We start from the raw sequence: 57,671 nt of genomic DNA on the forward strand, positions 1-57,671 counted from the left end.
CAGTAAGTATAAGGAGATCGAAAAATTTTTACCATCCTATTTTCCTAATTTGTTTTTTCATGGAGAAAAGCCTTACGTTTTAATTACTTCTCGTAGCAAGAATTGGGAAAAAGAAATAGAAAAGACACAGTTGAATGATGGATTTTCTCTAGGAGAAGCTATAACATTTATTGAAAGGGCCTTAGGGATGAAAGATAAATTAGAGAATCGCTATCTAGTAGAGTTAGCAGAAGCGTTGAATTATCTACCATTAGCTTTGGTGCAAGGAGCAGCATATATAAAACAAGAAAAGATTAGTATTAGCGAATATCTAAAACGCTATAATGAAGCAATACAAAAATCAAATCCTGATCTTTTGGAAGCATTAGGTATCACCAAAGAATTATTTACAACTTTGAAGCTTAACCTTAATAAAATAAGAAGAGAAAAAAATGTTGGGCAGCAATCGCATGATATTGTATCATATATGGCTTACTTGGATCCCAATCAAATTGATATAGAAGAAATTTTCCTCCAGAAGAAATCAGAAAAAGGTAAGCAACAAGTTTTGGATGCTCTTAATCTACTCAATAAGTTTTCAGTGATTGAGCTAGAGGAGTCAATAGCAAGAGTTCATAAAGGGATACAAAAAACAGTAAGAGTAGAGAAAGAACGAACAGGAATAGAAGAAGAAACTTTAAGAGAAATGATGACATCATTTTGCCTTACGAATCCAAATCACGTTAAGTCTGTTTGGAGTCATGCAAGTAAATATAGTAGATTAGTTAATGAATTTATTGATTCTATTTATGATGGAGGTACTATCTTACATTTGCTAGCCAAAGATGGTAATGAAAAGGTTATTAAGCTGATATTAGAGAAAATATATCCTGATAAATTAAGTAAAGTTATTAATGCTATTGATGAAAAGAATTTTACTTCTTTAGATTATGCTATCATACATGGTCACTTAGGTACTGTTCAGCATCTTGTAAGGAAAGGGGGTGATGTAAATCTAAATAACACAAAAGGTATGAATCCTTTGCACTTTGCTGCCGTATATGGTCACTTAGATATTGCTAAATACCTTGTAGCGCAAGGGGCTATAATAAAATCATTAAACAAAGATAGTATGTGTCCTTTGCACTTTGCTGCTATATATGGTCACTTAGATATTATTAAATACCTTGTAGAGGAAGGAGCTAGTATAAATATAAAGGATAAAAATAACATGCGTCCTTTGCACTTTGCTGTTATATATGGTAGATTGGATATTGTGAAATATCTTGTAGAGAAAAGAGCTAATATAAATCTACGTAGCAAAGAAGGTGAGAGTCCTTTGCACTTTGCTGTTATGCATGGTCAGTTAGATATTGTTGAATACCTTATAGAGAAAGGAGCTAGTATAGATAGACAAGATGAAAAAAATATGAGTCCTTTGGACTATGTTATTGTATATTCTAACTCAGAAGAAATTATTTATTATCTTGAAGATATGCACTTAGCTCCAGACTTAAAAACACAATCACATAAAAGAAACCTAGAGACATTTGATGAACATACACTACCTAAAAAAAGAAAATTAAAAAATATAAGTGAAGCATTGCAATTTGAAGATAAAAGCACAGTTAACTTAACTCATAGGTCACCTATATCTTCATTTAACAGCGTCTCTGTACAACCTGCAAACAAGGACTTAAGACTATAATTTTACAGTAAGCTATTTAATTTCATGAGGGGAATTTCAAAAAAACAGAGAAATAAAGTAATAAATTGATATAAATTCGCGTAGAACAAGTGGTAGACCAAGATCCCAAAACAAATTCTTCTCTCACTAGCTAATGTTGTTTGCTGGAAATGGTTATATTGTTTAAATTTTTAGCAATATGTAATACTAATTCATTAAAAAATGGAAAAGAAGAATTATGGTAAGAAAAGTTTATGCTTATCTTATAATAAAAGTGCAATAGAAATTTTCCTAAAGAAAGCAAAAATCGCAGAAGTATACAAAAAAAATATAAGCATTTATAGTACTCAAAAATGTAAGTACAGTAATGTTAAGAACTATTAAGTATTTATGCTGCATAATGTATCTATAGGTTAGAGGTAATTTATGAACAGAAACACACAATCACAGAAAAATATTCAATATAAAATGTTAATAGCGGCTGCTAATTATAAAGCATTTAGGGAAGCTGCTACTGAAGGTAATATTGAAACGTTGAAATTTCTATTGGACAGAGCGAAACTACTAGATTTACAGTGTAAAATGTTGGCAGTTAATGATTATGAAGTATTTAGAGAAGCTGCCGGTAATGATAATGCTGAAGTATTAGAGCTGCTGCTGAATAGAGTAGAATTACCAGAAGAACTACATACAATGTTAGCAGTGAAGAATTATGAAGCATTTAGAGAAGCTGCTGTTGAAAGTAATATTAAAGTATTGGAGCTTCTATTGGACAAAGCAAAATTACTAGATGTACAGTATAAAATGTTGGCAGCTAATAATTATGAAGCATTTAGAGTAGCTGCTTATGCAGGGCACACTGAAGTACTGAAACTCTTATTGAATAGAACAGAATCATCAAATGTACAGCGTGAAATGTTGGCGGCTAATAATTATGAAGCGTTTAGAGTAGCTGCAGATGATGATGGTGATATTGAAACGTTGGAGTTTCTATTGGACAGAGCGAAACTACTAGATTTACAGTGTGAAATGTTAGCGGCTAATAATTACGAAGCGTTTTGGGAAGCTATCAGTGAAGGTAATATTAAAGTGTCGAAGTTGCTCCTGGATAGAGCAGGATCACTAGAAGAACAACATGCAATGTTAGCAGTGGAGAATTATGAAGCATTTAGGGCAGCTGCTGACAGTGGTAATATTAAAACGTTGGAGTTTCTATTGGATAAAGCGAAATTACTAGATGTACAGAGTAAAATATTGGCAGCTAATAATTATGAAGTATTTAGAGTAGCTGCTACCGGTAATGGTAATATTGAAGTGTTGAAACTACTGCTGGATAGAGTAGAATTGCCAGAAGAACGACATACAATGTTGGTGGCTAATAATTATGAAGCATTTAGAGAAGCTGCTGCTGAAAGTAATATTAAAGCATTGGAGTTTTTATTGGATAGAGCAGGATTGCCAGAAGAACAATATGCAATGTTGGTGGCTAATGCTTGTCAAGCACTCAGAATAGCTGCCAGTGAAGGTAATATTGAAGTGTTGGAGCTACTATTGGATAAAGCAGGATCTCCAGAAAAACGACATGCAATGTTGGCGGCTAATAATTATGAAGCGTTTAGGGTAAATACTGTTCATGTTGACATTAAAGTATTAGAATTTCTATTAGATAAAGTAGGATCGCCAGAAAAACGACATGCAATGTTGGCGGCCAATAATTATGAAGCATTTAGAGAAGCTGCTGCTGAAGTTGATATTGAAGTGTTAGAATTTCTATTAGATAAAGCAGGATCACCAAAAGAACAATATGCAATGTTAGCAGCTTATAATCATAAAATGCTTTCTTCCCATATAATTGAGAGCCATGAATATTCTTCTGAGGAGTTCAAAAGGATGTGTCTTGAAGCTGTGATAAACTATAATAGTAAGGAAATGCTTGATACAGTGCAGTCAAACCTTTTCCCTTCCAGTACCCGTCAAGAAGTAGATGAATCTTATCAAGAGAGAAAGAGAAAATTTGAGGCAATAGAAGATTTATCAAAATCACAGCCAGGACCTTCTGGGTATAAATCACTATCAAGGCATCCTCAAAGAAAAATGTCATGTGTAAATATTGAGCCAGGAAATGGAGAAAGAGAGAAGGTAATGAAATGTTGAGAAAACATTCAAAAAAGTGTGTCAAATCAAAAAATAAATTAATATAAAGAAAAGTTTGTATGTATTGAGTGGTAGACCATAAGATCCAAAAACAAACACTTCTCACATTTGCTGGTTTTTGTTGCTGAAAGTAGATATATCGTTTAAATTCTTAACAAGAAGATATATTAAATTAATAATAATTTATTTAGGAATAGTAAAGAAGAATCGAGTAAACTTATAGCAAGTTTGACTGAATAGTAAAAAATTGACATTTATGATAAAATATATTAATATCAAATATTAATATATAAATGAGTAATTTATGAAACAAATAGAACAACGAGAATTATATAAAAATCTTGATAATGCATCTGGAGAACTAAATTCCGAGGAATTCATAAGGTTAATAAAAGATAACAAAGTAGATGTTAATGCAAAAGATAAGGATGAACGAACTCCTTTGCATCATGCTGCTCACAGATTATCTACAGAGGAAGTAAAAGTTCTAATAGAAGCTGGAGCTGATGTGAATTCAGTAGACAGATGTGGATGGACTCCTTTGTTTGCTTCTATTATTTCTTACTATGGAGAATTTAGAAATATAATAAAAGTTCTAATAGACTTAGGAGCAGATATTAATGCAAAAGATAAGAATAAAAAAACTCCTTTGCATTGGGCTACTGAAATGCGCTTTACAGATATTTGTGAGGTTATACTAAATCACATAGCAAGACTAGAAGTTGCTGGCTTATATGTAAGTGAGGAAAATTTACAAAAGAAAAATGAATTTATAACCACTTCAACCGAGAGGTATAACAATTATTTACAGCATCTTAAAAATTGTGAAGAAGAAGTTAAAAAGATTAAAGAAAGAAATAAGTCACTATATGACTTTTTGAGGGAAAATGACGTTAATAAAATGGCTGGCATATGGGAGCAAAATGAAAACGTACGTAATGAATTTGATAATGAAGAGAATTTAAAAAAGCTATATCCAGAATATGCACATATTTTAATTAATAAGGCTGATGAAGTAAAAAAAGAAATTTTCCTTCATAACCATAGACCATTGATTGATGTTTTATCAGAAAATTATAAAGGAGATTTTCAAAAAATGTCATTTGCTGGCATAAAAAACTCTCTTATGTTTCATAATAATGATTATAGTTATATTCAACAAGAAACGGGAGTAACTTTGATTAATTGTTTAGATTTTGAAGATGTGAAAGAAAGGCATGTGCCTAAGCTTAAAGTAAGGGTATTTGCAGAAATGATTCAAAACAAAGGTATAAATAGTAATATTGAGTTTTCAAGCACTGAACAAACTCAAGGAGCTAGTCAGTCTCTTAATTAAAGAGGGATACATGGAGACCTGCTGCAAAAACAAAAAGAGGTGTTTCTCACTTCTATAAAGTATTTTTAAACGTGATTTTTTAATATCATAATTACCATAAAAACTGGGGCTTTCCTTTTGCAGCAGTTCTTGAGTTCCAGCAACAGACCAATCCATCCCAAAACGAACTCTTCTCTCACTAGCCGGTTTTAGTTGTTGGGAATGGTTGTTTTATTTAAATTTTTAGTAATGTATACTATTAAGTCAGTATTAATTCGTTAAGAACTTTCATTAAAGATTATCAAAAAAACTTCTAAATAGGGATTGACAAGTTTTAGAGATGGAGTATTTTATGAAAAGTATATTGAGCTATTAATTTTTTATGTATAATAAATATGATAGTGAAAATATTTTTCTTTATATTATGAGGTAGCTGTTTTATTCAGAAAAAGATTTTTTTCTTACTTTGAAATTGAGTGGTTTTTATCGAGGGTTAAATGATTAATGAATTATTTGCTGCTGTACGTAGTGGAGATGCTAATCAAGTTGCGGATCTTATCAATAAAGGGGATGATGTTAATGCCAGGGACAATAGAGGCAATACTCCTCTACATTTAGCTGTTCTTGCAGATAAATTACAGGTAGTAGAAAAGCTTATAGAGAGAGGAGCTGATATTAATGCTAAGAATAATCATGGCGCTACTCCTCTGCACTGGGCTGCTCTTAATCAGAATGTCAGTATAGTAGAAAAGCTTATAGAGAAAGGGGCTAATGTTAATGAGAAGAATAAATATGACAATGTCCCTCTGCACTATGCTGCTTTTTTTAATGGTTGCTTAGGTACAGCAGAAAAGCTTATAGAGAAAGGAGCCAATGTTAATGCTAAGAACCTGTCTTGAAAGGTAATGAAGAAAAGAGTATGATGAGGTAAGCAAAAAATAGGAGGGTAAGTTGTATCCAAGTGATATAAGTGACAAGGAATGGGAAATTTTAGAGCCCTATGTTGCACAAGGAGCGATAGGACGACCAAGAAAACATAACATAAGAACAATTATTAATGCAATAAGGTACATAATGAGGGGTGGTTGCCAGTGGAGAATGCTACCAAAAGATTTTCCTCCATGGAAAACGGTGTATGACTATTTTCTCAGGTGGCGTAATAATGGAAAATTGAAAAAAATACATGACATGCTAGTAAAAGAGGTAAGAAAAATGGTTGGCAAAAATGAAACACCTTCAGTAGGTATAATTGACAGTCAATCAGTGAAAACGACTCAAAAAGGGGATCAAGAGGATATGATGCCGGTAAAAAAATAAAGGGTAGAAAACGTCATATTATTGTAGATACACTAGGTCTTGTAATTACTGCAGAAGTACACAGCGCAAGCATTCAGGACCGTGATGGTGCTACCAATCTTTTTGTTCAAGCTAAATGCAAAGCTCCAACATTACGTAGGTTTTTTGCTGATCAAGGGTATAAAGGTAAATTACAAAATCGATGTTTGTTGGAAACTGGATGTTTGCTAACGATTACCAAGAAATTGGTTGATACAGGATTTCAAGTTATTCCTAAACGTTGGATTGTAGAACGAACCTTTGCCTGGCTTTCCAATTTTAGACGCATGAGCAAGGATTACGAACATTCTCCTCTTACTTCAAAAAACAATATCTTATTTAATATGATTACTTCTATGCTTACTAAATTAGCCAATTAACTCCTTTCAAGACAGGTTCTTAGAGCCTCAAAGTTATTTAAGTAATACTTCTGTTCAAGGTCATTTAATTCAGGATAGAGGTTTAATAAATCAAGGTAAGGCTTAATTCCTTAGCTTTTTGATTTCATCTAGTAAAAGGTTGGTAATTTGATCTTATAACATCAATGGGCACACCAGCCTTTATTTTGTATGCATTCAAGCAATGTGTGACTATTACGCCACCTAAAAAAATAATCATACACTGTCTTCCATAGAGGAAAATCTTTTGCTCTACTGGCAAATACCTTTCATTATGTATTGTATAACATTAATAATTGTTCTTATTTTGTGCTTTCTTGGCCACACCTTGTGCAACTCTTGGCTCAAGAAATTTCCATTCTTTGTCGCTTACATCACCTGGATATATTTTTTACTGATCCTATCATATTATCTTCCTGATTTCCTTTCAAGATATGTTCTAAAAAGTAGAATCCGTTCAGCAGGGTGACAAAATAAGATAGAAAAGACAGCCATAGAAATAAATGGTGTCATTTCAATATGATGCTTTCTCTGTCATCCCAGTACTTGACACTGGAATGACACCATTTTTGCTTCGATATTTACACATTAGCCATGCATCTGAACGGATACAAAAGTAGAATTTAGAATTCTATCTAAAAGGATACCGAAAAAGAGCAGGAGTCCTATCTGGGAATTATTTTTAAATATGGACATGCATTGATTAGAATCGTCTGGATTGAAATTTTTGTGTTGGTGGTGAAATATGAATCCTATGGCAAGTAAAGCAATATAAAAGATGTTATTTAATGATGATAGTATACCAGCGTACAACCATGCCATTAAGGATATTAAATAAAATCTTTTCAACCAAGATTTTGTTGTATTGCCAAAATATAATGCAGTAGATTTCATTCCTAATTTCTCATCATCTTTTTTATCTTGATGAGCGTATATAGTATCATAACTAAGCGTCCAAAAGACGCATCCTATATAAAATAGCAAGGATTCTATGCTAATCTGGTTTGTTATTGCTGCTGAACCCATGAGTGATCCCATGTTGAAAGTAAACCCTAAAAACAATTGTGGCCACCAAACGTAACGCTTTAGCAAGGGATAGATAACTATCATGCACATTGAAATTATTCCAAGTATAAGAGTAGTTTTATTGGTTAATAATAAGATTACCAGGGCAATAGACAGTAACAGTGAAAGTAAAGCCAAAGCCTGCTTTATGTTTAATGCACCACTTGCAAGTGGCCTATATTTTGTTCGTTCAACGTGCGCATCTATTTCTCTATCGAAGATATCATTGATTATGCACCCTGCAGGTCTCATTAAAAATGCACCTATAGTAAACAAAACAAGGAGAAAAAGAGCCTGATACGATAGAGAAGTTGAGGCTAAAAGAATGCCGCTTAAGCTAGAAAATAGCACAAGCCATAAACCTGTTAAACTGTGTATTCTCATTAATGAGAAATAATGGTTGAAATACATTAATTAAGTGTGATTATGTAATATTTTGCTTACATTGACAAAATTATCGAATGCTAAATCAGGCTTAAAAACTAACTCAGGTATAAATCGCAAATCAACATAACACAATATAGATTTACGTATTGACCATGCAGATTGGTTCATTTCATTAACAACAGTGCTGATATCATCATTATCATTTTGGATGTTTAATGAAGATAACACAATATATACATCTGCTTTCTTCAAATCTTTGCTTAGCTTTACATCAGATACTACTACTTTTTCATTAAGAACATTACCTTCCATTAAGACTTTTGATATTGCCCTGTGTAATACCGATGCTACTTTTAGGTTTCTAATTTCCTTTTTCATATTCAACTACTATAACGTCCTTTCTTCTTGCACTAATTGATAAGCTTCCAAAATGTCTCCAACTTTAATATCGATATTACCCTCTAGCGATATTCCGCATTCAAAATTTACACCCACTTCTTTAACATCATCTTTAAATCTACGTAGTGCTTTTAACTTTCCTTCATGCACCAATTTGCTGCCACGTACTACCTTAATTAAAGAATCTTTTTTTATAACTCCATCAGTGACATAACATCCGATTATATTACCGGCTTTGGATGCATTAAATATTTGCCTTACAGATGCAGAACCAACACGAACCTCTCGTGTAACAGGCTTTAACATTTTAGTTAGATACATCCTCATGTCTTCAATAAGCTCATATATTATATTGTAAGTATGTATTTCTATACCTTTTTGTTTTGCTAATTCTCTTATTTTTGAATCCACTTTTACATTAAAAGCTAAAATTACTGCGCTTGATGCTTCTGCAAGCAGCACATCTGAATCTGTTACTCCTCCTACTGCTTTGTGTAGAATATTTAATTTCACTTGCTCTTTACCAAGCTTATCAATTGAGCTTGATATTGCTTCAATAGAACCAGTGACATCGCACTTTAAAACTACAGATAGTTCTTCTGTTTCACTATCATTACGACTGAATATATCTAAATTACTGTCGTCTAAATCTTCTTGCTTTTTCTTGATTAATTCTAACCTGTATTCAACAATTTCACGAGCCTGCCTTTCAGAGTTTACAACAACAAATTTATCTCCAGCATTTGGTACACCATTTAAACCAGTAACTTCAACTGGAGTAGAAGGTAGTGCCGCTTTTTCTCTTTGACCAAGGTGATTAACCATACTGCGTACTTTGCTGTATGTTGTACCAACTACCAATATGTCACCAATCTTTAATGTCCCTTCTTCAACTATTAACGTAGCTGATATTCCTTTAGCTTTATCTATTTTGGACTCTATTACCCATCCAAGTGCTCGACAATCCTCTATTCCTTCTAGCGTCATTAATTCAGCAATGAATAAAATTGCCTCTTCTAGTTTATCTAAGTTGATTTTCTTTTTTGCTGATACTGGCACAATTATAACATCACCACCAAGTTCTTCGGGGATGAGGTCATACTGAGGCAAACTATTAATTATTCTTTCTACATCGCCAGGTTGTGATTTATCAATTTTATTAATGGCAACTATAATAGAGACATTTGCTGCTTTTGCATGGTTTATTGCTTCAACTGTTTGTTTCATGATTCCATCATCAGCTGCAACTACTATCACAACTATATTAGTAATATTGGCACCACGTGCACGCATTGCAGTAAACGCCTCATGCCCTGGTGTATCAATGAAAGTAATTTTTTGCTTATTTTTTGTCGTTAATTGATAAGCACCTATATGTTGAGTGATGCCACCTGACTCTCTTTCTGCAACATTGGATTCACGAAATGCATCAAGCAATGATGTTTTACCATGATCCACATGTCCCATAAAAGTAACGATAGGTGGTTTTGGTCTTTTAGGTAAGTTTTCTCTGTTGCTTATGAAGAGTAAATTCTTTTCTTTATCAGCATCACTTACTCGTTTAGCCGTATGATTAAATTTTTTTGCTATTTCGCATGCTATATCTGGATCTACTAGATCATCTACTCTATAGCTCTCCCCAACTTCTTCTTTGAGCATTTTTAGCACACTCTTGCTATCTTCTGCCATACGAATAGATAACTCCCTGATAGTTATTTTGTCTGGTATAATAACTTCTCTTGCTATATTTTTACCCTTAGTAAACTTTGATTGTTTACTTCTTATACCAAATTTTTTCTTAAATACAGGGAGGTGTTCATTTCTTTCATCTATTGCCTGTGTAATTACTAGCTTAGAATGCTTAGAGTATATATCTTTGCTAGCTTTAAAAGACTTTTTATCATTGTTCTCATATTCAATACTATCTTCTTTTTGTTCAACTGAGTTAGTATTACTTAAAACTTCCTTATTTATTTCTTTAGGTACAGAGTGTGATTCATTTTTATCTTCAGCTTCTTGATTGCTTTCTTCTTTTTTTATTTTCTCTTCTTGTTCTCTCTGATTCCTTTCTTTCAGCAAAGTAGCATTCTGTACAGCATTAATGCGGGAAATTTGTTCTTTTTCAGTTAAAGAGCCTAATTTACTCTCGTCAAATAAACTATATTCTTCTGCAGAATGAATTTTTCTTCTTTTTTTTACTATTGTAGTACCAGTACTTTGACTATCTAAAGAGTTTAAATTAATGTCTAATTTAAGCTTGCTTAAGCCTTGTAGGGTTAATTTTTTATTACTGATATCTTCATTATTCATATTGTTTTTATATTAATCCAAGCTTTTTACGTGCTTCTATGATTATTAAATCTGCTGTATCTTTTAGATTGTCTTTATTATTAGTTGAGGAAGAGAGTATGCTACAAAACTCATAATTTGATAAATCTGCTATGTCCTCTAAAGTTTTAATATTATGTTTACTAAGAGCAATTTTATTATCTATTGATAAGGCTAAGTTGATTACATCGTCTTCCATACCTAAATTTTTTAGCTCTTCTATTTTTCTATCATTCTCTGCTTTCAGGTAATTATTTGCTCTATTATGAAGTTCATTTGCAATATCTTCATTGAAGCCCTCTATTGAAGCAAGTTCCTTAATTGAAGTGTTAGATATATCTTCTACACTTGAAAAACCTTCTGTTACCAATAATTGGCCCATAATCTCTTCTAAGTTTAAAGCTTCAGCAAATAAAACTGAACATTGACTAAATTCTTTGTTTCTTCTTTCTGATTCTTGCTGAGTGCTTAATATCTCAATTTTCCATCCAACAAGCTCTGAAGCTAATCTTACATTCTGACCCTTTTTTCCTATAGCTAAACTCAATTGATCTTCAGCAACTATTAACTCTATACAATTTTCATTTTCGTCAATAATGACCTTTGATACTTCTGCAGGAGTAATGGCTTTAATAACAAATTGACCCAAATCTGATGAGTAATGTATGACGTCGATTTTTTCACCGTTTAATTCGTGTATAATAGTTTTTATTCTATCTCCTTTAACTCCAACGCAAGCACCTACTGGATCGATATTCTTATCAGATGAAAAAACAGCAACTTTAGATCTTGAACCAGCGTCTCTAGCTATACCTTTAATTGTTATCAATCCGTCAGCAACTTCTGGTACTTCTTGATTCAACAATGCCTCTAAAAAGCCTTCATGAGTCCTAGAAAGAATGATTTGACGTCCATCGTCAGAGCGCTTAACAGCCTGTATGTAAGCTTTAACCTTATCGCCTTCACGAAATGACTCACCACCAATTAAGTTTCGTAAAGGGAGGTATGCTCCAATTCCGTTTATGTCTATAATAAGATCTGAATATTCTACTTGTTTAACGATGCCATACCTCATTTCTCCTACCTTATCTTTAAATTCCTCATATTGCTTTTTTAACTCTTCATTTTTGATTATTTCAGAAATCTTTTGCTGGGCAATTCTTGCTGAAACAAGATCAGTGTTAAGAGAAATCAACTCACTAATAGTATCTCCAACTTTTGCATCTTCTTTTATTAACTTAGCTTGTGTCAACTTAATTAAGTCACACTCATTTTCATTTGATTCATCATTAATGACTTTTAGTTGTCTATATGAGGTAACTTTGCCTGTGTTTCTATCTATATTAACTACAATTTTACTTTTGCTACCATACTTTTGTTGAGCTACTGCTTCGATAGCACTTTTAAGTGCATTTATTATAATATTAAAATCCAAACCTTTTTGAAGTGAGAGCTCTCCCGCTGTTTTTATTACATCAAGGCTCCCAACTATGTTATTCTTGTTGCTTTTCTGCTTAACACTGCTTTTACGATTAGCAATCATATAAATAAATCCAATTTAATTAGTTATAATTATAGCTTCAACAGGTAAAGAACGCTATCTTAAATGTTAAATGATTGCTAATTTAAGTCAAGTTTTTTCATGTCTTTGTATGACAAGCAACGCCGGAGTAAAGAGTAAAGTTAAGACCGTTGCAGCCAATATTCCACTTGCTATGGTTGCTGAAATATCAACCCACCACTGGCTTGATGGAGCATCATATGTGATTTGTAGCGTAAAAAAACTGATATTTAACCTAGTAATCATCGGTATTAAACCAAGAACTGTAGTTGCAACGGTAAGTAGTATTGGCCTGATGCGAGAAATTGAAGCGTTTATTATACATTGCTTAATGTTATTTTTGCGCACCTTAATTTGCTGATGAAAGGCATCAAGCAATAGTATATTATTATTCACTATAATTCCTGCTAAAGCAATTATCCCCACTCCACACATGACAACTACAAAAACTTTCTGAATAAGAAAGAAAATGAAAAATACACATGTCGTTGATAAAAACACTGCTGTCATTACGATAAATGTATAGTATATGTTGTTAAACTGTGCCACTAGCACCAATATCATCAATGTAATTGCTAATATAAAAGCCTTTAATAAAAATGCTCCTGATTTTTGTTGATCTTCCTTATCACCTTTGAAATCAATCTTTACTCCTTTACTACAGTCTTGAGTAATCGAATTTTGAATGAACTTAACTCTTTCATCAACAAGATAGCCAGTATCAACGTCAGCAGAGATTGTTACTGTGCGTGATCCATCAATCCTACTTAGTTTATTTGCCTTTTTTTCGGGAACGTATTTCACTATGCTACTCATAGAATATGGTCCATTTGCTGTATTAATAAAAAGGTTATCTATAGTTTTCATGTTGCGATTCTTTCTGGGAAAGCGTAGTACAATATCAATTTCTTCATCTGCGTTATTTGGTCTATATTTTCCAATTAATACTCCATTTGTAACCATCTTTATAAAATCACCGATGGTTGCAACACTTACTCCAGAGCTTGTAGCCTTACTCTTATCAATACTCATATTCCACTCTATTTCAGGTGCTGATCTACTATCTTGAATATTTATAAATCCAGATGAAGGTTGGTCCATAATTTTTAGGATTTTCTCTGCTACTGAATTCAAGTTGGATGCACTTCCGCTTAAGTTAATTTGTATTGGCTTGTCAGCTGATGGTCCTGACTTTTGTTCCTGTACATCAATTATTACTCCTTTTATGTTTTGTACACTACTCCTTATATCATTTAGTATTTGCGTAGCTTTGCGCCTGCAGCGCCAATCTACAAGTTCCAATTGAATTTTGGCAATAACGTTGTCTGAAAATTTTCCTGATCGAGCATAAAAAACATAAATTTCCTTTTCAACACCCAAAATACGTTCTTCTACTTTCTTAAGTATCAAATCTCGTTCTTTGGCTGATAAGCTTTCTTTTACTTTAACGCTGATTAAAATGTTATCTGAATCTACATTCGGAAAGAACTTTAATCCAGGACCAAAAGTAAAATATAATATACTAGACAAAAATAAAACAAACACAACAACACATACAAATTTTTTGGGGTGATCTAAGACTTTCTCTAACATACGTACATAAGTTCTTATTATAAGCCCAGTATTTTTTATCTCACCACTTTCTATAGCACTCATTCTTATTATTTCTTTTTTTGAAGTTATGGAAGGTTTACCAAATATTGCACCAAGTGTTGGTATAAAAACCAAAGCCATAATTAGCGATCCAGTTAAAGTTAGAATTATTGTAATTGGTATGTACTGCATAAATTTACCGACTGTATCGGGCCAGAGTAACAGAGGGAAAAACACTGCTAATTTAGTCAATGTTGATGATAAAACTGGATAAAACATATCATGAACTGAGGTGCAAAAGGCTTCTACTTTATCCATGCCACAAATCATCTTTCTATCAGCATATTCGCTGATTACAATTGCATCATCAACCAGCATGCCAACTGCCATAATTAAACTGAAGAGCACAACTATATTTAGAGTAATACCCATGAGGTAAAGAGCCATTATTCCTATTAGAAAGGAGCCAGGTATTGATAGTGCAACAAGAATAGCAGCCCTTGTTCCCATAAAGAGCATTATTATGGTTAATATTAGTAATACGGCAAATATTATACCATTTTCCAAGTCGTCAAGCACATCACGTACATTTTTTGACTGGTCATTCAAATAAACTACTTTTAAATTTTCAGGTAATTGATCTTTTGCTTTGTCCATTAAGTATTTTACTTGATTTACCGTGTCTATTATGTTTTTTCCATTACGTTTTGAAATTTCTAGTACAATGCTAGGTAGTCCATTAATACGAGCAAATCCTTGGTGATCCTCAAACCCAAGGTATACTTTTGCTATATCTTTGATTCTCAAAACTGCATCACTTTGAGATCTAATAGGAATATTCATAATATCTTCTATGTCTTTTAATAACCCTGATATTTTAATCGAATATTTACCGGTATCATTTTCTAGTGATCCGGCTCCTACCAATCTGTTGTTGTTTGATATAGCTTGAAATATCTCATTTGATTGAATGTTATATTTTGTTAGAACTGTGGGCTCAATTATAACTTCCACTGTTTCTTTACGCATACCTGCTACTGCAACTTTAAGAACATTTGGCAGAGATTCTATTTCTTTCTTTAGTTTGCGTGCTATTTCAGTTAAAGTTCTTTCCGGCAAATTACCAATCAAGCCAACGTTTAGTATCGGAAATAAGCTCAAGTCTATTTCATTGATTATCGGAGATTCTGCTTCAATAGGTAATTTTGATTTTATGTTTAAAAGCTTTGAACGGACATTATCGAGCACTTCTTTATTATTATACTCTGTTCTAAATTCGATTATCATGTGAGCACCATCATTAGTTGCAAAAGCTCTCAATTCTTTTACACCTTCGATGGATCTTAGTTCATTTTCTATAGGAAGCACTAATAGCTTTTCACTATCCTCGACAGAAATACCAGGAAACCCGACAAATACACTAATTATAGGAATCTGTATATCAGGATTGCTTTCTCTTGGCATCTTTATATAAGTGTATGAGCCGAAGGTAAAAATCACGATAAGCAATAATATTACTGTTCTATTCCTCTCTACAAGTAAGCTTTTCATGCCAAACATTATACGTATTTATATCATATTATAGCTAAGATAAATTATATATTAATTAATCCTCATATAGCTTTATGTAAATGATTAAAATTTTTACAGTTTTGCAAGCGTAAGAAAATTTCTATATAATATGACTTTAGTATGGTATTTGAGGGATTATTATGGTAGCAGTTTTAAGTGTGATAGAAGGCAAGAATAAAGTGATCATATCTGGGTTGGTTGGTGTTTCATCAACTTTAGTATTTTTAACAGTGATTCACATTGCTGCAAAGATAGCCATTATAGTTACTGCTGCTGCAGTTACTTACGCATTACTTTCATTGCTTAATAAAGCAGGAGCTAAGTCTGTTAAAACTGATGATATGTCAGAAGATGAAGGGTATAGCAGTGTTGATGAAGGTGAAGAAAAAGATACCGTAAAAGAACCAAAAAGAACTGAAACTGAGCTAGAAGAAGAATTAAAAAATAAAAGGGCAGAAGAAGAAATGAAAAATGGACTACCTAAACATATGGATTTCAAAGGTAATTCACTTTCTAAAAGTGCTGATACTAAAGATAGTCATTTCGTTTCTAGTGCTACAAATATTGTTATGGAACCTTTACCTAAACACATGGATGCACTTGGTAATCCACTTCCTGAGCAGCCACCGAGCAACCTTACCAATATAGGGCTTGGATCATCTAAAAGTACGCAGAAACTATCTGCTGCAGACTTGCTATTACAGTATGGGAATGTAAATAATGATGTGAGGAAAGTGCTAGAATGGCCAATTACCTCAAAGGAGTTTAATGGGTTAGGGTTTAACAGGTAGTTGCTATATCAAACTCTCCATCTTATATTGAGGATCAGATGCAATGCCATACACTCTATTTGGCGGAGCAATTTTGTTCTCTATACCAAAAACTATACCTTCAATTATTGCTGTGAGTACTTTTTCAAGGTTACAATCTGCTCCAGGAACACGGTGCTCTAGGCGGCATCTTTTGGAATCGTTGCCAAAATAGGGAATTCTTATCGCAGCAGTTCTGTTATTCACTCCCCAACTAATCGTAGTTGGAGTATGAATATCTGGGTACTGAAATCTTAAATATGAATCATCATTTGGAGCAAAAAACAACATATGTTTTTTCATCATTGCACATAATCCACCTATGCTGTGAATCAGGTGGTCACTATATTTTTGCTTATTGCCATAAAATAAGTTATTATTATTTGAATCCATGAGGCTAACATGTACATTTAGTGCGCTGCCTGCTCTATCCAAATAAGGTTTTGCTTTAAAAGAAACATTACCATCGAACTCTTGTGCTGTTCCAATCAGTAATTTTTTTACTAACTCAAAATGCATAATTAAATTATCAGGACTCGTATAACAATCACTTTTTATCTCGTATTGGTTTAAAGAACTCTCTTTCTCACAAAAAAATCCAAGAGAAGCTATTTTATTTTTGATGCTATTCAGAAATAAATATTCTTTTTTTATTCCCTCAGTGTAAAACTCCAGTTCAATACCGAATACAGTATTATGACTCAAATTACTTAATATAATCACAAATTTACTTCAATAAATTTATACTAAATCAGCTATATTTATACAAGTACTTTACTTATTTATCAGTAAATTTAATATCTTATTTATACATAATATATTACTATTTTTTAATAACATACTTCTAATCCTCGGTACAAGCGACATTTACAAATTGATTGTTTTTATTTCAAAAAAATGATCAATTTTAGTGCTTTTATACTCTTTACAACTCGTCAAAAAATCCTCATAATTTTAGATATGTATTAAGCAGTGTTAGCTTTTTATCTTACAGTAAGCTATTGATTATCTTGCATCTTTCTGATTATTGTTCTTTCTTGGTGTGGTATATGAACTTAACTAACCCTAAGGTTTCTACTATGTTTTTTGATCAGATTATTACAGTAACGGACCACAATGTTACTTGGGAAAAAATCCAAAATTATCTCCATAATCTCTATGGAGAAGCAACATATAACAGCTGGCTGAGTTCACTAAGATTTATCAGCAACAGAAATGGAGAAGTTTTGTTGTCTGTACCAACAAGATTTATAAAGGAGTGGATTACAGTTCACTACATGGAAAAAATATTGTCATTATGGCAAAGCGAAGATCAAAGTGTATGTTCTATTGATATTCAATTAATTGAAGAAAGAAATTCAAATTCTAATACGATACTAAAAAATAGAGAGGAAAATAATCATAATCTTGGTTCACCACTAGATACCAGATTCACTTTTGATAATTTTGTGGTAGGAAAGTCAAATGAGTTAGCATTTACAGCGGCAAAGCGTGTAGCGGAATCTATAGATCCAATATCAGGAAGCAACCCTTTATTTCTATATGGTGGAGTGGGACTTGGTAAAACACATTTAATGCATGCTATAGCTTGGGACATAGTCAATTCTCCGTCAGCAAAAAGAAAAGTGGTATATTTATCAGCAGAGAAATTTATGTATCAATATATTACGGCGCTGCGGAGCAAAGATATTATGTTATTTAAAGAGCAATTTAGATCAGTAGATGTATTGATGGTAGATGATGTGCAATTTATCAGTGGTAAAGATAGTACACAAGAAGAATTTTTTCACACTTTCAATGCATTGATAGACCAAAATAAACAATTGGTTATATCAGCTGATAGGTCTCCTAGTGATCTTGATGGAGTAGAAGAAAGAATAAAATCACGACTTGGTTGGGGATTAGTTGCAGATATTAATGAAACAACTTTTGAATTAAGACTTGGTATATTGCAGGCGAAAGTGGAACGAATGAATATGTATGTTCCCAAGGATGTCCTAGAATTTTTGGCAAGGAATATAAAATCCAATATAAGAGAACTAGAAGGAGCATTAAATAAGGTTGCTCATACCTCTTTAATTGGAAGAAGCATGACAGTAGAATCAGCTAGTGAGACCCTAATTGATCTTCTTAGGTCAAATCATAGGTCAATCACAATAGAAGAAATACAGAAAAAAATAGCTGAATTTTTCAATATAAAGATTGCAGATATGCAATCTAATAGAAGGCTCCGCAGTCTTGCGAGGCCGAGACAAATAGCTATGTATTTCGCAAAGAAGTTTACGCAAAAAAGTTTACCAGATATTGGAAGAAATTTTGGTGGTAGAGATCATGCTACTGTTATACACGCAGTCAAACAAGTGGAAAATTTCATAAGAACTGACCCAAAATTTGCTGATGAAATCAATCGATTAAAAAAGATGTTTAAGTAGCACTTTATTAATGACAACCAGGCTGTTTTCATTTTTTTGATCAAATATCTTTTTCAAGTAGATTAAGTAAATCAAAGATCATTATTAGTATAAGCTAAGAGAAAATAGCTAGTCGATTGCTTAAAAAGTATATAAAATCACAATTTAAGTAGGAAATATGGCAATTAGACTTATTCCAGATAATCTTGATATAAAATTTAGTAAATATAGAAATTTGACAGCACTTGTTAGCGTTATTCTTATCATTTTTTCAATGCTTACTTTTATGCTGCGAGGAATGAATTTGGGTATAGACTTTACAGGTGGAATTTTGATAGAGATAAAATCTTCAAGCAAGGATGATGCTATTCTCGGTATATTAAAAGAGAGTGGATTTACGATACATAGTTCAAAAGCTGGTGATAACTTAGTTGTGCGGTTTAAAGATGAGGGAGATGAAGATAAAATTAAAAAGGTTAAAAGTATATTAGAGAGCAAATTAGGTAATTTAGTAACTTATCGCAAAATAGATTATGTTGGTCCACAAATAGGCTCAACGCAGATATTTGAAGGGATATCAGCCATGTTAATTGCAATTATTGGAATATTTTTTTATGTTTGGCTTAGATTTAACTGGCAGTGTGGACTTGGTGGAATAATGGCACTGATCCATGATGTGATTTTAACTCTTGGCTTTATCAGTTTAACGAGTATTGAGTTTAATATTTCATCAGTTGCAGCTCTCCTTACCGTAATTGGCTACTCAATCAATAACTCAGTGGTTATATATGATCGGATTCGAGAGTATCAAAAAAGTGGAAAAAATGCAAAAATAGGTGAAGTAGTTGATGCCAGCATTAATTCGACGCTATTTCGCACTATGTTAACTTCAGGTACTACTCTTCTTGCCGCTCTTCCTTTAGTGCTGATTTGTACAGGTGTGGTCAGAGACTTCTGCTTAATCATTTCTTTTGGCATTGCAATCGGCACCTGTTCCGCAATATTTATCTCTGCTCCTATATTGACCTGCAGAGCGTTGATAAGTAGAGTATAGAACGTTTAACTACGATATAATATTAGCTTGTTATCCCTAATAGTGAAATGAAAATATCTCAAAAAGCTCATACCAAGTAATGAATGGGACATAGAGTGAGTATTAACACTAGCGTGCACATCATTAATTAAAAAATTTCCTATTTTAACTTGAGGTATTTGAACCACTCCAGCTTTTATTTGACCTTTTGCAGTTTCATATATTTTAAAGTCTTGAATGTTTTGTAAGTTAATACCAGCATGTAACGCATCTTTTTGCGATAGAACAATATCAGTTGCTCCGGTATCAAGCAAAAACGTTATATTACGATCATTGACTTGAGCTTGAATATAAAAGTGTCCATCGTATGACTTTGTAAATTCAATACTTCCGCCATTTTGAACCCTTCCTTTGTACGGTAGAAAAGTGCTCAGAAACCTATTGCTTAGTTTATCCCCTTGTGAATCAATAAACATTGCAGTAATGACTATTATCAGTAGCCAAATAACTAGATTTTTTGCTGCATTCATATTATTAAAATTTGAAGCCATAAGAGTAAATTTTTAAGATTAGCGTTAAAAGCTATTATTAAAAATAAGTAAATTTTATTGTTTTAGTACAATATTTAATATATACTTTAAGGAGGTATGTTCGATTTAATTTCATGTCAGAAGCAAAAAATTTAATTTTAGCAACAATTCTTTCTATATTGATTATAGTATTATGGCATATTATTTATGATAATTTTCTTAACACGAGCCAAAGCCAACCATCGATTGAAAATATTGAACATATCGAATCTTCTAACGACCTTGCTCCTATGATATACCAAAATCGTTCTGAAATTATTAATTCTACTAGAGAACAGAGAGTTAATTTAACCAATAACATGCTTGAAGGATCAATTTCTCTGAAAGGTGCAAGGTTTGATGACTTAATCTTAACTAACTACCACTTAGAACCGAGTTCTTCTTCTCCACAAGTGGTGTTACTGTCACCTGCAGAATCAAAAGATGTATATTTCGCAGAATTTGGGTGGCTCGATCCGAATGAAAAGATTAAAGTTCCAGATTCTAAAACAGTATGGCAAGCAGATAAACTCAATCAAAAAGAGGTCAATTTATTTTGGGATAATGAAAATGGCATTTTATTTAGAATGAAAATTAGCCTTGACGATAACTACATGTTTAAAGTTGAGCAAATTATTGAAAACAATACAAAAGATAATGTAGTTTTGGTTCCCTATGGTAAAATCAATCGTAAACGTGATAATATTAACGAATCCTATTGGATATCACATGAAGGAGTACTAGGTGCATTTAACAATAAACTAGAGGAGTGGACATATAAGGATATTTCCAAGAAACGTTTAATAAAGGCCAGCACAAGTGAAAAAAGTTGGTTTGGTTTTGCTGATAAATATTGGTTTACAGCTATCATACCTGAAAAATCTGATCAAATAAATGTAAGTATTAAGCATACGAATGTTAATAACATTGATAAGTTTCAAGTAGATTTTGTTAAACCTTACAAACACATACTCCCTGGTGCAAGTGTTTCTACTCTGAACTACTTTTTTGCTGGGGCAAAGAAGTTGAATTTACTTGATTCTTATAAAGACACTCTTAATATACCTTTATTTGATAAGGCTGTAGATTTTGGTGTACTTTATTTTATAACCAAGCCAGTGTTTTTACTGCTTGAATATTTTAACTTTGTTTTGAAAAATTTTGGCTTAGCAATATTATTGCTAACTTTAGTAATCAAACTTTTGATGCTTCCCTTGTCTAATAGATCATATATTTCGATGTTCAAGGTGAAAAGCCTGCAGCCTGAATTAACTCGTATAAAAGAGTTGTACAAAAATGACAGCTTAAAGCAGCACAAAGAGACAATTGCGTTGTTCAAGAGAAACAATGTAAATCCAATGTCGAGCATTTTCCCTATGCTCATACAAATACCAGTATTTTTTGCTCTGTATAAAGTATTATTTGTTACTATAGAGATGAGACACGCCCCTTTTTATTTATGGATTAAGGATCTTTCAGCTTCTGATCCAACAAACATTTTTACATTATTTGGGTTGTTTAATTATAACTTTCCTATTTCTATAGGCATTTTACCTATAATTTTCGGCGCTACCATGATAATTCAGCAGAAGCTAAGTGAGAAAGATCAAACCAGTAAAGATGATATTCAAGTAAATGTTATGAAGTTTTTACCTTACATTTCTGTCTTTATTTTTTCTTCTTTTCCTGCCGGCCTGGTAATATATTGGATATTTAGTAATATTATAACTCTGGTTCAACAATCATTAATAAAGTTGCTTTTAACAAGAAAAGTAGGAATGAATGTCGAAAATACTAATAGTTAATTCAGTTTATTATACTGAAATAGCAAACCTTTTGCTTGAGGGTGCAACTGATAAATTCAAAGGAAATAATATTGGTTACGAGATAATTAAAGCGCCTGGTACGTTTGAGATACCAGCTGCAATTCTTTTTGCGGTCAAAGGCAAGAATACTAATTATGATGGTTATTTAGCTCTTGGATGTGTAATTCGTGGTGAAACTGATCATTATAAATACGTTTGTAAAGGAGTAATCGAAGGCTTAAATGCAATTGTTATGCATCATGCAATACCTCTTGGTATGGGAATAATCACAGCAGATAGTAAAGATAAAGCACTAATTAGAGCTGACAAAAATAAAAAGAACGTTGGTGGCCATGCAGCCTCAACTGTTTTGCATATGATAGATCTACACAATAAATTAAAATAATGGAGGAAAAACCAGTAGATAAAAAGTGGCGCATAAAAAGAAGTACGGCAAGATTTTTTGTTGTACAAGTTGCTTACTCAAATATTTTCGTAGGTTACAACAAAAGCACTTTTAAATTGGAAAATTGTGAACTTAAGGACTACATAAGTACGTTGAAAGATATATTTGAATGTGAAGAATTTGAACATCAGTTCTTAGAAAACTTGTTATGTAAGGTTATAAAAAGCAGTGAAGAATATGATAAAATAATAGAGTCTTATTTACACCCAAGCTGGTCACTTTCACGATTAAATCTTATAAGCTTATCTATTTTGCGTGTTGCAGTATGTGAGTTAATTGATTTTGATACACCAGCACCAATTGTTATTAATGAATATACTAACATTGCATCTGATTTACTTGATGCTCCAAACAAAATTGGCTTTATTAATGGGTTGTTAGATAAGGTAAAGGATGCAGTCAGACTAAATAAAAATCCTTAGTAACTTCTCGTAAGGTATTCGTTCAGTAGGGTGGCAAAATAAGATAGAAAAGACAGCTATAGAAATAAATGGTGTTATCCAATATGATGGCAGTGCTCCTTTTTCTGTCATCCCAGTGCTTGACATTGGGATCGAGATTGCAAGTAATGCATTCGGTTTGGTAAGTATGGATTTTGCGTTATAGAATGAAACACTTTTGGTAAAGAAAACTGGATCCCAGTGTCAAGCACTGGGATGACACCACTTTTGCTTCGATATTTACACATTAGTCATGCATCTGAACGGATACTTTGAGACAGCTTCTATAATAAGCTTAAGTAACCTAACACTAAAAAGTGAAGGGCAGACTTATTTAGTCTGCCTCTTTTATACTTAATTTTTTAATGATTTTCCTTCCTCTTGTTGTTCAACTTTTGATGATTTAACAATTGAGCTTGGCACAAGTGTAATGATTAGTTCTTTAGTATCATTTTCTTCAGAGTATAAACCTAACGTTTTTAACTCTTGTTTATCTTCATGTATTAAGTCATACTCATCTTTATCATTTTTTCTTCCTAATGAATTTATCTTTAATAATCCATTATTGTTATTCATTTCCTTACTTGTAGCAGTAATGTAGTAACTTTTACTTTCTAAGCTAAAATATATAAGATACTCATCGGTGATAATATCGCCATTTTTATTCTTATTTTGGTTGTGTTTTTTGATATACTCAAAATCTTCATCTTTTACTTTCGCAAATAGATCTCCTTTATTACTTATAATAACAATCTTCGGAGTTTTAGGCTCAGATATTTTATTGTTTTTGATGATGGAATATATTGCTAAACTAACCAGTGCAACAGCAACAAATGCTAAAACACTTATTCCAAGTGGTGTAGCTGCAAAAACTGCAATTGGCGCTAAAATCGAAGTTGAAGACACCCAATACGGTGTTGAAAGTGCTACTGCTGTGCCTATAACATACAGAGAAGTAAGCGCTACAAGTGCAATGTTTGTTTTGTGACGGTGGTTTTTAAAAATTGATATAATTTCCTCTTAAAATAAGTTAATAATATATTAATATTACATATCAAAAAATCAATACAGTCAACTTACATATAAAAAACTACCTACCGCTTGATCCAAAGCCCCCTTCATTGCGGACGGTTTCTTCTGTGCAGAATTCTTCTCTGTCATCCCAAATTACCTGAGATACAGGAGTGATGAGGATTTGTGCGATTCTATCTCCTCTTTTTATTTCATATGGCTGATTACTTAGATTGATTAGGCACACTTTAACTTCACCTCGATAATCGGAGTCTATAGTGCCCGGAGAATTTAAGACAGTGATTCCATGTTTTGCAGCAAGCCCAGAACGTGGGCGAACTTGTCCTTCAAAACCGTTTGGTATTGCAATCACAATGCCAGTTGGAATAAGTAACCTTTCAAGTGGATTTAAAATAATAGAGTCGTCCAATGCAGCATAAAGATCCATGCCAGCACTCTGCATAGTTGCATAACAGGGAAGAGGCAAGCTTTTGCCATGTGATAACTTTTTTATTTCTACTTTAATTTTATCTCTTTGCATTTTTATTCACCAGTTATGAAAATTTGATTGTAGCATGTAAATTATGCCTGTAAAAGATAAGAAAACTACTTGACAAATCTTTCAGCTTCCTTACTATAAAATTCAAAGTGTTTTATTACCTTCAATCTGTTCAGATTAAACGACAAAAGTATTATACAGTTGGCGTCTTATAAATCTTTCCGCTATGTGCACTTTATGTCTTCACAATAATTTCTACCTAATATAAGCTGAAACGGGCTTATAAAACGTTTAAATACAGTATAGAACGCCAATTTTTAGGATTAGAGAGTAACAACTAGCTAACGCTTTTGCCTTTTTTGCAATTAGTAATAATATTTTGGATTAGTTAGGAGTCTTATAGAGATGTCATTCCAGCACTTGATGCTGGAATCCAGCCTTTCTGCAATCTCATCGAAAACGTTGTACCACCTTTCTATGCTAGTTTGCTTGTGAGCAACTTAGATCCCAGTACTGGGATGACAAAAAAGGGCTACTTGAATGACATACTTGAATTTACGCTATAAAGTGAACCGGTTTGGTGTGCTGCTGTTGTTTGCAGTATTGTAGTGCTAATTTTTTACTTCGGTAGTCTTTTTATTGTCATTATAATTACAAGAATAGTTGAGGCCAATTAATATGAAAACTTTTACGAAAAATTTTAAAGGTAAGGAAAGAAAGCTAGAAGAGTTCAATGAGAAAGTTGAAGACATATCAGCTGTAGCTCAAGATAAGTTTGCACATGAACTTGAAAATATCGCATATGAAAGTGTGCAGAAATTTCGCAGTCTACTTGCTAAAGAAATCAACTCCACTTTCAATAACATTCATTCTCAGAATGTCAATCTACTAAAATCCGGCTTAGTAAACTTGATCAATAAAAAAGGAGAAACAGCGTTAATACGTTCTCTTCTCAATATACTTGTACGATAGAGTTGCTGCTGCAATTTAATATTAAGTGATAACTAAAATAAGTAAGATTTTTTATGGATAAGTCTTACTTATTTTAGCTATATATAGAAAAGGAGGGTTGTTATGTCAACAAGACTAAAGTATCCAATTATAAATATACAACGTAAGTCTAAGCCTAAATCTTTTCCAGTAACTTTAGGAGAGGTTAAATCTTTTTTACGAATTGAAAATGATCAAGATGATAAGTTGATTTCAAGTTTTATTTTTATGGCAACTGATTATGCTCAGTGGCATATGGAAAAGTCTCTAGTAAAGCAAACGTGGCAAGTTTCATATGAAGGTTATATACCTCGTAGAATCTATTTAAGCTATGGTCCTGTGAATAAAATAATATTGGCTACTGATAAGAATAGAAAACTTAGTTATTATTTTAGTGATATAGGAAGCTATATTGAATTTTTCAATTATTTGAACATAATAAGGGCTGATGTTGTATACGAAGCTGGCTATGACAGCGTTCCTGAGCAAATAAAGCTAGGTATTATGCAGCATGTTTCTGCTCTCTATAAAAATCGTGAATCAGAAGTAAGTAGCCATTTATCTGAGGTAAAGAAGGTGTATTCTCCATTTCGCGAACCAAAGGTTGTTTTGTAGTTCCTGTTTGTCATTCAATAGCAGATACAACAGATGGTGTCATACCAGTACTTGGATCAAGATTGCGAGTAATGAATTGGGTTTTGTGAGTATGGGTTTTGCATTATAGAATGAAGTGTTTTTGGTTAAGAAAACTGGATTCCAGTGCTTACTGTACAAAAATTGTAACTTAATTCCATAAGGGAAGGTGTCATTCCAGCGCTTACTGTAAAAACATTGTAACTTAATTCCATAAAGGAAGGTGTCATCCCAGTACTGGGATCCAGGAAAATTGATTCTAAATGAGCAAACATTTTCAATAAAATGACCAACAAGAAAAATAGTTAGGTAAAGCTGGATCCCAGTACTGGGATGACACCAAAAGAACTATTGGAATAACACCTTCTTAGTGGAAATTGATCACAATGTTCGTACAGTAAGCACTGACCATTTATTACGTAAATTATCTACAAATTGCAATGTTCTTAGCCGTATCTGTGAGATGGAAAAAATTCAAATTATAAATGAGTTGTATAATAGTATTTATGCAACATTAAAAGCAAACTCTGATTTAAAGAAATATGTTACTAACATCTATGATTACCTGCCTAAGCAGGTTACTATTCCTTATCTGAGATTGCGCATAGTAAATTATGTTAACCTGCATATGCTATCTAATTTTGCTACAAAAGTAAGATTTTCATGCGACATATATACTTATCATATAAGCAGCATGCTTGCTGCTATAAAGCATGTTAGCTTGGTGGTAAAGAGCATTAGTAGTGAGACCATTTTTGAAAGTAATTGTGCTATGAATCAGCATGATGAAGTTTTACATTCAACAATTAATTTTGATATTTTAATACAAGGAGGTAGCGATGAGCAAATTACAGCTGAAAATTAAAGGTCATGACAATAATTTTGTTGTGCTGAATAATATACGAAACTTAAGGTTTACTTTGCGTAATAACAAAGAGGAGATGAAAGATATTTCCTCTTTTGGCTGGAGAAAAGTGCTTGATTGTGCTGGAAGTAGAAAGATTACAATAAAAATTAATGGCATTTTAAATTCAGTATTGGCTGATGAATTATTGCGTAATTCTGCAATGTTAAACTCTAATAATGATTATGAGATTAGTTTTAATGCTAAGGAGAAGATAAAACTCAGGTGTTCGGTTGAATTGTATGAGAGATATTATGATCCTGCCACTTTTGACAGCTTCACTGTAGTTTTAGCCAGTGCTGAAGTTGTGAACACTTTTCATTAGTGTTAATTTAATTTTTTCATATACAATAATAATAAGTGGGAATAAATTAAAAAAAATTATGAACGATGAGGATCTTTTCGAAGAAGGTGATGATAATGTTGAAGAGAATAGCGATGACAGAAGAGAAAGGAATTTGAAGAATGAAAATCAGCTCGAAGAGCAATTTAAAGAGTATTTAAAACCTTTCGAGGATATTTTAAGTCAAATTGATGAAGGAGTTGATAATTTAGATAGTTACGAAAGGACTATGCAAGTAAAGCGAAGTATAGATAGGCTCATAGAAACCTTATATAGCCAAGCAGCATCTGAGGATATTGATGTAGAACTTGAAACCACAAAACACACTCGCGATAAATCAGAGTCCAAGAAAAGAGTTCTGGAAAAGAGAAAGAAACAACTGATGGAAGAGATCTTAAGTTTTCAACAACAAAAGGAGCTAATGAATAGTAGGGAAAAACATGAAGTAGCAAGTGATGGGGATGTTCAGAAGGCAAAAGCACGAGTGAAGTCTTCAATTAGGGGGGTGTTGTTTTCAGTTATTGCTCATAGAATGGATCCACGAAGGAGGGCAGGGGAAACTGCTGATGACAATGAAAAGCAAGCTCGTATGTACGGTAGAGAAGCAGTTGGTGGAGTTTTAGGTGGATTGTTCAAGGCGTTTTTAACTGCAGTTGCTGCTGTTGTGCGCGAAATTGCTAAACCACTTCAACATATGAATACACAAGAGACGTCTTTTGCAAAACAAGTTGAAGAAAGCAGAAACCAGGATTCACAGAAAGGTCGATCTGTGTAGGTCAAAGTATAATTTCAAAAAAATTTTTGAAATCGTATGTACTAAACAATATCTACTCAACGCAAATTACAACAAACGCAGTAGCATAATCTTGATCATCACTTAGAGAAAGGTGTATCTTGTAGTCTTTCGAGATGAAATCCTTTGTGATAGCAAGATGTGGTTTTCCCCTGATATTACTGTATATTTCTATATCTTTCATTATAATTCCTTGGCTGAATCCAGTGCCTAGCGCTTTAACAAAAGCTTCCTTTGCAGCAAAGCGTTTAGCAAAATATTTTGCTCTTACTTCTTGGCTATTATATTTTTTGCTTATCTCTATCTCCTTCTTAGTATAGACTTTATTGAGAAATTTTTCCCCGTATTTTTGTGATATTCTCAATATTCTGGGTATATATACTATGTCAGTGCCAATACCGTATATCATTTTGCGCTAAAACGATTTATTGCTTCTTCAACTTGTATTTCCTCTACCTCTCCAGTTGCCCTATTTTTTACTTCAACTATATTTGAAGTTACTGCTTTCTTTCCAATAATTATTTGCCACGGCAAGCCTATCAGATCCATTCTGGCAAATTTCACTCCTACACTTTCGTCCGTATCATCATAAAGCACTTCATCGCTTTTCAAAGCTTTGTATATTTTATCTGCAGCCTCCGTTACTTTTGTTTGTAAATTGATCAAACCAACTTTAAAAGGAGCTACTGCCTCTGGCCAGATAATTCCTTTATCATCATGGAAAGCTTCTATTATTGCGCCAACAAGCCTTGAAACTCCAATACCATACGAACCCATATGCATGTTAACATTTTTTCCATCTTGAGAAGTAACACTTGCCTTCATAGGCTTTGAATATTTGTCGCCAAAATAAAAAATATGCCCTATTTCAATACCTTTACTAACATTTAACTGTTCTTGCGGTATAGGACAAATTTTAGGATCATGCATATCGTCTGCAACTGCATATATGCTCTTCAGGCTTTCAATATCTTCGCTTTCTAGTAATTCAAAAAGTTTATTGTCATAATATAGAGTGCTCTCACCGGTGTTTGCCAATATATGAAATTCATGACTTAAATTTCCTCCAATTGGTCCTGTATCTGCCCTAACTCCAATTGGAGTAAGCCCCATTCGTTTGAAGATTTTTATGTAAGTTTTATACATCAAATTATATGAATTCAGTGCACCTTCGTAATCTACATCAAAACTGTATGCATCCTTCATCAGAAATTCCCTACCTCTCATAACGCCATAACGAGGTCTTACTTCGTCACGAAACTTCCACTGAATTTGATATAAACAAAGTGGTAAATCTTTGTAACTTTTTACCGTATTTCTAATCAAATCAGTTACCACCTCCTCATGTGTTGGACCAAAAAGCATATCGCTTTCATGCCTATCTTTAATACGTAGCATTTCTTTGCCGTAATCATCGTAACGTCCTGACTCTCGCCAAAGACTTGCTGGCTGCACACAAGGCATTAACACTTCAATCGCACCAATTTCATCTCTGATAATATTTTCAATATTTTTAAGTACCAAAAGGCCAAGCGGCAGCCAAGAATAAATTCCAGATGCTGTCTGCTTGATTAAGCCTGCACGTAATAAATATTGATGAGAAATAATTTCAGCACCAGCAGGGGTTTCTTTTAAAGTTGGCAGGTAATATTGAGATAAACGCATTTGATAAATCTGATTGTACTAAGTAATCTTAATACAATCAGGCCTGTAGGTAAACTTATTTTAAGAAGAGTGTACTACTTTCTCTTACCTCGATCTACGACACTTTTAAGTTGACATGCGTGTGCTTTTTCACCAAAAATTTTAATCTTTTGACTAACCAAAGAAGATGGTTTTTGCACCTCATTATTCACTGGGTCAACATTATTTGCTTGTGCTCCAGGAGAAGCTTCAGATTTCGTTTGTAAACCAGCAGTCTTAGGCGGTACCAGTGGCTTACCTGCTTTTGGCACAGAATGTAACGGAGATGTAGGTTTAGATTTTTCATTATCATCAGATTCATGACCACTGTCAGGACTCTTGCTTCCTCTTTCATCTTCTGATTGCGGGGTTGAAGGTGTTGAATCTTCCCACTCACTATCGGGTATACGATTTTGATCATCATCTTTGTCATCACTTTCGCTACCTGAGGATTTAGTTACTTCTAGAATAGGAGAATTCTTAATTCTCTCAATTACGTTCTCTATCAAATTTGTACCTTCGTTATTACTTAGCTTTTTATCAACTTCATGCTGATTGGCAACTTTTTTCAACTTAACACCCTGCTTTATCTGTGCAATCAGAGCAGAACGATCATGCTCAGATTCATTAGCCTTTTTCGGTGCACCATTCTTAAGTTTCTCCGTATACTTGGAAGCTGTAGGAGGAGGTGGTAGTGGTGCAGCATTTTGTGGCAATGGAGGAGGTGGTGGTGGCGGTGCACTGGGTGTTCCAGACATTACTGGAAATGATGGTGTAGGAGTATTGCTATGTTCAAGTCCTTTTGCTTTCTGTAAACTACTATCTTGTGATTGATTTTGACATACTTCGTTGTTTTGCTGTTGTACGTCGTCCTCTCCATCAATTGCTTTCCTTCGGCTTTTGAGCGTTTTGTTCAAATCAGCCATCAAATCTCCACTTCCTTGTTGCTTGCCACCTCCTGAGGGTATGGATTTATTAGTAGTATTATTCTTTAGAGTAGGTGGTGTCGGTGCACTGGATGTTCCAAGCGCTACTGGAGGTGATGATGTATGAGTATTGCTGTGTTCAAGTCCTTTTGCTTTCTGTAAATCTTGTGATTGTTTTCTACCAGGATCAACTCCTTTCTCGCTGTTTATTGCAGAAAGGTGTGAATTGATAAGATATGCAGCTAAGCTCAACATAACCGATGCAGAAACAAAAGCAATAACTGTGAAAAGTACTGGATCACTTAGTGTTACTGAAATCGAAAGATATGTATATATACCAGCTGTAACACTAGATATACATAGCAACAAAGTAGCAATTGAATATTTTAAGGCAGCTGTCTTACTTATTCCAACTAAAGTATTAATCAAAATGGGAGTATCGATTTTTTGTTCTGTTGCAAGTTGAATAGGATTCTCAGATAGCCCTTTTTCTGATTGAGTACTATTGTTAGTTCCTGAAGGTTTGTTACTATTACCATTATCTTGTTGAGGACTCAAAACTCTAGGTGATACAGGCTTGGGAGTTAATCCTCTATTTGGTTCACTCTGTCTAATATTGCTTCCTTCATCTGCAGTTTCGCCATTCGCATTAAGTTCTTCTTGTTTTTGCTTAAATAGTCGATTTTCTACAAAATTTAAAGTTGATTGTTGAACAGGACTCTTAGATTGACTTTTTTTTGGTTCAGTGCGACTGCTAATTCCTGATGTAGCCACATTAGAAGGTTTTTTACTATTACCATTATCCTGTGGAAGTTTCCAATTCTTTAAACCTCCGGGTGGTAAAGTAGGAGGTGGCGGAGGCGGAGGTGATGTAGATATGTTATTATTAGATAAATCATTAGTAAGCATTTTTCTTCCTCATCATTAATATTATATTAATGATGATTAAATTATTAGTACTTGTCAATAATTTATGAGTAAGTTAGTATTAAGATAATAAAATAAAAAGGAAAGAGAGAGGAGCAGTCTTCTAAGAAGAAATAGAAGCTATCTTAAACCTCAAGTCATCACTTTGTTACCACAGCACATCATCGATGTTTTGGTATAGAGTAATCAGAATCATAAAAATAGCTTAGTGTTAGCTATTTTTATGATAACCTCTCTTAAACAATTGATATTTTACAGTGTTTTTGGTAAAATAATAGCTTAAGGCTTAGAATAAAAGTTTATGAGTGAAGCACAAGGTCCAAATATTGCAGAATGGCAGGCACAGCAGCAACACCAGGAAGCCGCTAGTGAGAAAAGTGGTTTCGGTCTTGGTCATAGTGACTCTGTTGCAACAATTGTGGATGGAATGAAGTGGATGTTCAACTTTCATGAAGGAGCAATTGCTGCTTATAATAATGTGTTTGAAGGTTTGGTCAGTGGTAGCAGTCTAGTAACGTTATTTGGGAAATCAGGTAATATGTTTGGCATAAAATTTCTTGAAAGTCTTGCTGAATATTTTTCAGGTGGTGGTGGAGAAGATATGCCATCAGAAGGAATGGATATGGACTACGGTGATGAGGGGCATCATCCGGATGATTATCCCCACTCTAACAATGAAATAGCTCAAAGTGCCGATGGTTTGCATGATATGCATGATGCAGGTGATCATCATGGCCAATCTTTTTCACCTGGTCCTTCACCATCTGTTGGTGATGATCATGAGCTTGGTTACTAAATAACTAAGAAGATTTTATTGTAATTAGTGAAAAAAGTTTCAGTTTTAGGATCAACAGGAAGCATTGGAAAAAAGACTGTAGATTTGCTCTTAAAGAGAAAGGAAGAATATCAGGTGGAAGCACTAAGTGCCAATTCTAACTTTGCTCTGCTAGCACAACAGGCAAATCTACTTAATGCAAAATATGCTGCCATTTCTGATGAAAGGTTCTACAAAGATTTAAAAGAAGATCTACTTGGTACAAACGTCAAAGTAGAAGTTGGTGCTCCAGGTCTAGCAAATGTTGCTTCTCTACCCGTTGATCTCTCAGTTATTGCAATAGTTGGCATCGCAGGCCTTGAGCCAGTTATAAAGGTTATAGAAAGCGGTACTAAAGTTATTGCTCTAGCAAACAAAGAGAGTATTGTTTGCGGTGGTAAGTTACTACTTAAAAAAGCTAAAGAAAGGAGCGTACAAATAATTCCCATCGACTCTGAACACAACGCAATTTTTCAAGTTTTGCAAAATGATGATAAATGTGTAGAAAAGATTATACTCACTGCCTCTGGTGGACCATTTTTAAATTATAGCCTTGAACAATTAAAAGATATTACAGTAAATCAGGCACTAAGTCACCCTACTTGGAAAATGGGAAAGAAAATCTCAGTTGATAGTGCAACAATGATGAATAAAGCACTAGAAATAATAGAAGCACATCATTTGTTTAATATTAGTCCAAATAGAATTGAAGCAGTAGTGCACCCTGAATCGATAGTACATGGAATTGTCGTTTATCACGATGGATTCAGCTTTGCTGTGCTTGCAGAAACTGATATGGAAATTCCCATTGCATATGCTTTGTCTTGGCCAGAAAGATCAACTTTAAATCATAAATTAGATTTAACAAAGCAAGGAAAATTGACCTTTCAAGAACCAGGTCATAAACGTTTTCCTGCACTAAAGCTAAGCATGGAAGTGTTAAATTCCTCTTCTCCACATACAAATAGTATTGTTTTGAACGCTGCAAATGAGATAGCTGTTAACGAATTTTTGAAGTCACGAATCGGCTTTTTAGAAGTAGTAGAGGTAGTAAAATCAACAATAGAAAACTTTGACAAGTACTCTGATATTAACTCACTATCCGACATAACAAGTATCGATTTTGAAAGCCGTATTCTTGCCAATGAAATCATAAAAAGTAAAGGTATCTGTTCAGCAGAGTGATAAAATAAGGTAGACGAGAAAAGACAACTAAATGGTCAAGTAGCCCCATTTCATACTCCTGTCATCCTAGTAGCTGACACTGGGATCTAGAAAAATTTACAAAGCTTATGCTAAATTCAATGAGATTAAATGAAAACCAGCATCAAGTGCTGGAATGATACCTTACCTGAACAGATAAATCACTTAGCATGTTCGAAATCAACCTGAGAGAAATTTACATCGTTAAGAACTGTATTTGCTCTATACAGACAACCACACCCTATTGCAAAGAACAGCAATGCAGCTGCAGCAAACGGAACTGGGTTATAAACTGTGAAACATAGACCAACAGCAAGTACTCCAGATAACAAAAAAGCACAAGCATAATTAGTTTGTTTCCTTTTTTGAGCGACTGCTTCTATCTTTAGGAATTCTGGTTCTATTGCTTTCTTGACATGTCCTGCAATACAATCTCTTGGACTTTTGTTTTCATAGTTTTGAATATTAGGTTTGATATTTGGATGTGTAAGTAATATTTTTATCATGTCTACATTTCCCAACTTGCAAGCAATGTGTAGAGCTGTATTTTTTTCCTTCTTGCCGGTCTTAATTTCCTCCTCTGCACGAGCATAATTTTGAGGTATAAATCGTTCATTAACAGGTTGTGAATTTTCAAGATATACACAACCCCCTCTACCCTGATCTACTACTTCTCTCCCCTCAAATTCGTACACTGGATAACCATCATGTTTCTTTGGTTTTCTCTCAATAACAGCTTGCTTGCTTTTAATATTTAAATCGATTTTTTTATGTTCTACAAGCAACTTAGCCATAAGCTCTAAATATTGATGTTCATCGTTATTACTAGTAACAAAAGCTGAAATAATGCACATCAAAGGTGTCATCCCATCCTCAAAAGCGTTAACATTCGCTCCTTCTTTCAATGCTTGTTGAAAATGATTCCAAGCTTCCTCAGGTGTTATTCTTTTACCACTAGCATTTTGAAATTCAATAGCTTTAAACAACTTTTTTGTTGCTTCACTTGTACTAAACATTTTAACCACCTATTACAACAAACTTGATAAAATTATACATAGAAAAAATTAAAATATCAACTATTAAGCTAATGATCCAGAATATACTCCTTCGTTAAAGGAGACTGAGCATTTTCAAAGATTTCTTGAGTACTTCCGAATTCAACAATCTTGCCATTGCAAAAGAAAACTATGCTGTCAGATAATTTTTTAGCTTGCTTCATCGAATGAGTTACCATAATTATGGTGAACCTCAATTTCAATTCTTGTATAAGATTTTCGATTGCATTGGTTGCCATTGGATCAAGAGCAGAGCATGGTTCATCCATTAATAAAATAGTTGGCTTTACTGCAATTGCACGAGCAATGCATAATCTTTGTTGCTGGCCACCAGATAAATTTAGTGCACTATCTTGCAATCTATCTTTCAACTCTTCCCATAAACCAACCTTAGTTAAACTACTTTCTACTATTTCATCTAATTTTTGCTTATTTTTCACCATGCCATGCAATTTAGGCCCATAAGCAACATTATCATATATTGACTTTGGAAAAGGATTGGGTTTTTGAAATACCATACCAACTTTTGCTCTGAGCAATACAACATCCATATCACGTGAATATATATTACCCAGCCCATCGATTACCAGTTCACCAGTCGCTCTACATCCAGGTACGTAATCATTCATACGATTGAAACAACGCAAAAATGTCGATTTACCGCACCCAGAAGGTCCGATAAAAGTTGTGACTTTCTTTTTGCAAATATTCAAATTTATATCGAATAAAACTTGTTTAGAGCCATACCAAAGATTTAAATTTTTAACGAAAGCGTATTTATCGCTCATACTAAATCCTGCATTGAATAAAGTCCTGGTATTTCCTGTTTATTCTCGCACAACCATATTGCTGCTTGAACCGCCCCTCTAGCAAACGTTGTGCGGTCAATTGCCTTGTGATTTAATTCTACTCGTTCATCGGAATTGACAAACATGACACTGTGATCTCCTATTACTCCACCTCCACGAGATACTGCAAAGCCTATTCCTCCTTTCCCTCTTATATTTGAATTATTATGTGAATATTGATTGAGCTCAAAATCCACTTTTGCAGCGTTAGCAACTGCTTTACCAAACTCTATAGCTGTTCCAGATGGTGAATCCTTTTTTAAATTGTGATGCATTTCCCAAATTTCAACGTCATACTCATTACCTAAAAGCTTGGCAGCTTCTTTTACCAATTTCAGCAACACATTAACTCCAACACTCATATTTGCTGACCATAATATTGGAACTTTAGCAGCATATTCTTTTAAATTTAGACCTTCTATTCCAGTTGTGCCACTAACTAGCGGTTTTTTAAATTTCACGGCCGCCTTAAGGCATTCTAGCATACATTCTTTAGTTGTAAAATCTATTACAACATCGGACGATTCAAATACCTCACTAATAGAACTTGTAATTTTGATTCCTAAATTGCAATTATTGCCTACAATAGGCCCAATATCTAAGCCTATATACTCACTGCCCAAGCGAGCAACAGCACCTGCTATTTCCACTTTGGTATTCGTAATTAATTCATTGAGTATTTTCTTACCCATTCTGCCTAAGCAGCCTATTACTCCAACTTTGATTTTCATAAAGCTTTTTCCACTATGTTAGGCTTTTTTTGAAGCTTTGTCATCTTTATAAGCTTAGCATATTTAGCCTTACACTGATAAAACTATAGCTATACATCGATGAATCTATTGAAAATTGATACGAAAAATTGTAATTAGTCAATTTTCTCCTATGGAGAAAACTTATAAAGAAAAAAAGAGCACCAACTTTGGTGCTCTTTTGTGAAGGATTTGGTTTAATAATAACCGTTTCCTACTATACTCGGATTAGAGACACAATGTCTTTCTGTTGCTAGTGCTCGAGTTGTTGAACTTGGTTATGTAACTTCTGCATCATAAAACTCCTCTGATTCAGTAGTCACTTCCTCAGAGTAAGATCAGATAAATCTTCTCTAAACTTAGAAAGAGATGCAGTAAAAGCATTTATTAACTCTTGTTTTTTTCTTCAATAGTAGTTTTACCTGAAGATTGTCCTTGCTGTGATATGCTTTGTTTCGCAACACTTGTTTCACTTTTTTTACCACCAAACAGCCGCTTACAGCCTGATGAAATTTTTCTTGCAATCCATGAAATTCCTATGTGATCAGCAATCCACTTAAAAAAGTTTTTTATTTTTTTAAACATATTTTACTCCTTAAATTAATAATTTATATTATTATATAAAAAGCATAGTATGTCAACTTTTTCTATAGAGAACGTATAAAGAAAAAAAGAGCACCAAAGGAGGTGCTCTTTTGTGAAGGGTTTGTTTTAACAATAACCGTTTCAATCTACACTTGGATTAGTGACATAATGTCTCTCTGTTGATGGTACTCCAATTGTTAGACTTGGTTGTGTAACTTCTTCATCATAAAACTCCTCTGATTTAGTAGTCACTTCCTTATTGTTAACCGTTTGTTGTGACGTAGTAGGATTAAGATTATGCTGCTCCAACGCTGTACCTTCAAACGGCTGATTAGATATACTATCTACTTTAATCTCTGTTACATCATCTTTCAATCCTAACATTTCTTTCACATGCTCAATATTGTCTTGCACTAATATTTTATCGTCATCGATATAATTACCATCTTCTTTCTTCTTTAGTACTGATTTTACAATTACATATTCAGAAACGCCATGGTAATTATTACCAACACCAGTAATGAGATATTCTCCTTTATCACACCTTAGATATACAAGAAGCTGAGGAGAAAATTTGTCCTGGATTAAAGTATATTTATAATCCTTCAATTTTATACTCTTTTCTAAATTTAACAATAAGCGATTATCTTTATTAAGTTCAATATAACCTACTCCTTTAGGCTCATCATTTGATTTTTCTGGAAAATTTTCTGCTGGCTCGACGTTTATATCTGTTTTAGATACAGATTCTTCAGTCTCATTTTGCATAGGGGTGCTAACAGTTGGACTTTTATTTACATTCTCATCTGAAGGTCTCTTTGGTGATATATTTTTTTGAGCAGCATTTGCTTTACTGCTAAATAACCAATTCCAACCTGATGAAACTTTTTTTGTAATCCATGAGATTCCTCTACGATCAGCAATCCACTTAAAAAAGTTTTTTATACTTTCCCACATACTTTACTCCTTAAATTAATAATTTAATTATTATATATAAAGTTTAATTTGTCAATTTTCTCCTATGGAGAAAACTTATAAAGAAAAAAAGAGCACCAAAGGAGGTGCTCTTTTGTGAAGGGTTTGTTTTAACAATAACCGTTTCAATCTACACTTGGATTAGTGACATAATGTCTCTTTATTGATGGTACTCCAATTGTTGGACTTGGTTGTGTAACTTCTTCATCATAAAACTCCTCTGATTCAGTAGTCACTTCCTTATTGTTAACCATTTGTTGTGACGTAGTAGTAGGTATTTTCACTCCAAATGGTTCATTAGATATACTATCTACTTTAACCTTTGTTACACCATTTTCCAATCCTAACATTTTTTTCACATGCTCAATATTGCCTTGAACTAATATTTTATCGTCATCGATATAATTACCATCTTCTTTCTTCTTTAGTACTGATTTTACACTTACATATTCAGAAGGGCCATGGGGATTACAAATACCAGTAATGCGATATTCTCCTTTACCACACCTTAGATATACAAGAAGCTGAACAAAAATTTTGTCCCGGTTTAAACTATATTTATAATCCTCAACTTTTATACCCTTTTCCAAATTTAAAAATAAGTCATTATTTTGATCAAGTTCAATATAAACTACTCCTTTAGGCTCATTAGCAACAACTTCTTGGCTCAATGCCCTTTGCTGATCAGTGGTTGTTGTTTCAGAATCATTGTTAACTGTTCGTTGTATCGTAGTAGCATTAAGATTAGGTGTTGTAGTTTTCAATGGATTTATAGACATTCTAGTTATTTCAGCAAGATTTTTGTTCTCATCCAAGCCTACTTTATACATCATTTCTGATGGGTCTTTTGAAATAGTTCCCTTGTCATGCTGTTTCTTCACTGAAGTTATGGATACAGATTTCTTTCCATCATCTACATCTTGACATGAACTATAAGGGCCAGTAATACAAAACTTGTTACTTTCACACTCTACAAATATACGAAATTCTCCAGGTATAACTTTACCATTTTTGTCTTCATTTTTACATTTTTCTTCAAGAAGTTTATAATTCTCGTTTGTTATAACAAATAGTAATTTGTTATCGATAAATTCAAAATAACTCCCTGGCTTTGTGCTTTGTTGAATAACATTAGGTTTATTAGGATTTACGTGCCTTCTTGGTTGTTCTGATTTTTCTGGAAAATTTTTTATTAGCTCGACGTTTGTACCTGTTTTAGATACAGGTTCTTCAGTCTCATTTTGCATAGGGGTGCTAACAGTTGGACTTTTATTTACATTCTCATCTGAAGGTCTCTTTGGTGATATATTTTCTTGAGCAGTATTTGCTTTACTGCTAAATAACCAATTCCAACCTGATGAAATTTTTCTTGCAATCCATGAAATTCCTCTACGATCAGCAATCCACTTAAAAAAGTTTTTTATACTTTCCCACATACTTTACTCCTTAAATTAATAATTTAATTATTATATATAAAGTTTAATTTGTCAATTTTCTCCTATGGAGAAAACTTATAAAGAAAAAAAGAGCACCAAAGGAGGTGCTCTTTTTAACAGTTTGCTATAGTGACTGTGCATTAAGAGATTGACTAGTATCAGTAGCATGTTGTTTTACTTTTGGATCAGTAATTTTTGAACTTAATAAAAGCTTTTTCATTTTTTCTGGTTCATTATCACCATAAACTTCTTTGCCATCTAGGGTACCAACTGAATTTATAAGTAAACATATGTCACCATTTTCCATTATCGTTTTCGAGTCGTAACGACCTGTAATATACAATGATTCATCATTAAAATCTGAACGAAATTCATTATCAATTACATTACCATATCCATCTTTATTGTTTGGAAGTGTTAAGTCAATATCTTGCGGTATAGCCAATACTACTTTACCGTTGTCCAATTTTTTAACAGTTAACATTATCTTTTTATTAGGATCAATTACTCGGTTTACCTTATTACCAGACCACAAGTTTTTAATGCTGTTCCAGACTGATGCAATTCTTCCTGCAATCGACTGAAAAAAGTTTTTTATTTTTTTGAACATATTTTACTCCTTGAATTAATAATAATTTAATTATTACATAAAAAGTATAATATGTCAATTATTTCATAAAAATTTTAGTACTTGCTCGCAATTTTCAACAATTTAATAGCACTGGTGTTTACAACTTCTCCACCAACGCGCTTAGTGACAAAAAATCTAACATAAGGTTTGTTTGTATAAGGGTCTCTCAATATTTTCATTCCTCTGTTATCCACGATCTTATAAGCTTGCTTAAAATCTGCTACTGCAATGACTGTGGTTGGCATATCAGTAGATTGATATACTGGTATTCCCATTAAAGTATCTGGAGTTTCAAGCGATAAACTCGGCTGCCAAAGATACTGACCTGTTTCAGATTTTAGTAGCCTAACGTCCTTTAACGTACTCCTGTTCATCAAAAATGATGCATTTTTAGAGTAATGTTCATTTAGAGAGTAGTACAATATCATTATGGCGTCGCTGTCTAGCTTATCAGCTTTAATTTGCTCTATCTTATTATGACCATTTCCATTTTCGTAAGTTAAAATTCCTTTAGGTTGAAAAGTGCCATCACCTTTAATAAAGGCTTCATTCTCCTTCTTACTGAAAGTTTCGGCAACCTTTTCTACAAGCCAATTTTCAACATTGACAAATGCATCATCGAGCAATTTTTGTGATATTTGCGGCTGAGCATAGAGCTCATAAGTTGTGATGGAAATCTTTTGAATTTTAGGTGTACTTGTGTCTTGTGCAAAATCATACTTGGATTTATAGCCACCATCTTCGTCCTCTACGACTTCACCACTCCAACCTGCACCAGCACGGTCACAATCTTCTATAATATAATCCAATGTTTCAGTAGAGATTCTTTGACTAGAACATATTTGCCGCATTGGAGATGAATCAGCTATACGCTTGTTTATCCGTTTTACAATGTGAGGAGTAACTAAATACCCTCCAATATCATTGTCATCTCCACTTAGGGTTTTATGTGATAACCTACTTTCCATTCCTTTGCGGATATAATCAGAAAAATATTTATCACCCATGTTAAAATCTGTGCTAATTTCTGGACGTTGAGCTGAAGTTTCAATAAAATCTAAGCGCTCTTTGCAATTATCAATATTACTATTTATCTTGCATAGCTGCTCAGGTCCTTTGCTTTCGATTTCTTTTAGTTTGCGATCATTTATTAATTTAAATTGCTCCCATGATGAAGCGAGTTCATTAACACGGTGAGCGATATCAGTAAGTGACATAATAGCCTCCTTTAAAAATAAAATTAGAATAGTATTGTAATTTGAAGGTAATCTTTAATCTCAGTACCTTTTCGTTGTTATGCAAACTGCATTCAGAAAAAAGACCGGTGAATGGCAGCTTAGTATAACTCAAACGCTTGTTTACAATATGGATCCCAGTGCTGGGAGGCGCCCTCATGGTAAACAACGTTCATACAACTGTATATGTATACTGCCATTCACCGGTCTTTTTTCTGGATTCCAGCATTGGCTTCATGGTAGATACAAATAAACGTAAGGCGCTTGGTAACGAGAGAAAAATGATACTGATTACTTGTTGAAGTAAAAAAAGCAGTGTAGTATTACACCACGGTAAATATTATACTTAATTGTTAGCACTATACAGCATCCATTTTTTTGTGTCAAGCATTTTTTTTCGCTGCGTATCTGTTCAGAAGAATGTGCAAATAAAGTACGTAGCTGTACAAATTTGCCAAAACAATAAATGGTATCCTTTAATTATCCTCTTTTTATCATTTCAGTCACAGCTGTACGAACATTGTGGCAATTTGCATAGTAAACAGTGTCAAGCACTGCCTTTGTGTTCGAGGCAAAATTAGTTTAACATACTGTTTTTGAAACAAGTAGCTTTGCGTGTCTAGGATGACACCCATTTAGTTATCTTTTCTCGTCTACCTTGTTTTGCCACCCTGCTGAACGGATACATACCGTTTGTTGCTTTTATTCTATGGTACCTTATCTACCTTGCCGCTCTCCTGCTTCAATCAGTAAGGGATTTCAATATTAATTCTGCACTACTTGCGGGATTGCCGCTTTTTGTAATTGGTCTGCCAATTACGATATAATCAGCTCCTGAATTTATTGCTTCTTTTGGTGTTGCTGTCCTTTTTTGATCATCATGACCTCGATTCATACGGATTCCTGGAGTAATAATTTTAAAGTCTTTACCACATTCTTGGCGCACTTCTTGAGCTTCTAGTGCAGAGCAAACTACTCCATGTAGTCCAATCTTTTTTGCAAGCTTTGCTAGCAAAATTACCTGTGATTTTGCTTCCCTTGCTACTCCGAGTTCACTCAGATCTTCATTGCCCATACTAGTTAGTACTGTTACTCCAATTAGCTTTATTTTCTTTCCTTGCACTATACTTAGTGCTTCTTTAAGCATTTTTGTTCCACCACTGATATGCAATGTTAGCATTTCAACATCTAGAGCTTTTATTGCTTCAACTGTTCTAGCTACAGTGTTTGGAATATCATACAATTTTAGATCTAAAAAAATTGGTACATTGCATTTTGCAACTTCTCTCACTCCAGAAGGACCATGTGCAGCAAAAAATTCTAACCCAAGTTTTAGCATGCCAACCTTATCACGCAGAACATTAGCCCAAGATATGGCTTCATTCAAATCTTGTGTATCCAGTGCGCATATTATTGGGTTCATTATCTTGTATAATTTTTTTTATAATAAGAGTAATTGTTGCATTTTACAATCCATATTCAGGGATTGGTCCACTTGCAATGCTTTGTACAGACACTAAACACGATAATCTGGTCGGAGTGGGTGAACGACTGGCATATCCAAGATCTTCCTGTAAAGAATCAGACGTTTCCTCCGATGTTTTGGAACCTTTCATTGGCTTGAATTGCACAAGCTGCCCTAATATAAATTTTATTTTCTGAGTCTCCCCTAATATTATTTTTTTGCTATAATCTTTAATTGTTTCATTTTCTCTTATCGATTCTTCTATCTTATCTATCACATATTGAAGTTGTTTTATTTGACTGTCTCGCTCTAAAAGTGAATTTCTTAAATTTTTCACTTCGTTATTACAATCTTGTCTTATTCTGTCTAACTCAAAAGATTGATTTTTAATTAAACCGTCTGCTTTATCTAGCTCTTCAAATTTCCTTTTTAACTCTTGAGATAAGTTTTTATTTTTCTGATCAATTTCTTTAAATTTACATTGTAATTCATCTAATTTCACACAAAGTTCTTCTTTTATGTAATTCTTCTTTTTTCATATATAGTATATGTTTCTCTTTACGTAATTTGTCTATTTCCTTAGATAACTCCTCTTTTTCTTTAGATAATTTCTCTACTTCCTTATATAATTCCTCATATTTATCATTGTCTATTTTTCTTTTCAATTCGATTATAAGTTTTTTCCTCTCAGTTAGATTAGCTTCTTTTTCCTGTAACTGTTTACACAAATATGAGATTTTATGGAGTAGTTCTTTTTCTTGTGCAGCAAGCTCATCTTTCTCCTTCGTTACTTTTTCTAATTCGTCTGTTATTCCAATTATATGGATCATTTTTGCTTCTAATTTCTCCTCCAAAGATTTTTTTTCTTTAAGAAAAGATTTCCTCTCAGCTTCTATTTTTTGACCAAATTTTCTTTCTTCCTCGTATAAATTGTGCTTTTCTTGAGTCAACTCACGCTCTTTGTGAGCAAATTTCTTCTCCACTTTACTAGTGTCAATAATTATTTTATACAAAATCATAAAAGCCAAAACAGATAATACAGCTAAAGCGAGAATTAAAGAACTAGGTACATTAATAAGCGCTAAAGATGTAAGTAACGTGAGAGTAGCCAGAGAACTAGCTATAAAATAAAATGTATTATATTTATTAAGTAAATTGCTCATCACCCATATACAAAACTTCAGCAGTCTTGTATATATTGATTAAAATTATCTTACCTGTAGAGGAGAACACTTATCACAATTGTACCAGTGATAAACTTTAGTTGATATTCTAACTAAACTCAAAATGCAAGGTGGCATCAGACAGGAGTAGAACATCTAGGAGTAGAACATCTACTAGAATATCCAAAATCTTCTGAATATGAAGCTTCATTCAGCTCTTTATTTGGTAGTGCTGATAAATCCCCATTACTCATATTTGAAGAAGCAGGGCTATCATTAATTTGTTCAAATACTTCTTCAAGCATCTTTTGTATTTCTTGATCACTTTCTACACAATGCTTAATCAATTCATCAAATCTTCCGCAAATCTCTAGCATAGTACTCCTTGGCATAGTCACATTGTCTTTTTCTCCTATACTCTCTTGAAACAAACTTACCATCTCTGTTATCAAACCCGTACAATCCTTTACAAAGCTGACATAATTTTGATGAGATAATGAAGATTGATCATCTAAACGTGAAATTCCCCTTTTCATAGTAATTTTCTCAGATAGTAACTTTTCGTACTCTTCAGAACAATTTTGATCTTCTTCTTCTAGATCACTTCGCAATTTTTCAAATTCTTTTCTTCCTTGATCAAGATTTCTTTCTAATTCTTTGATCCTATTGAGATACTCAGCTTCTTTCTCTTCCAATTTCTTACATAGTTCTTCTAGATTAATCTCTTCTTGAGTTTTTTCATTTAACTTTTCTTGTAATCGTCTTTTTTCTTCTTCTGAATTACATAATCTAGATTCTAAACTAAAAACTTCCCCCTTTTCTTCTTCCAACAGCACCTCTAACTCTGCTATTTTTTTCTTTTTCTCTTCTAAGTATATTTCCAATTCTGTTATTTTTTGACTTTCCATAAGATGGTACAAGCCTCCACCTTCTAGGTGGAGAAACTTTAGTTTGTCAATGTCATAACTGTACTTTATAAAGTATAGTTATGACGGAATATGACAAAGGAAAACACACTGTATTTTATCATAGGTACCATATAGTCTGGATTACAAAATATCGGTACAGAGTATTAACTAAGGCTATGAAGGAGAGAATACGAACAATCATAGCAGAAGTATCTGAAGAAATGGGGATTAAGATAGAAAACGGAGTAATATCATCAGATCATTTACATTTATTCGTAGTAATACCTCCTCATATAGCTGTGAGTGATTTTGTTCAAAGAGCCAAAGGCAGGTCTTCACGCAAAGTTCAACAAGAATTTCCAGAGCTAAATAAAATGTACTGGGGAAAGCGTTTTTGGGGAAGAGGATACTTTAGTGCTACCAGCGGACATATCACAGATGAAGTCATTAATGAGTACATCAATAAACATACAGATGCACATCAGCCTCATTCTATATCTAGTATAAGATTGGAGTAGCTTTAGCTTCTCACCGCGCTTCCAGCGCTATATCCAACCTTTCGGCTCTCAGCCGATAGTGGTTGAGTTTCTAATTCGTGTGATTGACTTTCTAATCTCTGGATTTCACCATACTTACCATCCAACTCTTTTTGAGTATCATTCAATTTTTGTTTTAATCTTTTATTTTCATTCACTGCTACAGCCACACTGTACTCTAATTGCCTTATTTGATCCTTTAGTCTTTGTACTTCAACATCTAGACCTTCAGCAAATTCTTCTAAATCTTGCTTTTCTTGCACTAATTCAGCTTTTTCTTTACTTAACTTTTGTATCTCTTTTTGCGCTTTCCTTAACTTCTCCTCTAACTTTTCCTTCTCTACTTTTCTCCTTTCAAATTCACTCTCTACCGAATCACTTAGCTGCTTGAGTTTTTGTGTTACTTCAGCCAAAACTTCATCTTTTTCCCTTACCTTTCCATTTAATTCCTCCACCTCTTTCATTTTTTGCTGTAATTGTTCTAATATAGTTTGATTATTTCCAGTTAATCTTGTATTTTCTTTTTCCAATTTATTAATTCTTTCGTTTAAGCTGTCATCTACAACTTGTGCAATTTTGTCTTGCATTTTAGTACTGCCTATTTGAGCTTCTTTGCTGCCAAGCTCAATTTCTTGAGTTGTTTGAATGTTAATATTTCTATTACTATTTTCTATCACAATCTCAGATGATTTATGATTGCCTTTCTCCTTATTTCTAAATTTTATTTGATACAAGAATAAGTTACCTATTTTTACATCTTTATTTGCTTTCAATTGATCATCAGTAACACGATTACGCTCGATAAGTTCTATACCATTAGCATCAATATTAATTATAATAGTGCACTTTTTTCCGTACTCATCACACCAATTCAGAGTCATTTCGTATGCACCATCAGTTACAACATAGTGCCTTATTCCTTCTTCAGAAACAAAACCGTGCATTCCATTTTTTCCATTGCTATGCAGAGTTGAAAATCCTGAAATTCCATTATCTTGACAGAAATTACTATTCAAAAACTCACTGACTTTGAATTTGTTTTTATTAGCTCCCAATTTAACTTCTGCACAACTACCATATATTGACACTGTTTCAACACCACTTTCAATATACCCATTCAATACTTTTTTAGCCTTATCTTGAAGCTCTAGTCTCGCCTCCTTTACATTATTGAAATCTTGGATAACGGCTTTATACACTTCATCTTCATTAAAATTGGCATTGTATTTTATTAAAAAAGATAATATGTGAAAACTAGCTACAGCAGTGTGAATTGATTTATTCTTTTCTTTTATCTTACCGAGCAAAAACAAAAACCTTTGAATGAAGTCATGATAATCATCTTTTTGCTCTTCAATTTTATTATTATATGAATTACCAATCATTATTACCTCACAACTAAATAATTAGTATAGTAATACGAATGCTAAGTTACATCAATCAATAAACTTACAGTAAATTTTCCATTCTCAGTTATAAGCTCTGCTTCTGTACTCTCAACCCATTCTATCACTTCAGCATTGCAAACTGACTGCAAATCATGCTGAGCAGAATAATTTAACTCATCCTCTTTTACACTCGCTTTTATCATCAACTTTTGTATAAGATGCTTAACTGATACGTTATTATCTGCTTTTATTTTTCTCACAAGGTTTAATATCTGCACGAAATTATCTCCCATTTCCTCAGAATACTTATCATAGGTAAGTTCTTCCTTGTTAGGCCAATTACTTTTATTGTGAACGGAGTTATAACTATACAACTGATGATATATTTCCTCTGTAATGTATGGCAAAAATGGTGCAAATAACCGCAAAATAATATTGAGTACATATGCCAAACTCTGTTTCGCACTCATGTTTGCCTCGCTGTCCAATGCATCTCCATATGCACGTTTTTTAACTAACTCTAAGTAATTATCACAAAAATCTTTCCAAAAAAATTCTTCTATTGCGCTCAAAGCTTCGCAGTATTCAAACTGTAATAGGTTGTTCGTCGTTTTTTCTATCACTTTATATAATTTGGACAATATCCACTTATCCATCGTCTCACTGATGGAATTTATGCTCAATGCTTGATGTTTTTCCATAAACATGGAAACAAATTTGCTAGCATTCCAAAGTTTCGTAACAAGTCGTTTGCCAATTTTGAAGATATTTTCAGAGTAGACTGTGTCAACTCCAAGTCTTGAGTTTGCTGCCCAATAGCGTACTACGTCAGCTCCATAGGTTTCAAGCATTACATGAGGAGTGATGATATTACCTTTTGATTTACTCATCTTTTTTTTATCATCAGCCAAACACCAACCACTAATCATGATATTTTTCCACGGCAGTGAATCTGCATGATAATGTGCCTTCAAAATCGTATAAAAAGCCCAAGTTCTTATTATCTCATGGCTTTGGCTGCGCAGATCTGCAGGAAATATCTTATCATACCGATGGCTTGGTAAACCGAGCTCACTGTTTACTGCCAGTGCACTTAATTGAGGAGTGATCGCACTTGTTGCCCAAGTATCCATCACATCTTGATCTGGAGTAACTTCTTCTTTAATATACCCTTTCGGCAAATCTTTGAGTGGATCTACAGGTAAATCCTTTACTTCAGCTAGAATGATTTTGCCTTCTTCTCCCTTACGTTTTGAATACCAAACTGGAAATGGTACACCAAAATAACGCTGTCTTGAGATGCACCAATCCCAACTTAGCCCTTCTATCCACACCTCCATACGTTTACGCATAGATTCTGGATGCCAATTACATTTACTCACTTTATCTAATACTTGAGTTTTTTGCTCTAAAGTCTTGACAAACCATTGATAAGTAGGTAATATTTCAAGCGGCGCACCAGATCTTTCAGCACATTTAACAGAATGAGAAATGCTAGTGCTTTCTATTAAAAGTCCTTTTCCACTGAGGATTTCAATGATCCTCTTTCTTGCTTCTTTAACTTTTAGTCCATGGATCCCAGTGTCAGCTACTCGGATGACACCGGCATGTGTCTCCTCTGTCACCTGAGTAGCTTGATACTGGGCATCTTTCTCCCCTGTCATCCCAGTGCGTGACACTGGGATCCATTTTTGATCACACACTGCATGCAGGTTTATCCTTCCATCCTGATCAATTATAATTGTCACCGGCAGATTATGCTTTTGCTGCCAATATATGTCGAGCTCATCACCGAATGTACAGCACATAACAAGCCCAGTGCCTTTATCTATTTTGACCTTATCATCAGCTATTATTGGAACTTTTGCCTCTGTAATTGGCACTACGGCTATTTTTCCAATCAGATGGGCATATCGTGCATCTTCTGGATGACAAAAAACTGCAACACATGCAGGAAGTAACTCAGGTCGCGTAGTTGCAATATGAATCTGCTCATTTTTTTCAGTGGAAAAAACTATCGTGTTCAAAGATGACTCAAAGACTTTATCCTCTATTTCCGCTTGCGCAATTGCGGTTTTATCAACTGGGTCCCAAAGAATAGGTTGCATTTTCCTATATATATACCCTTTGTTATATAGATCAACAAACGACGTTTGAGAAAGTGCCACAGCTTCCTTGCTGATCGTGTGATATTCCAAACTCCAATCATAACTAATGCCGACCGATTTAAATAACTCCTTGAATTCTTGCTTTGACTTCTCAATAACTTCATGGCACATCTCTATAAATTTTTCTCTGCCAACTTCTTTTGCACTAACTTTATAGGTTTGCTCAACTAACCTTTCAGTCGGAAGGCCATTATCATCAAAACCAATTGGATAAAACACATCTTTCCCCAGCATACGTTGGAACCTTGCAATAAAATCCGTATGGCAATAGCTAAATATGTGACCGATGTGCAACTTTCCTGATATAGTTGGTGGAGGAGTGTCTATAGTAAAAGTGTTATTCTCTTCACCATTCCATTTATAAACTTTACTTCCTTCCCATAATATGTTGTATTTATTTTCAATTTCTCTAAAGCTGTACTTTTCTTCTAACATAAATATTTTTCAGTTTTAAGCTTTAAGTTAGCACAATTGAGCAAATACAGCAATTTTAATGTCTGACATTTTAGTGTCCCCCTTCGGGGATTGTCCCGCCTTGAGGCGAAGGGCAAGTTACAATAGTCGCGTATGCGACGTTATGGGTATAATGCACACTCTAAGTACGATATGAAAGTACACTTGGTATGATATCGCAAAAGGGTGCTAATAGGCCAAATTGCTGTTAGAGTTAGGGAGCTGTTAAGGCAGGTTACTATGGAAAATGAGATCCAAATTATCTCAGGCAAAGTTGCAGTAGATCATATTCATATGTTTATATCATATAAACCACAGCAAAGTGTTAGTAAAATTGTACAACTTTTGAAAGGAACAAGTTCAAGGTTGCTGATGCAAGATTTTGCAAGTCTAAGTAAGCAATTTTGGGGCAGGCACCTTTGGGCACGTGGATATTGAGCCGTAAGTTCTGACAGACGAGGTTATACAAGAGTACATATCTATCCAGGAAGGCGAGCCACTTCATGACAATGATCAATTTCAAATTGATTAAAATTTAACCCTTCACCTTGTAGGTGATGGTTGTTGAGTTTATAATACAAAATTTCTTGATTTTAGTTTTTTATGTATTACACGATAAATTTTTAGTATTGAGGTTTATTATGCCTGATTTTAAATTTTCTGATTTACAAGATCTTGTTAATGCTCTATATGATCCATACTATCTGCCCTCCAACGAAAAAATAAAACTAGCAGAATTGCTTGAGGACGTGTTGGAACTAGAAGTTAAAAAAAGCCCGAAAGAGGCAATAGCTATATTAAAAAGCAAAATAAAAAATGGACTAAAAAGTGAAATGTCGAATGAACTGAAACAAAAAATAGGTAAGCTTGAGCAACTAAAGGCGGAAAATAAAGACTTACAAACTAAAAAGGATAGAGCTGAACGGTTAAATAGATCCTTAGAATATGCAAGGAAGACAGCTCAGAACGAAAATATAGAATTAAAAGCTGAAAAAAATAAACTAAATACTCAAATCCAGCATTCACAGCAAGAAAAGAAAATATTAGAAGTCAAAAATGAAGCAAATAAACAACTAAAAGAAAAAGCAACATACATCGCTACTGCTAGTACTGGTCTTGCTGTTGGGTTAGTAGTGTATATTACACTTGAACATACAACTAAATTGGACATGTGGTTAATCGTTGTTATAGCAACAGTATCTGCATTCTTAGCTGGTGGTTTAATAATGAAACCTAGCTCTCAAGTAAATGGAACACAAGAACCACAAGGAGTAGCAAATAAGAATTCAGTCTAGCTTGATATAGTTTTTTTCATTTCACTGCCTTTCCAAATTTGAAGCAGGTTGTTTGAGCCATAGTACAAAGTAAATATAGTAATTTTACACTAAAATTTTTAGTTTTGTTTCTGTGGGTTAGTTGGTACGAGCCTTGCCTTTAAGAAGATGTAAAATCACAATTATTACGAATAACATTCCACCAATAACTGATATAGCTCCACCCGTAATAAAACAAGCACGTGCCAACATTGATGAAATACTTGGCAGATCTGCAACTTTTCTTAATGCACCATATCCACCAAGCCAAACAAGTCCAGTAATGTGGAGAAAATGTCCCAAGCTATATGCATAAATCTGTAATCTTACTATGGAGCTTTTTATTTCTTTACAGCCCAATTTTGGTAACAGCCAGTAGACAAAATTCATAAAAGCTATAGTAATACCAACCACAGAACCGTGATAATGCGCAGGGATAGTGACATTTCCTTCAATAGTTAGCACTCCAAGCACACCTCCATAAATGAACAATACAAACGAGTGGAGAAGATAATTGCCCTTATCATTGAGCAGAGTTTTTATGTTGCAATATACTAATATTGTTAAAAAGCACGGCAGAACTGCTCCAGCAATTCTCATATGCCAGGTAAAAAACTGTATCAATTCAGCACTATCCGCCGAATAAATAAAGTATATAAACGGCGCACCTACGGTCAAAACTGTGTTTATAAATAGTGGTAAAATGGTAATTTTATTTAGACTAATATAGCGAGCATTCAGTATGATCAAATAAACTAAAAACATTGCTTGAGCAAAGGCAAACTGCAGTAAATGTCCGCCTCCCCAAAAGAGATATTCATAAAATAAATTCTTGTCTGAGTGATATAGACCTGGAGGCATATTTTTATGTGCTAAAACAACACAAAGAAATGATGACACAAGTATAATGACCAGGCCAATTTGTCCGATTGAAAGATATGAGTCTTGTTTATTTGATATGTAGGCTAGAGCTGTATTTATCAATATGCTGGTAATGAAAAGACTGAGTCCAAGTAAAAATAATTTGTTTTGTAATACAGGTATATAGTTACTTTTGATAACTTCAGTATTTGGAACAAATGCAGATATAAACATTAGCAGCATGGAAAGGATTGAGAGAATCCATGAGAAGTTAAACCAATGATTGGTGTTTTTTAAGTTTATGATGAAGAGCAGAGATATTATAGAGCACATCCATACCAAAATTGACAAATTTACGTGTATCACCAGTGCATTATCAAAGATATATTGTGCAGAAGGAATGAGAGAAGAAATAAAAGGCAATCGTAGAAAAATAACAATTATTGACAGCAGTCCAGAACAAGCAAGAGCAAGTACTGCCAAGAATATCCATTGCCTGCAAAGTGAAGCGTTATTTTGTATGTTGAGCATTTACTTTTAGGTACTATAGCATAAGACAATGTACATTTTTCAAATTGATATGCATAGTTTAAATGAATGACATTACAACAATATCTTTCATCGTGAAAATGCTGCGTCCATTTCCATTTCATATTATGGTAATATTACTGACAGCGTTAGTCTGGGCTATCGAAATGTGTTTTAATCAATACTTGATAAAAATTATTACAGTAAGAGAATCTTTACATAATGGCATGACATTACGTTAATGCTTTTGATCCACAATTAAGAACATTTTCGTTGTGATTTACGTTTCTAGTATGTATATTAATGAATCTTGTTTTCACTAAATAATGAAAATAATAATTGTCATGATAATGTTATTGTATAGTAACTATACAATGGCAAGCGAACGAATAAGTTTAGTAGATAAAAAATTATCTCAAGGATATGTAGCTCCAATACTTACAGAAAATAGCGTTATTTTACCAGACAAGCACGGTACCTTATATTCCTTTGATATCGATAACCCAAGAGTTATAAATTGGAAATTATACCTCTCAAGTAGGAAAAAAATTGGTAATATGAGTTTATCGAGCTACAAAGAAAATGTTTTCTTTGTAGTGGATAACATTCTACACACAATAGATGCGAAAACAGGGGAGATTCAATGGGAAAAAGAATTAAGAGCTCCGGCAAGAGGGAAAGCAATAGTAATAAACAATAAGTTGGTAGTATTGACTATTGATAACTATCTACATGTATTTGATATAAAAGATGGCAGCCCCATTTGGGCTTATCAAAATGGTATAAATGAGGTTCGAGGTTTATATTCCATCTCACCAGCAGTCTCTAATGATAAAATAATGGCACCATTTTCAAATGGCGAGTTAATAGCTTTTAATGAAGAAGGTAAAAAACTATGGAGCCAAAAATTAGCTACAAATCTTTTAGACACACAGCTTACAGATGTAACTACTACACCTAGAGTACACGATAATATCTTAATAGCTACGAGCAACTCTTATATTTATAGCATTGACGTAAACTCAGGAAATATTTTATGGTCAAGGCCACTACAAGTAAAAAGTATATCAAACATTGAGTCATATTATAGCCCTCTTATTCCTGCAGAGAAACAAAAAGAAGGCGGAAGAATTTTCATGGTGACTAAAGATAATAAGGTAATTGGCATCGACATACAAAGTGGAAAAACAGTTTGGACATCTGATTTTATAGAGAATGTGCAATTGTTTGTTCCAATTATGTATGCCCATACGCTTTGGGTAACAAGTAATAAAGGTTCAATATTTGCTTTTCCTGGATCTGAAAGTACAGGAAGGGTAATTAAAATACCCGGTAATGTGTTTCATGCTCCAGTATTTACCCATGGTAAGATGTATATAACGACTGAAGGAAATGGTGTTTATTCTTTAGAAAATAGGTTTGTTTTTTATGACTGATTATGATTTGATTATTATAGGTGGTGGTCCAGGTGGTTACAAATGCGCTATTGCTGCTGCAAAACTTGGACTCAAAGTTGCTTGTATAGACAAAAATAGCATTTTTGGTGGCACGTGTTTGCGAGTTGGGTGTATACCATCAAAAGCATTACTCCATTCCTCTTATCAGTATGCTAGTGCGAAAAATAATCTATCAAAACTTGGCATAAAAGTTAAGGATGTAAGTCTCGATTTGAGAGAAATGATAGGCTATAAAGACGCTAGAGTTCAGGAACTTGGAAAAGGCATAGAATATCTGTTTAACCTTTACAAAATTACTAAGATCAATGGACTTGGAAAAATTACTTCTTTTGATCAAGGCAACCTTGAAGTTTCAGTTGAAGGTAAGGTGCTGAAGACAAAAAATATAGTAATTGCAACCGGTTCTGACGTTATTTCTTTGCCAGGAATTAATATCGATGAGAAAAGTATTATTTCATCAACTGGTGCATTGTCTTTAACTGAAGTACCAAAAAAACTTGTCGTAATCGGAGCCGGGGCAATAGGGCTTGAAATGTCTTCTGTATGGAGGAGGCTAGGGTCTGAAGTCACTGTAGTAGAATTTTTTGACAGAATCGCTGCAGCAATGGATGGAGAATTAAGTAAGTCTCTACTTTCTAGTCTACAAAAACAAGGAATAAAATTTTTACTTAGCACTAAAGTTGAGGGAATAAAACAAAGTAGTAACTCTTTGAGTGTGAAAGTTTGCTCTGTAAAAGATAATCAAACAAATACTATAGAGGCGGATAAGGTATTGGTGGCAGCAGGACGCAAACCATGCTCTGAGGGTCTTGAAAAAATAGAAAAAGACAGTCGTGGCTTTATTAAAGTCAACAATAGTTATGAAACCAACGTAAAAGGAATATTTGCTATTGGTGATGTGATTGGTGGAGCAATGCTTGCTCACAAAGCTGAGGAAGAAGGGGTGGCAGTTGCAGAGATACTAGCAAGGCAATTGCCTCACGTTGATTATGAAATCATACCGTCAGTCATTTACACCCACCCTGCAGTTTCTTCAATCGGTAAAACTGAAGAAGAACTAAAAAGTGCTGGTCGAAAGTATAAAGTTGGTAAATGTCAATTTGCTGCAAACGGTAGAGCAAAAGTCACTGACGATGCTGAGGGATTCGTGAAAGTTCTGACTTGTAGCAAAGCAGATACAATACTCGGTGTACATATCATAGGAGCATACGCTGATACGCTAATCAATGAAGCAGCGGTTGCAATGGCATATGGTGCAGCAGCAGAGGATATATACAGAATTTGTCACTCTCATCCTGATATAAATGAAGCCTTTAGGGATGCGTGCATCGATGCTTTCTTTAAAAAGTAACTGTGGACCTCGGTTCAATCATTGAAAAATGGTATGATTGGCTAAAGTACAACAGGTCTTACTCACCAAACACTTTGGAGTCATACATGAGGGACCTCAAAGATCTTATAAATTTCCTAAATACTCACATTGGTGAAGAAGTAAATGTTGGCTCTTTAGAAAAATTAAGCATACCTGAACTGAGAAGTTGGTTTACCTCTCGTTATGCAAGAGGTGTAAATGCGAGATCTAACACTCGCGCATTGTCAGTAATCAGAAATTTTTTCAAATATATAAAAAACAATTATGAAATAAATAATGAAGCGGTATTTTCTTTATCAAGGCCAATTCAGAGAAGAACTCTACCTAAAGCACTTTCAATATCTAACATAGAAACTCTATTGAAAGAAATGAAATTGCCTGATCTAGGCGAGCCTTGGGTGGTAAAAAGAGAAATTGCAATTGTCGTTCTGCTATATGGTACGGGCTTAAGAATCACTGAAGCACTGAATCTTAAGGTTAGTGATATTAGCAATGAAAGTTTAATAGTAACAGGTAAGGGAGATAAACAAAGGCAGGTATTTATTCTTCCAGTAGTAAAAAAGTGTATACAAAAATATATAAAAGCTTGTCCCCACTTTGACGAAGCGGGACATCTTTTTGTGGGGGTAAGAGGAAAAAAATTGGGAAGAACTTATGTTGCTAATCGTTTGCAAAAAATAAGAAGATTTTTAAACTTACCAGAAATTTTATCTCCACATGCATTTCGCCATAGTTTTGCTACTCATTTGCTTCAGGAAAATATTGACATAAGATCAATACAACAGCTGCTTGGCCACTCAAGCCTTGAAACTACTCAAGTTTACACTCACCTAAATTATCAAGATGTCTTCAATATGTATAAAAACTTTCAGAAAAGTTTGAATAAAAAATCGAAATCTTAACTTCGTCTTAAATCGATAGTATTGCCGAACTGAGTGCTTGCAACATCATTCAGTACTGTACTTGCTTTATATAAGCAATAGTGACCAGCAGAGAGAAAGCAAAACGTTTTGCAAAAGGTTGTGAATGAAAGAGAATAGACAGCAGAATTTAAATTAGAATCTATGTAAAGAAACAAGTCAAGCAAATAGCAAAAGAGCTAGGCTCTGTGTACAAAATGTTAGCAGGTCAAATTAATTGAGGACGGGGATTTGCGACTAAAGTTCATGCACTTGTTGACGTACTGGGAAACCCATTCAAATTTATTTTGACCTCAGGCTAGAGGAACAAAATTACTCAGTTGACTAAAAATGTCTCTAGCTACACTATATGGCTTCTTTAAAATTTTGTTTACAGAGCCTAGAAAGAAAGCTGAGGAAAAGTAGAGGTTACCTTTACATATGAACTACATCTCAACCTGATATTGTCGTTCCTAATATGTTGGATTTCTTGCATAACTCGAATTCAAAAGTTGATGTCATTCCAGCGCGTGACACTGGAATCCAGATATTGGGTTCCAGCTGGGATGACACCTGTTTATGCAAGAAATCTATTGAAAATTGAGTTAAACTAAAAATTCAGTTTGACACACTTTTGTTAAACATTTTTGGGACGTTAAAATAAACAGATAAATAATTTTCTCTTAAGCTACTTCAACACTTTCATCATGGGTTAAAAGCAACTCCACAAGCTCTTGATTATCAGTTACATAATCCAATGCTGTCTTTCCCTCATTATTTTTAGCGTTAACGTCAGCACCTTGTTCTACAAAATATCTTACCACATCAACTTTTTCCCTGATAGCAGCCCAATGCAATGGAGTATCACCATATCCGTTTTTGATATTAATATCAATTCCTTTATCAATCAGGTACTTTATTGCATCTAGTTTTGCAAACCTGATAGCCTCATGTAACATAGTTTTGCCATTGCTGTACTTAGCACTAACATCAATACCCATACCTTTTTCTTTTATAAGGTATTCTGCTATATCAAAACTTTCACTTTCAACAGCCCAGTACAACACAGTCCAGCCATAATTATCTTTAATACCAACACTAGCACCCTTATTTACAAGATATTTTACCATGTCTAACTCTCCACTCTTAGCAGCCCAGTACAATGGCGTTTGGTAAAAACAGTCCCTAGCGTCAATATTAGCACCTTCATTGATCAGGTGTTTTGCTATGTCCAATTCCCCATTCCCAGCAGCTAAATGCAATGGAGCAATATCACAACCATTTTTAGCATTAACGATACCACTAAGCTTATTTTGATGTTTTCTCTTTATATATGCTAATAAGTTTTTAATAGCTTTATAATCACCATTTTCAACAAGCAAATGTAAATTAGTATCTTTGTAAAAATCATCAATCAACTTACCATGTTTACTCGCATATCCCCAAATAAATGCAACATGAATTTTATTATCTTTTGCTACATCACCAATGTTCACCAAATTTAGAGCTTTCCTAAGAACTTCTTCCTCTCTACCTTTCTCTTGCAATTTTAATCTTGTTACTTTCTGTACTGGACTATGGATATTTACTATCCCTTCCCTTAACTTAATCATT

52 protein-coding genes (2 of these 52 running past the window's edge) are annotated in these 57,671 nt (G+C 33.7%); 24 read left to right on the plus strand and 28 right to left on the minus strand.

Translation table 11 applies throughout. The annotated features are described in order from the left end of the window. The 5 genes from ABWU56_RS02105 to ABWU56_RS02125 form a co-directional block, all read left to right on the plus strand. On the plus strand, window positions 1-1,687 hold the 3' portion of the coding sequence (locus tag ABWU56_RS02105) for an ankyrin repeat domain-containing protein (RefSeq protein ID WP_353281714.1). The gene continues 1,538 nt to the left of window position 1, outside the view; 1,687 of the gene's 3,225 nt are visible here — the last part of the coding sequence; its start codon lies off the left edge, out of view; the stop codon is at window positions 1,685-1,687. A gap of 405 nt (window positions 1,688-2,092) precedes the next feature. After that, complete coding sequence (locus ABWU56_RS02110) at window positions 2,093-3,820, plus strand: hypothetical protein (RefSeq protein WP_353281716.1); 1,728 nt, start codon at window positions 2,093-2,095, stop codon at window positions 3,818-3,820. Between the two features lie 304 nt (window positions 3,821-4,124). Then, window positions 4,125-5,156 carry an ankyrin repeat domain-containing protein gene (locus tag ABWU56_RS02115; protein ID WP_353281718.1) on the plus strand — a complete coding sequence of 344 codons (1,032 nt, stop codon included), beginning with the start codon at window positions 4,125-4,127 and terminating at the stop codon, window positions 5,154-5,156. A 476-nt stretch (window positions 5,157-5,632) separates the two neighbouring features. Continuing rightward, entirely contained in the window at window positions 5,633-6,034 is a 402-nt protein-coding gene (locus ABWU56_RS02120; protein ID WP_353281719.1) for an ankyrin repeat domain-containing protein, read from the plus strand. Window positions 6,035-6,086: 52 nt separating this feature from the next. Continuing rightward, window positions 6,087-6,850 (plus strand): IS5 family transposase gene (locus ABWU56_RS02125; protein WP_353281091.1). Its coding sequence is split into 2 segments (ribosomal slippage): window positions 6,087-6,441 and window positions 6,441-6,850, totalling 765 coding nucleotides; the frame shifts between segments, so codons are not numbered across the junction. 606 nt (window positions 6,851-7,456) lie between these two features. On the opposite strand, the gene ubiA is transcribed toward ABWU56_RS02125, so the two are convergent. From ubiA to ABWU56_RS02150, 5 genes are all read right to left on the minus strand, one after another. Then, window positions 7,457-8,344 carry a 4-hydroxybenzoate octaprenyltransferase gene (ubiA, locus tag ABWU56_RS02130; protein ID WP_007302787.1) on the minus strand — a complete coding sequence of 296 codons (888 nt, stop codon included), beginning with the start codon at window positions 8,342-8,344 and terminating at the stop codon, window positions 7,457-7,459. Window positions 8,345-8,347: 3 nt separating this feature from the next. Then, a complete protein-coding gene (locus ABWU56_RS02135) occupies window positions 8,348-8,698 on the minus strand; it encodes a ribosome-binding factor A (protein ID WP_006015187.1) in 351 nt (116 codons plus the stop codon). A 9-nt stretch (window positions 8,699-8,707) separates the two neighbouring features. After that, a complete protein-coding gene (infB, locus tag ABWU56_RS02140; RefSeq protein ID WP_353281721.1) occupies window positions 8,708-11,029 on the minus strand; it encodes a translation initiation factor IF-2 in 2,322 nt (773 codons plus the stop codon). A 7-nt stretch (window positions 11,030-11,036) separates the two neighbouring features. Continuing rightward, a complete protein-coding gene (gene nusA, locus ABWU56_RS02145) occupies window positions 11,037-12,590 on the minus strand; it encodes a transcription termination factor NusA (RefSeq protein ID WP_010407241.1) in 1,554 nt (517 codons plus the stop codon). A gap of 87 nt (window positions 12,591-12,677) precedes the next feature. After that, window positions 12,678-15,752: an efflux RND transporter permease subunit gene (locus tag ABWU56_RS02150; RefSeq protein WP_353281723.1), complete on the minus strand. Its 3,075-nt coding sequence runs from the start codon at window positions 15,750-15,752 to the stop codon at window positions 12,678-12,680. Between the two features lie 161 nt (window positions 15,753-15,913). Here ABWU56_RS02150 and ABWU56_RS02155 point away from each other — a divergent pair, with 161 nt between their 5' ends. Then, window positions 15,914-16,564, plus strand: coding sequence for a hypothetical protein (locus ABWU56_RS02155; protein WP_265041625.1), 651 nt, complete (start codon window positions 15,914-15,916; stop codon window positions 16,562-16,564). Between the two features lie 3 nt (window positions 16,565-16,567). On the opposite strand, the gene ABWU56_RS02160 is transcribed toward ABWU56_RS02155, so the two are convergent. After that, on the minus strand, window positions 16,568-17,305 hold the full coding sequence (locus tag ABWU56_RS02160) for a glutamine synthetase (RefSeq protein WP_007302792.1): 738 nt from the start codon (window positions 17,303-17,305) through the stop codon (window positions 16,568-16,570). Window positions 17,306-17,631: 326 nt separating this feature from the next. Here ABWU56_RS02160 and dnaA point away from each other — a divergent pair, with 326 nt between their 5' ends. Together dnaA and secF are read left to right on the plus strand one after the other, a co-directional pair. Continuing rightward, window positions 17,632-19,014, plus strand: a complete 1,383-nt coding sequence (gene dnaA / locus ABWU56_RS02165) for a chromosomal replication initiator protein DnaA (RefSeq protein ID WP_012481713.1) — start codon at window positions 17,632-17,634, stop codon at window positions 19,012-19,014. A 157-nt stretch (window positions 19,015-19,171) separates the two neighbouring features. Beyond that, complete coding sequence (gene secF / locus ABWU56_RS02170; protein WP_353281725.1) at window positions 19,172-20,047, plus strand: protein translocase subunit SecF; 876 nt, start codon at window positions 19,172-19,174, stop codon at window positions 20,045-20,047. A 5-nt stretch (window positions 20,048-20,052) separates the two neighbouring features. On the opposite strand, the gene ABWU56_RS02175 is transcribed toward secF, so the two are convergent. Next, entirely contained in the window at window positions 20,053-20,577 is a 525-nt protein-coding gene (locus tag ABWU56_RS02175; protein ID WP_010401102.1) for a TIGR02281 family clan AA aspartic protease, read from the minus strand. Window positions 20,578-20,690: 113 nt separating this feature from the next. Between ABWU56_RS02175 and yidC the strand changes: the two genes are divergently transcribed. The 3 genes from yidC to nusB are packed head-to-tail and all read left to right on the plus strand — an operon-like array spanning window position 20,691 to window position 23,288. Further along, window positions 20,691-22,400: a membrane protein insertase YidC gene (gene yidC / locus ABWU56_RS02180; protein WP_007302796.1), complete on the plus strand. Its 1,710-nt coding sequence runs from the start codon at window positions 20,691-20,693 to the stop codon at window positions 22,398-22,400. Next, window positions 22,378-22,806 (plus strand): 6,7-dimethyl-8-ribityllumazine synthase, encoded by a 429-nt coding sequence (locus ABWU56_RS02185; RefSeq protein WP_007302797.1) that lies wholly within the window; start codon window positions 22,378-22,380, stop codon window positions 22,804-22,806. Before yidC ends, ABWU56_RS02185 begins: the two co-directional genes overlap by 23 nt. Beyond that, on the plus strand, window positions 22,806-23,288 hold the full coding sequence (gene nusB, locus ABWU56_RS02190) for a transcription antitermination factor NusB (RefSeq protein ID WP_064085381.1): 483 nt from the start codon (window positions 22,806-22,808) through the stop codon (window positions 23,286-23,288). The genes ABWU56_RS02185 and nusB overlap by 1 nt, the downstream gene beginning before the upstream one ends. 372 nt (window positions 23,289-23,660) lie before the next feature. Here nusB and ABWU56_RS02195 read toward each other — a convergent pair whose 3' ends face one another. Further along, window positions 23,661-24,212 (minus strand): hypothetical protein, encoded by a 552-nt coding sequence (locus ABWU56_RS02195; RefSeq protein ID WP_353281727.1) that lies wholly within the window; start codon window positions 24,210-24,212, stop codon window positions 23,661-23,663. A 184-nt stretch (window positions 24,213-24,396) separates the two neighbouring features. Then, window positions 24,397-24,858: a dUTP diphosphatase gene (dut, locus tag ABWU56_RS02200; protein ID WP_353281729.1), complete on the minus strand. Its 462-nt coding sequence runs from the start codon at window positions 24,856-24,858 to the stop codon at window positions 24,397-24,399. A 636-nt stretch (window positions 24,859-25,494) separates the two neighbouring features. Here dut and ABWU56_RS02205 point away from each other — a divergent pair. From ABWU56_RS02205 to ABWU56_RS02225, 5 genes are all read left to right on the plus strand, one after another. Further along, window positions 25,495-25,788: a hypothetical protein gene (locus ABWU56_RS02205; RefSeq protein WP_063631247.1), complete on the plus strand. Its 294-nt coding sequence runs from the start codon at window positions 25,495-25,497 to the stop codon at window positions 25,786-25,788. Between the two features lie 102 nt (window positions 25,789-25,890). Continuing rightward, window positions 25,891-26,421, plus strand: a complete 531-nt coding sequence (locus tag ABWU56_RS02210; RefSeq protein WP_010401151.1) for a head-tail connector protein — start codon at window positions 25,891-25,893, stop codon at window positions 26,419-26,421. Window positions 26,422-26,902: 481 nt separating this feature from the next. Further along, entirely contained in the window at window positions 26,903-27,304 is a 402-nt protein-coding gene (locus ABWU56_RS02215; protein ID WP_353281731.1) for a DUF3168 domain-containing protein, read from the plus strand. Continuing rightward, window positions 27,279-27,668, plus strand: coding sequence for a phage tail tube protein (locus tag ABWU56_RS02220; protein ID WP_007302803.1), 390 nt, complete (start codon window positions 27,279-27,281; stop codon window positions 27,666-27,668). Before ABWU56_RS02215 ends, ABWU56_RS02220 begins: the two co-directional genes overlap by 26 nt. Before the next feature lie 58 nt (window positions 27,669-27,726). Continuing rightward, window positions 27,727-28,461: a hypothetical protein gene (locus ABWU56_RS02225; protein ID WP_006013937.1), complete on the plus strand. Its 735-nt coding sequence runs from the start codon at window positions 27,727-27,729 to the stop codon at window positions 28,459-28,461. A gap of 52 nt (window positions 28,462-28,513) precedes the next feature. Here ABWU56_RS02225 and ABWU56_RS02230 read toward each other — a convergent pair whose 3' ends face one another. From ABWU56_RS02230 to ABWU56_RS02240, 3 genes are all read right to left on the minus strand, one after another. Then, the gene (locus ABWU56_RS02230; protein ID WP_007302804.1) at window positions 28,514-28,888 is read right to left on the minus strand and encodes a holo-[acyl-carrier-protein] synthase; all 375 of its coding nucleotides are present in this window, start codon (window positions 28,886-28,888) and stop codon (window positions 28,514-28,516) included. Further along, a complete protein-coding gene (gene proS, locus ABWU56_RS02235; RefSeq protein ID WP_010401164.1) occupies window positions 28,885-30,144 on the minus strand; it encodes a proline--tRNA ligase in 1,260 nt (419 codons plus the stop codon). Before proS ends, ABWU56_RS02230 begins: the two co-directional genes overlap by 4 nt. A gap of 74 nt (window positions 30,145-30,218) precedes the next feature. Next, window positions 30,219-31,997, minus strand: coding sequence for a WH2 domain-containing protein (locus ABWU56_RS02240; protein ID WP_353281733.1), 1,779 nt, complete (start codon window positions 31,995-31,997; stop codon window positions 30,219-30,221). A 319-nt stretch (window positions 31,998-32,316) separates the two neighbouring features. Here ABWU56_RS02240 and ABWU56_RS02245 point away from each other — a divergent pair, with 319 nt between their 5' ends. Together ABWU56_RS02245 and dxr are read left to right on the plus strand one after the other, a co-directional pair. Further along, window positions 32,317-32,811 carry a hypothetical protein gene (locus ABWU56_RS02245; RefSeq protein ID WP_353281734.1) on the plus strand — a complete coding sequence of 165 codons (495 nt, stop codon included), beginning with the start codon at window positions 32,317-32,319 and terminating at the stop codon, window positions 32,809-32,811. Window positions 32,812-32,838: 27 nt separating this feature from the next. Beyond that, window positions 32,839-34,014 carry a 1-deoxy-D-xylulose-5-phosphate reductoisomerase gene (gene dxr / locus ABWU56_RS02250; RefSeq protein WP_353281736.1) on the plus strand — a complete coding sequence of 392 codons (1,176 nt, stop codon included), beginning with the start codon at window positions 32,839-32,841 and terminating at the stop codon, window positions 34,012-34,014. Between the two features lie 179 nt (window positions 34,015-34,193). Here dxr and ABWU56_RS02255 read toward each other — a convergent pair whose 3' ends face one another. The 12 genes from ABWU56_RS02255 to ABWU56_RS02310 form a co-directional block, all read right to left on the minus strand. After that, complete coding sequence (locus ABWU56_RS02255) at window positions 34,194-35,048, minus strand: ankyrin repeat domain-containing protein (RefSeq protein WP_353281738.1); 855 nt, start codon at window positions 35,046-35,048, stop codon at window positions 34,194-34,196. A gap of 68 nt (window positions 35,049-35,116) precedes the next feature. Further along, entirely contained in the window at window positions 35,117-35,875 is a 759-nt protein-coding gene (pstB, locus tag ABWU56_RS02260) for a phosphate ABC transporter ATP-binding protein PstB (protein ID WP_010401422.1), read from the minus strand. Beyond that, window positions 35,872-36,666 carry a 4-hydroxy-tetrahydrodipicolinate reductase gene (dapB, locus tag ABWU56_RS02265; RefSeq protein WP_010401420.1) on the minus strand — a complete coding sequence of 265 codons (795 nt, stop codon included), beginning with the start codon at window positions 36,664-36,666 and terminating at the stop codon, window positions 35,872-35,874. Before dapB ends, pstB begins: the two co-directional genes overlap by 4 nt. A 405-nt stretch (window positions 36,667-37,071) precedes the next feature. Beyond that, entirely contained in the window at window positions 37,072-37,269 is a 198-nt protein-coding gene (locus tag ABWU56_RS02270; protein ID WP_149168885.1) for a hypothetical protein, read from the minus strand. A 141-nt stretch (window positions 37,270-37,410) separates the two neighbouring features. After that, the gene (locus ABWU56_RS02275; protein ID WP_353281740.1) at window positions 37,411-38,226 is read right to left on the minus strand and encodes a hypothetical protein; all 816 of its coding nucleotides are present in this window, start codon (window positions 38,224-38,226) and stop codon (window positions 37,411-37,413) included. 143 nt (window positions 38,227-38,369) lie between these two features. Beyond that, a complete protein-coding gene (locus ABWU56_RS02280) occupies window positions 38,370-39,680 on the minus strand; it encodes a hypothetical protein (RefSeq protein ID WP_353281742.1) in 1,311 nt (436 codons plus the stop codon). Between the two features lie 124 nt (window positions 39,681-39,804). Beyond that, complete coding sequence (locus ABWU56_RS02285; RefSeq protein WP_353281744.1) at window positions 39,805-40,290, minus strand: hypothetical protein; 486 nt, start codon at window positions 40,288-40,290, stop codon at window positions 39,805-39,807. A gap of 74 nt (window positions 40,291-40,364) precedes the next feature. Further along, window positions 40,365-41,528 (minus strand): phage major capsid protein, encoded by a 1,164-nt coding sequence (locus tag ABWU56_RS02290; RefSeq protein ID WP_353281746.1) that lies wholly within the window; start codon window positions 41,526-41,528, stop codon window positions 40,365-40,367. Between the two features lie 760 nt (window positions 41,529-42,288). Continuing rightward, on the minus strand, window positions 42,289-42,969 hold the full coding sequence (pyrF, locus tag ABWU56_RS02295; RefSeq protein ID WP_353281748.1) for an orotidine-5'-phosphate decarboxylase: 681 nt from the start codon (window positions 42,967-42,969) through the stop codon (window positions 42,289-42,291). Window positions 42,970-43,012: 43 nt separating this feature from the next. Then, window positions 43,013-43,513 carry a hypothetical protein gene (locus ABWU56_RS02300; protein WP_353281749.1) on the minus strand — a complete coding sequence of 167 codons (501 nt, stop codon included), beginning with the start codon at window positions 43,511-43,513 and terminating at the stop codon, window positions 43,013-43,015. Continuing rightward, on the minus strand, window positions 43,500-44,030 hold the full coding sequence (locus tag ABWU56_RS02305) for a hypothetical protein (protein WP_353281751.1): 531 nt from the start codon (window positions 44,028-44,030) through the stop codon (window positions 43,500-43,502). The genes ABWU56_RS02300 and ABWU56_RS02305 overlap by 14 nt, the downstream gene beginning before the upstream one ends. A gap of 281 nt (window positions 44,031-44,311) precedes the next feature. Then, window positions 44,312-45,082, minus strand: a complete 771-nt coding sequence (locus ABWU56_RS02310) for a hypothetical protein (RefSeq protein WP_353281753.1) — start codon at window positions 45,080-45,082, stop codon at window positions 44,312-44,314. Window positions 45,083-45,162: 80 nt separating this feature from the next. On the opposite strand from ABWU56_RS02310, the gene tnpA (ABWU56_RS02315) reads away from it, so the two are divergent. After that, window positions 45,163-45,600, plus strand: coding sequence for an IS200/IS605 family transposase (gene tnpA, locus ABWU56_RS02315; RefSeq protein WP_006279552.1), 438 nt, complete (start codon window positions 45,163-45,165; stop codon window positions 45,598-45,600). 2 nt (window positions 45,601-45,602) lie between these two features. Here the strand turns inward: tnpA (ABWU56_RS02315) and ABWU56_RS02320 are convergent, their stop codons facing one another. Then, window positions 45,603-47,003 (minus strand): hypothetical protein, encoded by a 1,401-nt coding sequence (locus ABWU56_RS02320; protein ID WP_353281755.1) that lies wholly within the window; start codon window positions 47,001-47,003, stop codon window positions 45,603-45,605. A gap of 41 nt (window positions 47,004-47,044) precedes the next feature. Further along, window positions 47,045-49,609 carry a valine--tRNA ligase gene (locus ABWU56_RS02325; RefSeq protein WP_353281757.1) on the minus strand — a complete coding sequence of 855 codons (2,565 nt, stop codon included), beginning with the start codon at window positions 49,607-49,609 and terminating at the stop codon, window positions 47,045-47,047. A gap of 204 nt (window positions 49,610-49,813) precedes the next feature. On the opposite strand from ABWU56_RS02325, the gene tnpA (ABWU56_RS02330) reads away from it, so the two are divergent. Both tnpA (ABWU56_RS02330) and ABWU56_RS02335 read left to right on the plus strand, forming a co-directional pair. Beyond that, window positions 49,814-50,065 (plus strand): IS200/IS605 family transposase, encoded by a 252-nt coding sequence (gene tnpA, locus ABWU56_RS02330; RefSeq protein ID WP_264375610.1) that lies wholly within the window; start codon window positions 49,814-49,816, stop codon window positions 50,063-50,065. Window positions 50,066-50,268: 203 nt separating this feature from the next. Beyond that, window positions 50,269-50,922 carry a hypothetical protein gene (locus ABWU56_RS02335; protein ID WP_264730738.1) on the plus strand — a complete coding sequence of 218 codons (654 nt, stop codon included), beginning with the start codon at window positions 50,269-50,271 and terminating at the stop codon, window positions 50,920-50,922. 117 nt (window positions 50,923-51,039) lie between these two features. Here the strand turns inward: ABWU56_RS02335 and ABWU56_RS02340 are convergent, their stop codons facing one another. Further along, window positions 51,040-52,332: a cbb3-type cytochrome c oxidase subunit I gene (locus ABWU56_RS02340; protein ID WP_007302752.1), complete on the minus strand. Its 1,293-nt coding sequence runs from the start codon at window positions 52,330-52,332 to the stop codon at window positions 51,040-51,042. 323 nt (window positions 52,333-52,655) lie between these two features. Here ABWU56_RS02340 and ABWU56_RS02345 point away from each other — a divergent pair, with 323 nt between their 5' ends. From ABWU56_RS02345 to ABWU56_RS02355, 3 genes are read left to right on the plus strand one after another with little or no spacing between them, the layout of a single operon-like run. Beyond that, on the plus strand, window positions 52,656-53,765 hold the full coding sequence (locus tag ABWU56_RS02345) for a PQQ-binding-like beta-propeller repeat protein (RefSeq protein ID WP_264687145.1): 1,110 nt from the start codon (window positions 52,656-52,658) through the stop codon (window positions 53,763-53,765). After that, window positions 53,758-55,137 carry a dihydrolipoyl dehydrogenase gene (gene lpdA, locus ABWU56_RS02350; protein ID WP_010401379.1) on the plus strand — a complete coding sequence of 460 codons (1,380 nt, stop codon included), beginning with the start codon at window positions 53,758-53,760 and terminating at the stop codon, window positions 55,135-55,137. Before ABWU56_RS02345 ends, lpdA begins: the two co-directional genes overlap by 8 nt. Before the next feature lie 2 nt (window positions 55,138-55,139). After that, a complete protein-coding gene (locus ABWU56_RS02355; RefSeq protein ID WP_264704403.1) occupies window positions 55,140-56,060 on the plus strand; it encodes a tyrosine-type recombinase/integrase in 921 nt (306 codons plus the stop codon). Window positions 56,061-56,740: 680 nt separating this feature from the next. Here ABWU56_RS02355 and ABWU56_RS02360 read toward each other — a convergent pair. Continuing rightward, window positions 56,741-57,671, minus strand: the final stretch of a protein-coding gene (locus tag ABWU56_RS02360; protein ID WP_353281759.1) for an ankyrin repeat domain-containing protein. The gene runs 2,030 nt beyond the window's last position; the window shows 931 of its 2,961 coding nt (coding positions 2,031-2,961); the start codon falls outside the window, past its right edge — the gene reads right to left on this strand; it ends in the stop codon at window positions 56,741-56,743.

Origin of the sequence: Wolbachia endosymbiont (group B) of Horisme vitalbata, from assembly GCF_964028625.1 — a bacterium.
GTDB lineage: Bacteria > Pseudomonadota > Alphaproteobacteria > Rickettsiales > Anaplasmataceae > Wolbachia.

Bases quoted from the DNA above. Each gene is read 5' to 3' on its own strand.
- ABWU56_RS02115 (WP_353281718.1), top strand. From the start codon at position 4,125: ATGAAACAAATAGAACAACGAGAATTATATAAAAATCTTGATAATGCA.
- dnaA (WP_012481713.1), top strand. From the start codon at position 17,632: ATGAACTTAACTAACCCTAAGGTTTCTACTATGTTTTTTGATCAGATT.
- ABWU56_RS02290 (WP_353281746.1), bottom strand. From the start codon at position 41,528: ATGTCACTTACTGATATCGCTCACCGTGTTAATGAACTCGCTTCATCA.
- ABWU56_RS02135 (WP_006015187.1), bottom strand. From the start codon at position 8,698: ATGAAAAAGGAAATTAGAAACCTAAAAGTAGCATCGGTATTACACAGG.
- dapB (WP_010401420.1), bottom strand. From the start codon at position 36,666: ATGAAAATCAAAGTTGGAGTAATAGGCTGCTTAGGCAGAATGGGTAAG.
- ABWU56_RS02240 (WP_353281733.1), bottom strand. From the start codon at position 31,997: ATGCTTACTAATGATTTATCTAATAATAACATATCTACATCACCTCCG.
- ABWU56_RS02155 (WP_265041625.1), top strand. From the start codon at position 15,914: ATGGTAGCAGTTTTAAGTGTGATAGAAGGCAAGAATAAAGTGATCATA.
- ABWU56_RS02110 (WP_353281716.1), top strand. From the start codon at position 2,093: ATGAACAGAAACACACAATCACAGAAAAATATTCAATATAAAATGTTA.
- ABWU56_RS02210 (WP_010401151.1), top strand. From the start codon at position 25,891: ATGTCAACAAGACTAAAGTATCCAATTATAAATATACAACGTAAGTCT.
- ABWU56_RS02285 (WP_353281744.1), bottom strand. From the start codon at position 40,290: ATGTTCAAAAAAATAAAAAACTTTTTTCAGTCGATTGCAGGAAGAATT.
- ABWU56_RS02215 (WP_353281731.1), top strand. From the start codon at position 26,903: ATGGAAAAAATTCAAATTATAAATGAGTTGTATAATAGTATTTATGCA.
- ABWU56_RS02320 (WP_353281755.1), bottom strand. From the start codon at position 47,003: ATGATTGGTAATTCATATAATAATAAAATTGAAGAGCAAAAAGATGAT.
- pyrF (WP_353281748.1), bottom strand. From the start codon at position 42,969: ATGAACCCAATAATATGCGCACTGGATACACAAGATTTGAATGAAGCC.
- ABWU56_RS02280 (WP_353281742.1), bottom strand. From the start codon at position 39,680: ATGTGGGAAAGTATAAAAAACTTTTTTAAGTGGATTGCTGATCGTAGA.
- ABWU56_RS02175 (WP_010401102.1), bottom strand. From the start codon at position 20,577: ATGGCTTCAAATTTTAATAATATGAATGCAGCAAAAAATCTAGTTATT.
- dut (WP_353281729.1), bottom strand. From the start codon at position 24,858: ATGCAAAGAGATAAAATTAAAGTAGAAATAAAAAAGTTATCACATGGC.
- ABWU56_RS02340 (WP_007302752.1), bottom strand. From the start codon at position 52,332: ATGCTCAACATACAAAATAACGCTTCACTTTGCAGGCAATGGATATTC.
- infB (WP_353281721.1), bottom strand. From the start codon at position 11,029: ATGAATAATGAAGATATCAGTAATAAAAAATTAACCCTACAAGGCTTA.
- proS (WP_010401164.1), bottom strand. From the start codon at position 30,144: ATGCGTTTATCTCAATATTACCTGCCAACTTTAAAAGAAACCCCTGCT.
- ABWU56_RS02150 (WP_353281723.1), bottom strand. From the start codon at position 15,752: ATGAAAAGCTTACTTGTAGAGAGGAATAGAACAGTAATATTATTGCTT.
- ubiA (WP_007302787.1), bottom strand. From the start codon at position 8,344: ATGTATTTCAACCATTATTTCTCATTAATGAGAATACACAGTTTAACA.
- tnpA (WP_006279552.1), top strand. From the start codon at position 45,163: ATGACGGAATATGACAAAGGAAAACACACTGTATTTTATCATAGGTAC.
- ABWU56_RS02185 (WP_007302797.1), top strand. From the start codon at position 22,378: ATGTCGAAAATACTAATAGTTAATTCAGTTTATTATACTGAAATAGCA.
- secF (WP_353281725.1), top strand. From the start codon at position 19,172: ATGGCAATTAGACTTATTCCAGATAATCTTGATATAAAATTTAGTAAA.
- ABWU56_RS02270 (WP_149168885.1), bottom strand. From the start codon at position 37,269: ATGTTTAAAAAAATAAAAAACTTTTTTAAGTGGATTGCTGATCACATA.
- yidC (WP_007302796.1), top strand. From the start codon at position 20,691: ATGTCAGAAGCAAAAAATTTAATTTTAGCAACAATTCTTTCTATATTG.
- ABWU56_RS02305 (WP_353281751.1), bottom strand. From the start codon at position 44,030: ATGATTTTGTATAAAATAATTATTGACACTAGTAAAGTGGAGAAGAAA.
- ABWU56_RS02335 (WP_264730738.1), top strand. From the start codon at position 50,269: ATGCCTGATTTTAAATTTTCTGATTTACAAGATCTTGTTAATGCTCTA.
- pstB (WP_010401422.1), bottom strand. From the start codon at position 35,875: ATGAGCGATAAATACGCTTTCGTTAAAAATTTAAATCTTTGGTATGGC.
- ABWU56_RS02310 (WP_353281753.1), bottom strand. From the start codon at position 45,082: ATGGAAAGTCAAAAAATAACAGAATTGGAAATATACTTAGAAGAGAAA.
- ABWU56_RS02325 (WP_353281757.1), bottom strand. From the start codon at position 49,609: ATGTTAGAAGAAAAGTACAGCTTTAGAGAAATTGAAAATAAATACAAC.
- ABWU56_RS02205 (WP_063631247.1), top strand. From the start codon at position 25,495: ATGAAAACTTTTACGAAAAATTTTAAAGGTAAGGAAAGAAAGCTAGAA.
- ABWU56_RS02345 (WP_264687145.1), top strand. From the start codon at position 52,656: ATGAAAATAATAATTGTCATGATAATGTTATTGTATAGTAACTATACA.
- ABWU56_RS02255 (WP_353281738.1), bottom strand. From the start codon at position 35,048: ATGTTTAGTACAAGTGAAGCAACAAAAAAGTTGTTTAAAGCTATTGAA.
- ABWU56_RS02275 (WP_353281740.1), bottom strand. From the start codon at position 38,226: ATGTGGGAAAGTATAAAAAACTTTTTTAAGTGGATTGCTGATCGTAGA.
- ABWU56_RS02220 (WP_007302803.1), top strand. From the start codon at position 27,279: ATGAGCAAATTACAGCTGAAAATTAAAGGTCATGACAATAATTTTGTT.
- nusB (WP_064085381.1), top strand. From the start codon at position 22,806: ATGGAGGAAAAACCAGTAGATAAAAAGTGGCGCATAAAAAGAAGTACG.
- ABWU56_RS02120 (WP_353281719.1), top strand. From the start codon at position 5,633: ATGATTAATGAATTATTTGCTGCTGTACGTAGTGGAGATGCTAATCAA.
- ABWU56_RS02245 (WP_353281734.1), top strand. From the start codon at position 32,317: ATGAGTGAAGCACAAGGTCCAAATATTGCAGAATGGCAGGCACAGCAG.
- ABWU56_RS02230 (WP_007302804.1), bottom strand. From the start codon at position 28,888: ATGATATACGGTATTGGCACTGACATAGTATATATACCCAGAATATTG.
- ABWU56_RS02225 (WP_006013937.1), top strand. From the start codon at position 27,727: ATGAACGATGAGGATCTTTTCGAAGAAGGTGATGATAATGTTGAAGAG.
- nusA (WP_010407241.1), bottom strand. From the start codon at position 12,590: ATGATTGCTAATCGTAAAAGCAGTGTTAAGCAGAAAAGCAACAAGAAT.
- lpdA (WP_010401379.1), top strand. From the start codon at position 53,758: ATGACTGATTATGATTTGATTATTATAGGTGGTGGTCCAGGTGGTTAC.